The 57671-nt window shown below is 36.9% G+C and carries 46 protein-coding genes, 1 riboswitch and 1 other annotated feature (1 of these 48 running past the window's edge); of the genes, 15 read left to right on the forward strand and 31 right to left on the reverse strand.

Translation table 11 applies throughout. The features are described 5' to 3' along the window. Window positions 1–262: 262 nt before the first annotated feature. Genes CIB29_RS06955 through CIB29_RS06965 form a run of 3 tightly spaced genes read right to left on the reverse strand, consistent with a single transcriptional unit; the run spans window position 263 to window position 1533 of the window. On the reverse strand, window positions 263–787 hold the full coding sequence (locus tag CIB29_RS06955; protein ID WP_094548150.1) for a hypothetical protein: 525 nt from the start codon (window positions 785–787) through the stop codon (window positions 263–265). Between the two features lie 12 nt (window positions 788–799). Beyond that, complete coding sequence (locus tag CIB29_RS06960; protein ID WP_094548152.1) at window positions 800–1282, reverse strand: helix-turn-helix domain-containing protein; 483 nt, start codon at window positions 1280–1282, stop codon at window positions 800–802. A gap of 50 nt (window positions 1283–1332) precedes the next feature. Then, window positions 1333–1533: a helix-turn-helix transcriptional regulator gene (locus tag CIB29_RS06965; protein ID WP_094548153.1), complete on the reverse strand. Its 201-nt coding sequence runs from the start codon at window positions 1531–1533 to the stop codon at window positions 1333–1335. 164 nt (window positions 1534–1697) lie between these two features. Here CIB29_RS06965 and CIB29_RS06970 point away from each other — a divergent pair, with 164 nt between their 5' ends. Genes CIB29_RS06970 through CIB29_RS06985 form a run of 4 tightly spaced genes read left to right on the forward strand, consistent with a single transcriptional unit; the run spans window position 1698 to window position 4395 of the window. Beyond that, the gene (locus tag CIB29_RS06970; RefSeq protein WP_094548155.1) at window positions 1698–2300 is read left to right on the forward strand and encodes a helix-turn-helix domain-containing protein; all 603 of its coding nucleotides are present in this window, start codon (window positions 1698–1700) and stop codon (window positions 2298–2300) included. A gap of 39 nt (window positions 2301–2339) precedes the next feature. Continuing rightward, window positions 2340–2636: a hypothetical protein gene (locus tag CIB29_RS06975; RefSeq protein WP_094548157.1), complete on the forward strand. Its 297-nt coding sequence runs from the start codon at window positions 2340–2342 to the stop codon at window positions 2634–2636. A 10-nt stretch (window positions 2637–2646) separates the two neighbouring features. Then, the gene (locus CIB29_RS06980) at window positions 2647–3225 is read left to right on the forward strand and encodes a hypothetical protein (protein ID WP_094548159.1); all 579 of its coding nucleotides are present in this window, start codon (window positions 2647–2649) and stop codon (window positions 3223–3225) included. 54 nt (window positions 3226–3279) lie between these two features. After that, window positions 3280–4395 (forward strand): site-specific integrase, encoded by a 1116-nt coding sequence (locus tag CIB29_RS06985; RefSeq protein ID WP_094548161.1) that lies wholly within the window; start codon window positions 3280–3282, stop codon window positions 4393–4395. Between the two features lie 25 nt (window positions 4396–4420). Here the strand turns inward: CIB29_RS06985 and guaA are convergent, their stop codons facing one another. The 3 genes from guaA to CIB29_RS07000 all read right to left on the reverse strand — a co-directional run bounded on the left by guaA (window position 4421) and on the right by CIB29_RS07000 (window position 9249). Further along, on the reverse strand, window positions 4421–5962 hold the full coding sequence (gene guaA, locus CIB29_RS06990; RefSeq protein ID WP_242965091.1) for a glutamine-hydrolyzing GMP synthase: 1542 nt from the start codon (window positions 5960–5962) through the stop codon (window positions 4421–4423). Window positions 5963–6102: 140 nt separating this feature from the next. After that, complete coding sequence (locus CIB29_RS06995) at window positions 6103–7851, reverse strand: B12-binding domain-containing radical SAM protein (protein WP_094548165.1); 1749 nt, start codon at window positions 7849–7851, stop codon at window positions 6103–6105. 327 nt (window positions 7852–8178) lie between these two features. Then, window positions 8179–9249: a branched-chain amino acid aminotransferase gene (locus tag CIB29_RS07000; protein WP_094548168.1), complete on the reverse strand. Its 1071-nt coding sequence runs from the start codon at window positions 9247–9249 to the stop codon at window positions 8179–8181. Window positions 9250–9712: 463 nt separating this feature from the next. On the opposite strand from CIB29_RS07000, the gene pepF reads away from it, so the two are divergent. Both pepF and CIB29_RS07010 read left to right on the forward strand, forming a co-directional pair. Beyond that, entirely contained in the window at window positions 9713–11524 is a 1812-nt protein-coding gene (pepF, locus tag CIB29_RS07005; RefSeq protein ID WP_094548170.1) for an oligoendopeptidase F, read from the forward strand. A 61-nt stretch (window positions 11525–11585) separates the two neighbouring features. Next, complete coding sequence (locus tag CIB29_RS07010) at window positions 11586–11825, forward strand: YkuS family protein (protein ID WP_094548172.1); 240 nt, start codon at window positions 11586–11588, stop codon at window positions 11823–11825. Between the two features lie 28 nt (window positions 11826–11853). On the opposite strand, the gene CIB29_RS07015 is transcribed toward CIB29_RS07010, so the two are convergent. From CIB29_RS07015 to CIB29_RS07035, 5 genes are all read right to left on the reverse strand, one after another. Continuing rightward, window positions 11854–12357: a methylated-DNA--[protein]-cysteine S-methyltransferase gene (locus CIB29_RS07015; RefSeq protein ID WP_094548174.1), complete on the reverse strand. Its 504-nt coding sequence runs from the start codon at window positions 12355–12357 to the stop codon at window positions 11854–11856. Window positions 12358–12427: 70 nt separating this feature from the next. Then, on the reverse strand, window positions 12428–14092 hold the full coding sequence (locus tag CIB29_RS07020) for an AMP-binding protein (RefSeq protein WP_094548176.1): 1665 nt from the start codon (window positions 14090–14092) through the stop codon (window positions 12428–12430). A 49-nt stretch (window positions 14093–14141) separates the two neighbouring features. Next, window positions 14142–14376, reverse strand: a binding site (T-box leader). A gap of 322 nt (window positions 14377–14698) precedes the next feature. After that, entirely contained in the window at window positions 14699–15343 is a 645-nt protein-coding gene (pgmB, locus tag CIB29_RS07025) for a beta-phosphoglucomutase (RefSeq protein ID WP_094548178.1), read from the reverse strand. Between the two features lie 149 nt (window positions 15344–15492). Then, window positions 15493–17829, reverse strand: a complete 2337-nt coding sequence (locus CIB29_RS07030) for a glycoside hydrolase family 65 protein (RefSeq protein WP_094548180.1) — start codon at window positions 17827–17829, stop codon at window positions 15493–15495. Between the two features lie 313 nt (window positions 17830–18142). Beyond that, window positions 18143–18322: a hypothetical protein gene (locus CIB29_RS07035; protein WP_094548182.1), complete on the reverse strand. Its 180-nt coding sequence runs from the start codon at window positions 18320–18322 to the stop codon at window positions 18143–18145. A gap of 371 nt (window positions 18323–18693) precedes the next feature. Here CIB29_RS07035 and argC point away from each other — a divergent pair, with 371 nt between their 5' ends. The 3 genes from argC (at window position 18694) to CIB29_RS07050 (ending at window position 21404) form a co-directional block, all read left to right on the forward strand. Next, entirely contained in the window at window positions 18694–19734 is a 1041-nt protein-coding gene (argC, locus tag CIB29_RS07040) for an N-acetyl-gamma-glutamyl-phosphate reductase (RefSeq protein ID WP_094548184.1), read from the forward strand. 11 nt (window positions 19735–19745) lie between these two features. After that, window positions 19746–20651, forward strand: a complete 906-nt coding sequence (gene argB, locus CIB29_RS07045; protein WP_242965092.1) for an acetylglutamate kinase — start codon at window positions 19746–19748, stop codon at window positions 20649–20651. Between the two features lie 546 nt (window positions 20652–21197). Continuing rightward, the gene (locus tag CIB29_RS07050; RefSeq protein ID WP_094548186.1) at window positions 21198–21404 is read left to right on the forward strand and encodes a hypothetical protein; all 207 of its coding nucleotides are present in this window, start codon (window positions 21198–21200) and stop codon (window positions 21402–21404) included. Window positions 21405–21442: 38 nt separating this feature from the next. Here the strand turns inward: CIB29_RS07050 and CIB29_RS07055 are convergent, their stop codons facing one another. The 5 genes from CIB29_RS07055 to CIB29_RS07075 form a co-directional block, all read right to left on the reverse strand. Beyond that, entirely contained in the window at window positions 21443–23884 is a 2442-nt protein-coding gene (locus CIB29_RS07055; RefSeq protein WP_094548188.1) for an ATP-dependent Clp protease ATP-binding subunit, read from the reverse strand. A 165-nt stretch (window positions 23885–24049) separates the two neighbouring features. Further along, window positions 24050–25078, reverse strand: a complete 1029-nt coding sequence (locus CIB29_RS07060; RefSeq protein ID WP_094548190.1) for a protein arginine kinase — start codon at window positions 25076–25078, stop codon at window positions 24050–24052. Between the two features lies 1 nt (window position 25079). Further along, window positions 25080–25616 (reverse strand): UvrB/UvrC motif-containing protein, encoded by a 537-nt coding sequence (locus tag CIB29_RS07065; protein ID WP_094548192.1) that lies wholly within the window; start codon window positions 25614–25616, stop codon window positions 25080–25082. A gap of 90 nt (window positions 25617–25706) precedes the next feature. Continuing rightward, window positions 25707–26153, reverse strand: a complete 447-nt coding sequence (locus CIB29_RS07070; protein WP_463208992.1) for a CtsR family transcriptional regulator — start codon at window positions 26151–26153, stop codon at window positions 25707–25709. 270 nt (window positions 26154–26423) lie between these two features. Next, entirely contained in the window at window positions 26424–26651 is a 228-nt protein-coding gene (locus CIB29_RS07075; RefSeq protein WP_094548194.1) for a hypothetical protein, read from the reverse strand. 306 nt (window positions 26652–26957) lie between these two features. Here CIB29_RS07075 and CIB29_RS07080 point away from each other — a divergent pair, with 306 nt between their 5' ends. From CIB29_RS07080 to CIB29_RS07100, 5 genes are all read left to right on the forward strand, one after another. Further along, window positions 26958–28172: an aspartate aminotransferase family protein gene (locus CIB29_RS07080; protein WP_094548196.1), complete on the forward strand. Its 1215-nt coding sequence runs from the start codon at window positions 26958–26960 to the stop codon at window positions 28170–28172. 80 nt (window positions 28173–28252) lie between these two features. Next, a complete protein-coding gene (gene carA / locus CIB29_RS07085; RefSeq protein WP_094548198.1) occupies window positions 28253–29326 on the forward strand; it encodes a glutamine-hydrolyzing carbamoyl-phosphate synthase small subunit in 1074 nt (357 codons plus the stop codon). After that, complete coding sequence (gene carB / locus CIB29_RS07090) at window positions 29319–32537, forward strand: carbamoyl-phosphate synthase (glutamine-hydrolyzing) large subunit (protein WP_094548200.1); 3219 nt, start codon at window positions 29319–29321, stop codon at window positions 32535–32537. The genes carA and carB overlap by 8 nt, the downstream gene beginning before the upstream one ends. Before the next feature lie 14 nt (window positions 32538–32551). Further along, window positions 32552–33472, forward strand: coding sequence for an ornithine carbamoyltransferase (gene argF, locus CIB29_RS07095; protein ID WP_094548202.1), 921 nt, complete (start codon window positions 32552–32554; stop codon window positions 33470–33472). A gap of 36 nt (window positions 33473–33508) precedes the next feature. Then, window positions 33509–33988, forward strand: coding sequence for a GNAT family N-acetyltransferase (locus tag CIB29_RS07100; RefSeq protein WP_094548204.1), 480 nt, complete (start codon window positions 33509–33511; stop codon window positions 33986–33988). A gap of 1237 nt (window positions 33989–35225) precedes the next feature. Here CIB29_RS07100 and CIB29_RS07105 read toward each other — a convergent pair. The 14 genes from CIB29_RS07105 to CIB29_RS07170 form a co-directional block, all read right to left on the reverse strand. Continuing rightward, window positions 35226–35732, reverse strand: coding sequence for a hypothetical protein (locus CIB29_RS07105; RefSeq protein ID WP_094548206.1), 507 nt, complete (start codon window positions 35730–35732; stop codon window positions 35226–35228). 170 nt (window positions 35733–35902) lie between these two features. Then, window positions 35903–37087, reverse strand: a complete 1185-nt coding sequence (locus CIB29_RS07110; protein WP_094548208.1) for a cation:proton antiporter — start codon at window positions 37085–37087, stop codon at window positions 35903–35905. A gap of 160 nt (window positions 37088–37247) precedes the next feature. Beyond that, window positions 37248–37307, reverse strand: a riboswitch (Fluoride riboswitch). 299 nt (window positions 37308–37606) lie between these two features. Then, window positions 37607–40846: a DEAD/DEAH box helicase gene (locus CIB29_RS07115; RefSeq protein WP_094548210.1), complete on the reverse strand. Its 3240-nt coding sequence runs from the start codon at window positions 40844–40846 to the stop codon at window positions 37607–37609. A gap of 239 nt (window positions 40847–41085) precedes the next feature. Then, window positions 41086–41820, reverse strand: a complete 735-nt coding sequence (locus tag CIB29_RS07120) for a TIGR03915 family putative DNA repair protein (protein ID WP_094548212.1) — start codon at window positions 41818–41820, stop codon at window positions 41086–41088. After that, window positions 41821–43134 (reverse strand): putative DNA modification/repair radical SAM protein, encoded by a 1314-nt coding sequence (locus CIB29_RS07125; protein ID WP_094548214.1) that lies wholly within the window; start codon window positions 43132–43134, stop codon window positions 41821–41823. Between the two features lie 144 nt (window positions 43135–43278). Next, window positions 43279–44424, reverse strand: a complete 1146-nt coding sequence (locus CIB29_RS07130) for an iron-containing alcohol dehydrogenase (protein ID WP_198543800.1) — start codon at window positions 44422–44424, stop codon at window positions 43279–43281. A gap of 414 nt (window positions 44425–44838) precedes the next feature. Beyond that, window positions 44839–45264, reverse strand: a complete 426-nt coding sequence (locus CIB29_RS07135; RefSeq protein WP_094548218.1) for a secondary thiamine-phosphate synthase enzyme YjbQ — start codon at window positions 45262–45264, stop codon at window positions 44839–44841. Window positions 45265–45506: 242 nt separating this feature from the next. Next, window positions 45507–46364, reverse strand: a complete 858-nt coding sequence (locus tag CIB29_RS07140; RefSeq protein WP_094548220.1) for an SDR family oxidoreductase — start codon at window positions 46362–46364, stop codon at window positions 45507–45509. A gap of 71 nt (window positions 46365–46435) precedes the next feature. Then, window positions 46436–47488, reverse strand: coding sequence for a mannonate dehydratase (uxuA, locus tag CIB29_RS07145; RefSeq protein WP_094548222.1), 1053 nt, complete (start codon window positions 47486–47488; stop codon window positions 46436–46438). Between the two features lie 260 nt (window positions 47489–47748). Then, window positions 47749–48912 (reverse strand): ROK family transcriptional regulator, encoded by a 1164-nt coding sequence (locus CIB29_RS07150; protein ID WP_157910234.1) that lies wholly within the window; start codon window positions 48910–48912, stop codon window positions 47749–47751. Window positions 48913–49102: 190 nt separating this feature from the next. Further along, complete coding sequence (locus tag CIB29_RS07155; protein ID WP_157910235.1) at window positions 49103–50296, reverse strand: MFS transporter; 1194 nt, start codon at window positions 50294–50296, stop codon at window positions 49103–49105. 91 nt (window positions 50297–50387) lie between these two features. Next, window positions 50388–51569, reverse strand: coding sequence for an MFS transporter (locus tag CIB29_RS07160; RefSeq protein WP_094548228.1), 1182 nt, complete (start codon window positions 51567–51569; stop codon window positions 50388–50390). A 177-nt stretch (window positions 51570–51746) separates the two neighbouring features. Next, complete coding sequence (gene csaB, locus CIB29_RS07165; protein ID WP_094548230.1) at window positions 51747–52844, reverse strand: polysaccharide pyruvyl transferase CsaB; 1098 nt, start codon at window positions 52842–52844, stop codon at window positions 51747–51749. 164 nt (window positions 52845–53008) lie between these two features. After that, the gene (locus tag CIB29_RS07170) at window positions 53009–54136 is read right to left on the reverse strand and encodes a glycosyltransferase (protein WP_094548232.1); all 1128 of its coding nucleotides are present in this window, start codon (window positions 54134–54136) and stop codon (window positions 53009–53011) included. Between the two features lie 361 nt (window positions 54137–54497). Here CIB29_RS07170 and CIB29_RS07175 point away from each other — a divergent pair, with 361 nt between their 5' ends. Continuing rightward, window positions 54498–57326 carry a phosphodiester glycosidase family protein gene (locus CIB29_RS07175; RefSeq protein WP_094548234.1) on the forward strand — a complete coding sequence of 943 codons (2829 nt, stop codon included), beginning with the start codon at window positions 54498–54500 and terminating at the stop codon, window positions 57324–57326. Window positions 57327–57368: 42 nt separating this feature from the next. Here CIB29_RS07175 and CIB29_RS07180 read toward each other — a convergent pair whose 3' ends face one another. Next, window positions 57369–57671 carry the 3' portion of a DUF4330 domain-containing protein gene (locus CIB29_RS07180; RefSeq protein ID WP_157910236.1) on the reverse strand. It continues 198 nt past the right edge of the window, so the window shows 303 of its 501 coding nt (coding positions 199–501); its start codon lies off the right edge, out of view; the stop codon is at window positions 57369–57371.

The raw sequence follows: 57671 nt of genomic DNA on the forward strand, positions 1-57671 counted from the left end.
GCTGGCTAATCATAGAGGGGAGGCTTGTTGTCAACTGGATTCTTGAAAAAGTTTTTTCCCTATGTGAAAGGAACATGTTAATGTTAATTATTTACACTAATGTCATCTTTAAGGGGGGTAAAATTTAATTATAAAAAGGTCCATTTTTCACTTGACAAATACATTTAGAGATTGAATAATCTTGTATGCCTTAGATTTAGATACGCCGAGTAATGCCATAACATCTTCAACCTGGAAGAATGCCATATCTGCTCCTCCTTTCTCATTTACAAACTGTATATTGGTTATTATGAGTTTTGTTTTTTTGGTTCTCTTGATTTGTTATCCAGTGACAATTATCCGGTGAATAACTACCATCATTATTTATGCGATCCAAATGTAACCCCTCAGAATATCCATTTGCTATAGACCAATCATAAAAGGCTTTAAAATCATTGATCCACTCTTGGCAAACTCTTATACCACGGCCACCATATCGTCTATAGTACTTATTATTCGGATTTGTACACCGTTGCTTCATTGCAACCCAAACATCATAAATTTTTGCTCGCTTACTGTGTGTTATCATCCCGTGCTTTGTGCATCCTATCTTGGTACGTTCACTACGAAGACAGCCGCAACTTTTGGTGCCTCCTCCGGTAAGGCTTTTTTTAGGAACAATATGTGTCTTTCCACAGTCGCATTGACATTCCCAGAGGCTTTGGTGGTTCTCTGCAAAGCCAACATGACGTAAAACAATTAATCGTCCATAACGTTCTCCAGTAATATCAACAAATCGCCTGCTCATAAATCCCATCCCCTATTTAAAAGTTTTTTCTGCCCAAAGCCGCAGTTCTTGGCTGTATACTGCTATTTGATCTAATGCTCGTAGTATTTCTTCAAGCGCTGGCTTCTCATGCTCTGTTATAACTCCATCTGCAGCTATATCAATGAGCTTATCCTTTATATCATCAATAAATCGAAGCGATGATAAAACCTTGATTGTTAACCGATCGAGTTCTTCAATCTCTAACTTGGGAACCGTATTTCTTCCGATCGGACACTCATTAGTGCAATAATAATTTTTAATCTCCGGTGCGTTGTAGAGGTCTGCCATCAAAACCACTTTGTCCACCGGTACTACTTTTGTGTTACCAAGTTCATAATCTGCAAGTGATGAAACTGAAACTCCAAGCAGTTCGGCTGCTCCTTCCCTGCTGTTTAGCTTGTCATTGTACTTTGCTGCCTCTTTTCTACAGCGGCAGTATATGTTGTCCATTGCTTTTGTAGGGTTGGTTCCCATTTATTACACCTACCTTTTGCACTATAATAACCTTATAAAAAATGTTCCATTTAGACACTATTATTTTCAAAAAAAATATCATCGCCTTCGTATTGCAACGCATCTTTTATTTTTCTTGCTACGGAAAGGGAGGGATTTTTGTTGCCAAGCTCAATATTTGTATATGTTACTCGATCTATCTTCGCAAGTTCCGCAAGTTCTTTTTGCGTTAAATTTCTCTTAATTCTAATTTCCTTTAGCTTTTTTCTCATAAAAACACCTCCTTAAATGTGTCTTTTAGGAACATCTATCTAAATTATAGTTTCAAATAGGAACATTGTCAAGAGGTTTTAATACGAATTTGTTGATTTTAGACACCTATGTTTATTATGGGAACACCGTAGTATATAATCTTATTTACAGGAGGTGATAAATAATGGACTTTGGACAAAGATTAAAGTCGCTTAGAGAAGAGAAAAAAATCACACAAGATGAATTAGCTATACATATTGGAGTTGGAAGACCCACTATTGCAGGATATGAAACTAAAGGTAAACAGCCAAGCTTTGAAATATTAGAGAAACTGGCTGATTTTTTCGGCGTTTCTATAGATTATTTATTGGGACGTACTAATGATTTAAACTATAAGGATATGGTCTTTGATAATGATATTGCTCTATTAATAAAGCATTACAAAAGTCTTCCTGATGAAATGGCTAAAATAATGACATCAGTAGTGGACAAATTCTACCTTCTTATTAATAGAGACGTAAAATCGCATAATAAAGCTGCATTAGAAATCTACGAAGCAACCTTAAACACCATTCTCGATCTCAGAAGAGCTATAAAGGATTTTAAATTTGAAAGATATGATTTAAACATATCTGATTCATTAACTAGCATAATTGAAATACAAGCAAAATACAAAAATGACATGAATTTATTAATAGACAAATTAGTCCAATTATACTTGGACTCCAATGAAGAGTTTAAAAAAGCAAAAGACGAAATGTCATCAGCATTAGAGAAGCACGCTTAGGAAAAGCAAAGAATAGAAGTAATATTTTAAGAGGAAAGAATGAATGATGAGAAAGCCAAAAAACAAGAAAAGCAATATTTCCTTGATATTTTTGTAAGTGGATCTGAGAACGATAGTACAATTGAAGTGCTAATTCAAATTTCTAAAAATCATGAACTATTAAAAGGACAATTTATGACTTTCAGAAATACTGCAGTTGATATGGTGCAAGAAGCAGGACTAACAAAAATGCCTGATGGAATGAGAAAAGTAAATGTCAGGATATTATGGGCAGACACAGCAACTGAAAAATATATATTTGAATATGGTGTTGGATGGAATAAGGAAGTTCAATAGGGGTAATTGGATGCTTCAAGATTATTTAAAAAGATATAAAGACACCTATATTTCTGTTAAAGCGCTTTTGAGTTATCCTTTGTGTAATTTTGTAAATGAATTTTTTACTTACACTAGAAATTATGAGTCCGGATTAGATTTTACGGATTATTGCTATCGTATTTTAGAAATGAACAGAGATAAACTTAATGATAAAGAATTTGAGTGTTTAGACAAAATTTTAATCAGGTTAAGGCTTTCTATGCTCGATTACCTTAACCGCTGGGGAGAATATATATCATACTATGAAAATATTCTCTCAACAAAGAATTACCTGCTTACATATGACAAAGGCAGAAACGATCCGGATTTCAACAGATATGTTGTTTATGAAGATAAAGATTATAAGTATGTCCATTTTCTTTATGTTGGAAGTTATAGATATGAAATTATAAAACGTAAATTCAGTAAATGGCTTAATGGAAAGAATGTGGAACACTTAAAGCGTCACCAGCAGGACAGACTTTCTGATACTGAACTACAAGAAAGGATTGAATCAATATTCACTCGACTTGATATGTATTTACGTAGAAGTCAGAATGATAAATAACCAAAACCCCGCCCTATATAGGGGTGGGGTTATTCTGCAAAATGGGGTGTTATTATGCCTGTATATAAAGACGAAAAACGTGGAACCTGGTATGCAAGTTTTTACTATACAGATTGGACAGGCACACGTAAACTTAAAAAGAAAAGAGGATTTATTAAACAAAAGGATGCCAAAGATTACGAGCGTGAATTTCTGAATAAATCTAACCAGAGTTGCGATATGGCATTTGAAAGCCTTGTTGAATTATATATGGAGGACGTATCCACTCGCTTAAAAGAAAGCACTATGGACACTAAGAAAAATATTATAGATACTCATATTCTGCCATTTTTTAAAAAACTTCCCATAAACAAAATAGAAGCTACCCATGTAAGGAAATGGCAAAATGATCTTATAAAAAATGAAAAAGGCTATGCCTTGACATATCTTAAAACAATAAACAATCAATTAAGTGCCATTTTTAATTATGCGGTAAAATACTATAAATTACCTGGAAATCCAGTCCGCATAGCCGGTAGTATGGGAAAAAAGAAAGCAGATGAAATGGAAATATGGACACTTGACGAGTTTGAACAGTTTATTTCAACTGTAGATAAACCAGCTTTAAAACTTGCTTATGAGATAATGTTTTGGACCGGCCTGCGTGTCGGTGAATGTATTTCTCTCACTCCTAAAGATATTTGGCCGGAAAAAGTTATTGATGTAAACAAAACATCTTCAAGGAAAAACGGTGAGGATCGGATATATGATCCAAAGACTACTAAAAGCGCCCGAAAGGTACCGATACCTGAATTCTTATATAATGAGATACAGGGCTATATAAATTCCTTGTATGAGATTAAGGATACTGACAAGATATTTTATTTCACCAAGTCCACGCTTAATAAAAACTTGGATTATTACTCAGAGCGTGCCGGCGTCAAGAGGATCCGAGTCCACGACCTAAGGCATTCCCATGCCTCATTATTGATTGAAATGGAACAGCCAATACTCCTTATTTCTGAACGCCTGGGACATGAGAATGTGCAAACAACTTGGGAAACATATGCACATCTTTACCCTAACAAAGGTATACAATTAGCTGAAGAATTGCAGAAAATTAGAAATCCAGAATCCCAATGCCAAAATAATACCACAAACGAAAACGAATCCCAGAAAACCCTTGAATAATAAGGGTTTTCGGGGATTTAATATATCATTCCCATTCAATAGTCGCTGGCGGTTTGCTTGTAATATCATAAACCAATCTGTTTACGTGTTTTACTTCATTCACAATTCTGTTTGAAATCTTTTCTAAAACATCATAGGGTATTCTAGCCCAATCGGCAGTCATAAAATCTGTGGTAGTCACTCCCCTGAGTGCAATGGTATAATCATAGGTCCTTTCATCCCCCATTACACCTACACTCTTCATACCTGTCAAGACAGCAAAATACTGGTGTATATCGCGATGTAAACCTGCTAATGCTATCTCTTCCCTGAATATTGCATCGGCTTCTTTTAATATATCAAGCTTTTCTTTTGTCACTTCGCCAATCACCCTTATTGCCAGACCCGGTCCCGGGAAAGGTTGCCTCCATACAATATGCTCTGGAATGCCCAATTCCAAACCAACCTGTCTTACCTCATCCTTAAAAAGATTTCTCAACGGTTCAATAATTTCTTTAAAATCCACGTAGTCCGGAAGTCCTCCAACATTGTGGTGGCTCTTTATAACTGCAGCATCACCTGCTCCACTTTCGATCACATCAGGATATATCGTGCCTTGGACAAGATAATCTACAGCACCTATTTTTTTAGCTTCTTCTTCAAATACCCTTATAAACTCCTCACCAATTATTTTCCTTTTCCTCTCTGGATCAGAAACACCCGCAAGCCTGCTTAGAAATCTGTCTTCGGCATTTACCCTGATTAAATTCATGTCAAATTGTTCTCTGAATACCTGCTCTACCTGGTCACCCTCATTCTTTCTAAGCAGACCATGGTCTACAAAAATACACGTTAATTGCTTGCCTACTGCTTTATGAATCATTACGGCAGCAACTGAGGAATCTACACCGCCGGATAATGCACAAAGAACCTTTTTGTCTCCAATTTTATTCCTGATTTCTTTTATAGACTGCTCAGCAAAGGCAGACATCTTCCAGTCACCTTTACATCCGCAAATATTATATAAGAAATTTCTCAGTATTTCCTTTCCTTTAGGTGTATGCACCACTTCGGGGTGGAATTGAACACCATATAAATTCTTTTCTTTATGCTCTATAGCCGCTACCGGACAGCTGTCAGTTTTTGCAATTACATTAAATCCGGCTGGAGGAATTTCGACATAATCGGTATGACTCATCCAGCACACCGTATTTTTTTCAATATTCTCAAACAATTTACTGCAACAGTCGAGGTTAACATCTGTTTTCCCATACTCCCTCTTAGGTGCTCTGGCCACTTTCCCTCCTAAAAGGTGGCTCATCAACTGTGTCCCGTAGCAGATGCCAAGCACCGGTACACCCAATTCAAATATCTCTTTACTGCACACAGGAGCATTTTCTGCATAAACACTGGCTGGCCCCCCGGTAAAAATAATACCTTTGGGATTCATACTTTTGACCCTGTCTATAGATACATGATAGGGAAGCACTTCACAGTATACGTTGCATTCCCTTACCCTTCTTGCAATAAGCTGGTTATATTGTCCGCCAAAGTCAAGTACCAGAACAATTTCGTTATTCACACACATACCTCCATTACACTAGCTCAGAGCCCGGAGTTTGGAGCCCGGAGAAATTAGCTTAAAATTAACTTATCGATTTAACTCCTAATCATTAATAATGAATTATTATATATGATATTGCCGAAAATTAAAAGAATTTTTTCTCTTTATTTATTATTGAATTGTGCAGTAACATTATACACCTTGGAAAATTGATAATCGTACAGCACTACAGTCTCTTGCTTGGCCGGCCTGTCATTGAAAATATCAGCCAATACATCAAAATCAAAAACATGAAAATCTACTTCTTTAATAATCTTTTTTGGCGGTATCTCTATATATTGGGGCAAAAACTTGCGAACATTTTCTTCATTTTTAAGAAAATTAAAACACTTTTCCTTAAAGTCCGGGATATCTTTGCTTTTTGCCCAATAAGGCGGCTGTATCCCTTTCTGATGATAGAACAGGTCGAATTTTAAATATTGACTGAAAATATCAACTTCTATCCCGAATCTTTTATTATAAAATTCAAAAAGTATATCATATAAGGCTTTTCTGCTATGGGCCAGCCTGTCCATCCCTTCCTGTGCAAAATATTCCGACAGGTCTTCAAAAAACTTAAAAGGTGATTTGTAAAACCTCTTCAATATATACCCCAGGGATTTTTCAAAGACCTTTGAATTATGATACTTTTCCAAAACATCTTCCACACCTTTCAATTTTAATATTTCTCCATAGCCTATCCATTTATTTCGTAATACTTCATAGGGTGGAAGGGTGGTGTGCTGATATTCATATTCCCCCGCCTGCTGTCTAATCTTTGAACCTTTGAGCAACTTTAAAAAGCCCATCTGTAATACATGGGGAGAAAGCCGGTATACATCATCAAAGGACCGTATAAACGACTGGTAATCTTCTTCTGGCAGCCCGGCAATGAGGTCCAGGTGAAGATGTATGTTATCAACCCGGCTCAACTTTTTTACATTAGCAGCCAATTTTTCAAAGTTGGTTTTCCTATCTATTGCGCTAATCGTATTCAAGTTGGTAGACTGAACCCCTATTTCAAACTGAAATAATCCTTTTGGAATACCGGCCAAATATTCAATCATTTTATCGTCAAGCAAGTCAGCTGCAATTTCAAAGTGAAAAGAGGTATTTTTTTGATTTTCCACCAAAAACTTAAACAATTCCATGGTCCTGTCTTTATCACAATTAAAAGTCCTATCTACCAACTTTACCTGCTTTACGTCATTTTTTATCAAAAACAGCAGGTCCGATTTTACTCTATCCATTGAAAAGTATCTTACCCCATGAATAGTAGATGAAAGGCAATAACTGCAATTAAAAGGACAGCCCCGTGAAGTCTCATAGTATACGATTTTTCCTGTTAATTTAGAAATATCTCTCTCGCTGTAAGGGCTTGGAATTTTATCCAAATCACATATAAGAGGCCTGCTTTCATTGATAATGATATTTTTATACGCATCCCGGTAAGCAATTCCTTTCATATTTTCTAGTGGCTGTTGTCCATTTGTTAGATATTCTAATAGCCCCTTTAAGGTTTCTTCCCCTTCTCCCACGATAATATAGTCAATAAATGTATGTTTGCTTAAAATCTCCCCGGCATCATAGGATACTTCCGGACCTCCTAGTATAATAATGCTGTCCGGTTTCACTTTTTTTAGCCGGTCTGCAATCTCCAAAATCATGGAGATATTCCATATGTAACATGAAAAAGCAATGATATCTGTGCCAGTTTTATAGATGTTGGCTGTAATGGAATCAAGATGGTCATTAATTGTGTATTCTTCCACAACCATTTCATAATTTCCATTTTGGCAGTATTTCTCCAAGTATCTTAATGCCAAGGAAGAATGTATGTATTTTGCATTTAATGTTGTTAACAATACTTTCATATTAGCCTCCACGCCGGGCTATCCCGGCACAAATAATGATGAAAATATGCTTGACTGTTCAGGGCTTCGACATAGGGACAGTTCCTCAGTCGCATGAAAACCGCATGCGACAGACGAACCGTCCGAAATCACTGAAAAAGTCCGGTTCAGCGATCTATCTTTACAGATCACAAATACCGATGAAAATAGCACCAAACCTAGATCTGGCGGCTCTCTCCGTGCTCCAAACTCCGAGCTGTTTTCACATTAAAGCATAAAAGTTTAGTAGGGCGTATATTTTATTTTTGAAGAATATTAAATGCGCCTCACTAAACTTTTATATTGATATTACTTCACTTCTACCGTCCATCCGAATATATCTTCAATCTCTCCATTTTGAATGCCGGTAATAGTATTATAAAGTTTTTCAGATATTTCTCCAATTTTCCCTTGGTTAACAGTGATAATATTTCCATTCCAGTTGAATTCTCCTATAGGAGAAATAACTGCAGCAGTTCCGGTACCAAAGGCTTCTTCCAAAGTACCGTTTGCATGGGCATCATATAGCTCTTGAATGGAAATTCTTCTTTCGGTAACCTTTAATCCCCATGACCTTAACAGTTCAATAGAGGAGTCTCTGGTTATACCGGCAAGTATGCTGCCTTCCAGGGATGGCGTAATAATCTCACCGTTTATCTTGAAGAATACATTCATTGTTCCAACTTCTTCGATATATTTTCTTTCAACACCATCCAGCCATAGAACCTGGGTGTACCCTTTTTTCTTAGCTTCCATCTGGGCTTTTATGCTGGCAGCATAGTTGCCGCAGGTTTTTGCAAAACCAACGCCGCCTTTTACAGCTCGAACATATTCAGTTTCTATATATATTTTAACTGGATTAATACCTTCTGGATAATATGCACCTACTGGTGACAGTATAATGATAAACATGTAGGTTTGTGAAGGCCTGACTCCGAGAAACGGATCGGTTGCAATGATAAACGGTCTTATATAGAGAGAAGTTCCCTCTGCCTCCGGAATCCAATCCTTGTCTACTTCTACAATGGTTTTAACTGCTTCAACGCCAAAGTCAACATCTATTGGCGGAATACAAAGTCTGTCGTTGGAAATATTGATTCTTTCCATATTTTTTTTGGGTCTGAATAAAAGAATCCTGCCATCTTTTGCTTTATAAGCCTTCATCCCTTCAAAAATGGCCTGGCCATAATGAAGCATCATGGTTGCAGGGTCAAGCTGCAAAGGCGCATAAGGAACTATCCTTGGGTCATGCCAGCCTTTTCCCTCGGTATAGTCCATGATAAACATATGATCAGTAAAATATTGCCCAAAACCTAATTTATTTTGATCAGGCTTTTGCTTTGGTGTTTTTGTTTTTTCAATTCTAATTTGTAAAGACATAAATAATTTTACCTCCTGTTAAGCTTTCATAATTCCCGCACATTTTTAGCTTTAATAATACTTTTATGCTTACGTTATATTTTACTTAAAGATGCTGCAAAATACAATCCCCTAATTAACGTTATTTGCTTCAAATCTTACTTTTTTATAACATTATCTGCTTATATTTCTCTTCAATAATAGTGATACAAACTATATAGTTCACAGTTAACAGTTTTCAGTTCACAGTAGTAAACGATTTAATAGCTTTTACTGTGAACCGTGAACTGTGAACTGTGAATTTATTTACTTTATCTGCCATGCAAAATCATTATCAGTAAATATATAGTATAAAATAAAAATTAATATTTTGAAAAAGATACAGAAAATAACACTTCAATAATTATATCCTAAATAGCTAAGCAATAATTATGATATAATATACTATATAACATAACTAATGCACCAAAGGAGGACCAGTAGAATGATAGAAAATAAAAATAATAAACTACCCAAGAGAAAAGAAATCGAACAGCAATATAAGTGGAAACTGGAAGATATTTATGCAAGCAATGATGAATGGGAAAAAGATTTTGTCAAGGTTAAGGAATTGATCCCTCAAATGGCTCAATACAAAGATAAGCTGGCGGATTCGTCAACAACGCTTTTGCAGGCATTAAAACTTAGCGACGAACTATCCAGCCTCACCGAAAGGGTTTTTGTTTATGCCCGCATGAGAAGGGATGAGGATAATACGAATGCTACATATCAAGCACTAGCTGATCGTGCTAAGAGCCTATCTATTGAAGTGTCCGGTGCTCTCTCCTTTATTACACCGGAGATTATCTCCATTCCTGAACAAAAACTGCAGGAATTTTTAAATAAAGAGCCGGAATTAGAAGTATACAATCATTATATCAATGAGATTTTACGTCAGAAAAAACATGTGCTGTCTTCAAATGAAGAGGCACTGCTGGCTGCAACCGGAGAAATTGCCGGCGCTGCCCGGGATATTTTTACCATGCTCAACAATGCCGATATAAAGTTTCCAAACATAAAAAATGAAAAAGATGAAGAAGTTGAGCTTACAAAGGGTAACTTTATTCATTATATGGAAAGCGGTGACCGCAGGGTAAGGCAGGACGCATTTAAAGCATTATACAGCTCCTATATCAAGCAAAAAAACACCCTGGCAGCTTCACTCAATGCTAACGTGAAGAAAAATATTTTTTATTCAAGAGCCAGAAAATATCCTTCCGCCTTGGAAGCATCCCTGGATCCGGATAACGTACCCAAATCAGTATACGATAACTTAATCAATACCATTCACAATCATTTACACCTTATGCACCGGTATGTAGCTTTGAGGAAAAAGGTGCTGCAACTGGAGGAACTTCATATGTATGATTTATATACTCCTCTGGTAAAAGAAATGAACAAGCACATTTATTATAAAGAAGCATTGGAAATAGTAGAAAAAGCACTCCAGCCCCTGGGCGATGATTATATTAAAGCATTAAAAATGGGCTTTAACGAGGGATGGATTGATGTATATGAAAACGAAGGAAAAACCGGAGGAGCCTATTCCTGGGGAGCTTATACTACGCATCCCTATGTGCTGCTGAATTATCAGGGGACCATGAAGGATGTATTCACCCTTGCCCATGAAATGGGGCATGCGTTGCATTCCTATTATACCAATAAGCATCAGCCATATATCTATTCCCAATATAAAATTTTTGTTGCCGAGGTTGCCTCTACAGTAAATGAATCTTTATTAATGCACCACCTTTTAAAAAATACAAAGGATCAAAATGAAAAAGCCTATTTAATCAACCACTACCTGGATGAATTCCGCGGAACTGTTTTCAGGCAGGTGATGTTTGCCGAATTTGAAAAGATCATTCACGAAAAGGCTGAAAATGGCGAAGCACTAACTCCCCAGCTTCTGTCTGACATCTACCATTATTTAAACGTTCAATATTTTGGTGATCAAATGTTTGTTGATAGTGAAATAGACATGGAATGGTCCAGGATTCCCCATTTTTATAACAGTTTCTACGTCTACAAGTATGCTACAGGATTTGCAGCTGCAACTTCTCTGTCCAGACAAATTCTTGAAGAAGGTCAGCCTGCGGTAGACAGGTATATCGGATTTTTAAGCAGCGGTGATTCCGATTATCCTATTGAAATCCTCAGAAAGGCCGGGGTAGATTTATCGACACCACAACCCATTGTGGATGCGTTAAAGGTATTTGAAGAAATGTTAGACCAGATTGAAAAGTTATTGCTGTAATACATTGCTATTATAATGGTTAAACTATTTACCGAAAATATTTTATTGAGGTGATCGTTTTATGTCTAATATCGGAGTTCAGGGCAGCCTGTTAGAAGTTCGAAATGTTTTAGAAGAAAACGGAATTGCATACGACCCTTTATCTGACGACAGGATCATCGGCATGCAATTAGGAAATTATGATATTGTAATTGTTGAAGATAAAAGCGTTGTATCCAAAAATTCTAAAGATGTAACTGTAATTGAAGCAAAAGGTATTTCTCCGGATGAAGTGTTTGAAAAAGTAAAATACATGCAATAAGGGCACATGTACCTTTATTGCATGTATTTTAGCATTTCACACCTTCAATAGCAAGTAATTTTTGTTTGAGCTCTAATCCACCACCATAACCCACCAGTTTTCCTCCTTGTCCAATAATCCGGTGGCAGGGCACAATGATAGGTACAGGATTTTTATTATTTGCTCCTCCTACAGCTCTGCCAGCTTTGGGATTACCTATTTTTGAAGCAATATACCCATAAGTAACAGTAGTGCCATAAGGCACTTTTATCAATTCATTCCACACCTTTCTCTGAAACTGCGTACCTATTAAATGCAAGGGTACTGTAAACACAGTCCTTTGCCGGTTGAAATATTCTGTCAGTTGGGCAATGGCACACCTAAGAATATCGGTTTTCTGCTGAACAATACTGTTAAAATTTTTTTGCAGCCATACCATGAAATCACTCTCATATTGCCCGGGAAATGCTATATTACATATTCCTTCCTCACTGGCTGCAACATATAGGCTGCCTATTGGCGAAACATATTCTGAAAAGTATACGGTTGACATATATTTTCACACTATCCTTTCCTTTTGTATTCTATAGGCGTCATACCCACCGTATTTTCGTAAATTCCATTTACGCAGTTTCTATAGCCGCATCTTCTTCCAGTCCCAATTCTGCAATAGCCATTTCCCTCAGTTTGTACTTCTGTATTTTTCCACTGGCTGTCATAGGATAGCTGGCAACAAATTTTACATATTTCGGCACTTTATGCCTTGCCATATTATCCAACACAAACTGTTTTACTTCTTCAACAGTAAGAGAAGCACCGTCTTTTACAATAATATATGCCATAATTTCTTCACCCATGCTCTTGCTGGGTACTCCAACCACCTGTACATCCTGAACTGCCGGGTGGGTATAAAGAAGTTCTTCTATTTCTCTCGGATAAATATTTTCGCCACCGCGTATAATCATATCCTTAATTCTACCCGTTATCTTACAATATCCGTTCTCGTCCATTGTTGCCAGGTCTCCCGTATGCAGCCATCCTTCGTCATCTATGGCTTTACGGGTAGCTTCTTCCATCTTGTAATATCCCTTCATGACAAGATATCCTCTTGCACACAATTCACCCGGTACTCCTCTCGGAACTTCTTTTCCTGTCTCAGGGTCAATGATTTTCACCTCTACATTTGGAAGAGCCCTCCCTACAGTGCTTACCCTTAGCTCTATAGAATCCTCTACCCTGGTCTGTGTGATAACAGGGGAAGCTTCGGTCTGTCCATAAGCAATTGTAATTTCCCTCATACCCATTTTATCCACTGCCTGCTGCATAACCTTGATAGGACATGGTGAACCTGCCATAATCCCTGTTCTTAATGAAGACAAGTCAAACTTATCAAACTCTGGATGTTCCAACATAAAAATGAACATGGTAGGAACGCCATGGACAGCAGTGCAGCGTTCTTTTTCAATTGCTTGAAGAACTTCCAGCGGTCTGAAATATTCTATTGGAACCATCGTTGCACCATGAGTTACACAAGCCATCACTCCCAATACACATCCAAAGCAGTGGAAGAATGGTACCGGAATACACAGACGGTCTTTATGAGTAAATTTCATACATTCTCCGATAAAGAATCCGTTATTCAAGATATTATAGTGAGTAAGCATAACTCCTTTCGGAAAACCTGTGGTCCCTGAGGTATACTGCATATTTATAACATCATGGGGGTCAAGATTTCTTTGACGTTCGTGTAGCTCCTCATCACTTACCTCCCTACCCATTTCCATAATATCCTGCCATTTAAACATACCCGGATGTTCTTTTTCGCCGATATATATAACATTTTTCAAGTAAGGCAATTTACTTGTTTGCAAATTTCCCGGTTCAGAATCTTTAAGTTCAGGACATAGTTTATTAAGAATTTCCACATAATTGGAATCTTTAAAACCATCGATTAAAAGGAGGGTTGTGGAATCGGATTGTCTAAGAAGGTATTCCAACTCAAAAATCTTATAATTCGTATTTACAGTAACCAGCACCGCACCAATTTTAGCAGTGGCAAACTGGGTGATTACCCATTCCGGATAATTGGTTGCCCAGATAGCGATGTGATCCCCTTTTTTGACCCCAAGTTTCATAAATCCTTTTGCTGCCTGTTTGCATACCTCATTGAATTCCTTATAAGAATACCTTAAGCCTCTATCAACATATACAAGAGCATCATTATCCGGATATTGGTTTGAAATATTATCTAAAAAATCACCGATTGTCAAATTAATAAATTCCGACATTCATTTCGACCTCCTTAAGATAAAAACCCCGCACCTAAACATCATATCGTTCAGGGGCGAGGTTCAATATTCGCGCTACCACCCTAATTTACTATTGCATCACTGCAACAGCCTCATTAAGTCATTTGGACTCTGGTATTAACGGTACCACCGGCAGTACTTACTTAATTAATTTCAGTAGTGCAGTTCCGGAGCGAGCTATATTACATACCATATACCGGTTTACACCAGCCACCGGCTCTCTTTAATATAAGTATGTATTTATTCTCCTTCATTACTTTTTACCTATAACAGCAGCATAAAATTGACGTTTACATCTTGTTCCACGCTGCTTTTTCTACCCTGCTAACATCTGTAAATGTTAATTTTAATCAGGGCAGAGTATATAATTAGTGATGATTTTATCATGGTGTCAACTTTCATGTCAATAAGGATTATTTTTTAAAGCCAAAAATATTAGTTATTTTCTTAGCACTCGCTATGTAGGATAATTCTTGCAAATTCTAGTATTATAATATATGTTGTATTTTTAACAAAACAAAATATAAGAAAATTTACTCTATAAAAAGTTCGGAGAATTTTTGCAAAAACTCTCCGAACTCTGAGCTAATTAAAGAGGTTTACGTCCGCTTCATATAAGCCTGCTATTATATAATCTGCATCCTTTAGTACTTCTTTTGTCCCAATTCCTACAGCAGCCATCCCCGCTGCCTTTGCTGCCTGTATACCTGCTTGTGCATCCTCAAAGACCGCACAGCTTTCCGGAGCAATACCAAGTTGTTCTGCAGCCTTTATAAACACCTCAGGGTCCGGCTTTGCCTTGCTTACTACATTCCCATCTACTATCACATCAAACAATTCACTGAGCCCTACTTTTTCCAGGATTGTTTTAGCGTTCTTACTTGCAGAGCCAAGAGCTGTTTTTACTCCTCTTTCTCTTAACTTTAGAATAAACTCTCTTGCACCTTTTAATATTTCCGATTCATTCATCTGGTTAATATACTCTTTATACCACTCATTCTTTTTTTCTGCCAGTTGGGCTTTGACATCTTCACTTAAATCTATTCCTCCAATTTCGAGTATGATCTCTAAAGACCTCATCCGGCTTACACCCTTTAGTCTTTCATTATCTTCTATGGTAAAGTTAATACCTAATTCTTCCGATAGCCTTTTCCAGGCAAGAAAGTGGTATTTGGCGGTATCAACGATGACACCATCCAAGTCAAATATTGCAGCTTTGAGCTTCCTCATATATTATCCATCCTTTATTACATATTTTATCGGGGTATGTCCCTAAGCCGTATCCTTCTTCCTACTAAACCGGACTTTTTTGTGGTTTTGGTTTTACTCCCCACTCCCCACTGTCCACTCCTCACTATTTTTATATTAATACCTTTCAATCAAATCACATTGCTAAATATTTGACGAGCCTCTAAGAAAATTTTTTGTCCACAATGAACCATCTCTAATGCTTCTCCTTCTAATAGCTCATAGCTGGTTTCATGTCTTTTTACAGTTACGCCTATCAGTCTTCCTTTGTAGGTTATTTTAAAGCTGTATTCTTCCCAGCTCTCCGGAAGGTACGGGTTAAAGCTCAGGGTATTATCGTATATCCTCATGCCTGCAAACCCATGTACAAGGCACATCCAAGTGCCTGCCATATTGGCAGCATGGATACCGTGTTTTGTGTTTCCGTGATAGTCATCCAGATCCATCCGGGCTGTATTCATAAAGTAATTGTAGGCTTTTTTATAGTATCCGATTTCACTTGCTACAATGCTAAAGATACAGGTTGATAGGGAAGAATCATGGGTTGTTATTTTTTCATAGTAGTCATAGTTTCTCTGTTTTTCTTCTTTTGTGAATTTATTGCCTAGCATAAATAATGCCAGTACCACGTCAGCCTGCTTACAAACCTGGTGTCTATAAATAACCAGCGGGTGGTAGTGCATAAGCAGCGGATAGTTTTCTTTAGGCGTATTTTCAAAATCCCATACGGCCTTGTCTAAGAAGCTGTCGTCCTGGGGGTATATTTTAAGTTCTTCATTATAGGGTATATACATATTATCAGCTGCTTTTTTCCAGAACTCAATTTCTTCCTCTTCAAGATTAAGCTGACTAACCAGTTGCTCGTATTTTTCTATCTTGTTCTCTTTGAGCCATTTTGCTGCATCATAGGCATATTGTAAGTTTTCTTTTGCCATAAGGTTTGTATAGCAGTTGTTATTGACTATTGCAGTATATTCATCCGGTCCGGTTACACAATTTATGCAAAATTTATTACCTTTATTTTCAATAAACTTTCCTAAGTCTGCCCACAGCCTTGCGGTTTCAAAGAGTATTTCTGCACCGTTGTTAATTAAAAAGTCGTTATCTTCTGCAGCTTCCATGTACCTTTTAATGGCAAAGGCAATATCTGCATTAATGTGGTACTGGGCAGTTCCGGCAGGATAGTAAGCCGAACATTCTTCCCCGTTTATTGTCCTCCAGGGAAATAAGGCCCCTTTTTTATGTGCCATCTGTCTTGCCCTCTCTCTTGCCTTGTCTAAAATACTGTACCGGTATTCCAGAAGCCTCCGGCTAATACCGGGATTATTATATAAAAAGAAAGGCAGGATATATATTTCGGTATCCCAGAAATAATGCCCTTCATATCCTTCTCCGGTTAAACCTTTGGCTGCAATATTGGTTTTTCCATCCCTTCCTGCAGACTGCAATAAGTGGAACATATTAAACCTTATCCCCTGCTGAAGGGCGATATCTCCTTTTATTTCAACATCAGTACGATACCAGAAGTCATCTAAAAATTCTCTCTGATGTTTTAAAATTTTTTCAAATCCTTCTTCTTTCCCTCTATTTGCTATGTCCTTGGCCATAGTAAATAACAGTTCTTCTTTTAAGTCTCTTGAGGTGATATAGGATATATATTTATTGAGGGTTATTTTCTCATCCTTTTTTGCTTCTACAGTATAAATAACACCCACCATAAATTCTGTAGAAATATTTTCCAGTTTATAGCTGCTCTTTGCATGTATTTCATTTTCCATTGCACAGGCTAGTGTAAAGTTAGTGTTTTTGGTCTTTTGGATGAGTGCTCCGAAGTTATCTTCAATGATTTTGTCTTCAACACTGAGTACCCTTCCCTGAAGCCCTGAGCCTACCCTGGGGTCATTTTCAGTGGTTAGATTGGTAACATTTCCGTCTAAAGCTGACAATAGCCTTATAGTCCCGTTAAAATTTAGTGGGGTTACTTGATAGCTTATTGCAGCTAAATGTTTATCTTTAAAGGAGATTAGCCTTTTTACTTCTATTTTTACTTCTCTTCCCTTTGGTGAACGCCATCTAAGACTTCTTTTTAATGTACCCTCTTTTAAATCCAGCACTCTCTTATATTCCGTAACCTCTCCTGTAAGCATATGAAACTCTTCATCTTCTACATAGAGCTTAATGATCTTACTATTGGTCACATTAAGCATGGTCTGGCTTTTTTCTGCATAGCCATAGGCAATTTCACCGTACTTTATGACCTCGCTTTCATAAAATCCGTTTAGATAAGTACCTTCCAATCCTGTACCCGAAGGACCTGTATATCCTTCTTCAAAATTACCCCTCATACCTATATAGCCGTTTCCCAAAGCAAAGATGGTTTCATTCCTGTAGTTGTTTTCTGCCTTAAAACCGTCTTCAATTATTTCCCACTCATTATAAGGATAAATTGCTGTTTTTTCTTTTAGCATACATTCTTCTCCTTCTGCTATCATTTCCTGACTGGTGAAGCACTTTACGCTATTAATATAACTTTATAATTTTACCGTTAATACTGTCAATTTAAAAAAATACGAAATTGTTTAAAATTTATAGCTTTTTCGACTATCGGCTATAGTGCTTTCTGTTCCATGAATATCCACAATTGCAGAGCTACATTTTAGTTGATCATATAAAGAAAAAATGATACATAGAGACGTTTCTCAACGAAGGAAGAAATACATCCCAATGTATCATTTTTGTTGAGTATGCCGGTTAGCTTAATCCTAAAGTTAGATGATCATATTACCTATAATTCGAAAACTGATTATTTTTTATGAATTCATTAACATTCATACAAGATGGTTTATGACATTCAGGATATTCTTCAAGTTTCTCCTGTTCTATCATCTGTGATATTTTCCAATCTGAAACGTATTCATTAAAATTACTCTCTAGTTGCTTAAAATTTAATTTTTTCTCCACAAAAGCACTCCCTCCTTATGATTGTTGGCAGTTCATGGTACTAGCTCACAGACTATTCTCATTTATCTTACGAACTACCAACAACTTTTATACTACTTTAATTTTATCATTCTACATCTTAAAATATTCCATTTTTTTGTTATATATTTTTGGATAAAAATTATGCTATGTCTATTGAATTTTTATACAATAAAATGTATAATTATAACATTATCAGCTGTTTATTTTTAATAGCTCGTAATGATTATAATTAACCAACTTTAAAACTAAATATTGTAAATATTAAAGTTGGTTAAATTCATCGATAACTGCATTAATTTATTTTTAACTTTAATATTGGTTATCCATATAATTATAAGGAGGTCTCAAAAATGGTCAAAGTTGGCATATTAGGTGCTACTGGATACGCAGGAATAGAACTGGTCAGAATTGCAGCCCAGCATCCCCAGGTACGGATTACGTCAGTAGTATCTCAAAGTTTTGTCGGACAAAAAATATCTGATATCTACCCGAATCTCCGGGGTATTGTAGATACAGTTTGTGAGGAATTAAATATAGATGAAATTTCCATGAAATGTGATGTTGTTTTTACTGCGCTGCCTCATGGTGCTTCAAAAACAGTTATTCCACAGTTAATCCAATCAGGACTGAAGGTAATTGACTTAAGCGGCGATTTTCGATATAACGATGTTTCAGTATATGAGAAATGGTACGGTACAAAACATGAAAATCCTGAATTGTTAGAAAGCGCGGTTTACGGATTACCGGAATTACATAGAGATAAAATAGCTGGCACCTGCCTTGTAGGCAATCCAGGGTGCTATACAACCTGTTCCATCCTTGGGCTGGTTCCTTTACTTGCAAGTAAGTTAGTGTATACAAATAATATTATTATTGATGCAAAGTCTGGGGTGTCCGGTGCTGGAAGAAGTCTGGCTTTGGATTATCATTTCTGTGAATGTACAGAAAATATGAAAGCATATAAAATCGCTACTCACAGGCATACTTCTGAAATTGAACAGGAATTAAGCCTTGTAGCCCAAGAGGAAATAATTGTTTCTTTTACACCTCACCTGATTCCAATGAAACGGGGAATTATAAGCACTATTTACGCTAATTTAAAAGAAAAGTATACAACTGCACAACTATTGGATATTTATAAAAAATATTATAAAGATGAATTCTTTATCAGAATATATGATGAGGGCCAACTTCCGGAAACCAACCATGTTGCCGGATCGAACTTTGTAGATATCGGACTGGTGGTTGATGAGAGATTGAACAGGGTGGTAGTAGTTTCCGCTTTGGATAATCTGATAAAGGGTGCAGCCGGACAGGCCGTACAGAATATGAATATTATGTTTGGGCTGGACGAAAAGATGGGACTCGCTGCACCGGGACTTTATATTTAGGGGGGTTAAGCATGCAAATTCTAGATAAAAAGTTAGGAACATTAAATATGGACATATTGATTAAAAAGGCCGGCATACTCATTGAGGCTTTGCCTTATATTCAAAAGTTATATGGAAAAACCGTAGTAATAAAATATGGTGGAAATGCCATGATAAATGAAACCTTAAAAAATTCGGTTATGGAGGATATTACACTTCTCAAGTATATCGGCGTCAATCCAATTATCGTACATGGTGGGGGGCCTGATATTACAAAAGCACTTAAAAATTTCAATATTGAAAGTAAATTTGTAAATGGCTTGAGGGTAACCGATGCACAAACTATAGAAGTTGCACAAATGGTATTAGTGGGAAAAACCAACAAAGAAATTGTTTCAATGCTAAATTGTAAGGGTGGAAAGGCAATAGGATTATGCGGCATTGATGGAAATCTGATTGAATGTGAACAATATAAAACAGTAGTGGACGGAGTAGAAACGGATATCGGATATGTTGGAAAAATTACAAACATCAATTCAAAAGTATTGGAATTAATTGCGAAAGATGAGTATATCCCTGTAGTAGCACCTGTTGGAGTCGGTAAAGACGGCCAAAGCTATAATATCAATGCAGACACTGTGGCGGGTGCCATAGCTTCTGCTCTAAAGGCTGAGAAATTAATGCTGCTTACCGATGTAGAGGGTATTAAATATTCAAGCGATAGCGATGATATCATCTGGGAAATTAGTAAGAAAGAAATCTACGAATTAATTAATAAAGGAATTATCAATGGTGGTATGATACCGAAAGTATTAGGATGTATTGAAGCGCTTGAAGCCGGTGTAAACAGGGTGCACATTATTGACGGCCGTATTCCTCACTGCATACTCCTAGAAATTTTCACCGATACAGGTATTGGAACAATGATAACAAAATAAATAATAATTAGGATAATAGGTGGAGAGAAATTATTCCAGTAATTTCTCTCCACTATTTTTTAATGGCTAGGAAACATTCATGAAAAGTTGTTTTCACAAAGTATAATGAAAATAATTGCAGTTTTATTTTCGTAGGAAATTATGTGCTTGTACCAATTCCTAGACATGGGAAGTGCAGAGGAGCTTGATTTTATGTATTTTTACAAAAATTCGATTAATTTTGTTGCATTTTTTTACCAGATATACTATAATATTTTTGGAATAACTATATATTGTAGTGATAAGTGCATAATTCCGACATTTTTCCCTATATATTGTTAGAACTTGACATTTTATGACTATAAATTATGTTTATTTATTTTACTATTTAACTAGAAGGTAATGATTACTATAATTTAGTCAACAACTAATTTTTGTAATAAATTCCTTATAGTCTGAATATTATTAAATAGACATAAATAAATAATAGTAAGATCTATTTCTTATGTAGTCATAGCTTAATAATTACTGCTTTAAGAAATAGAATCAAATATTGGGGGAATAGTAATGGATACGTCGAATGCCGTACAAATAAGAAAAACCTTGGATGATATTAAGTCTAAAATTGACCAGTGCGACTCATTATCCAGAGTATTGGAATCTTTTCAACGCAATGATCCCATTTCTGAAAATTGGAACCGCAGTATTGAAGAAGAAATTATTGGGCTATACATTAGCCTTGTACAAATATGTAAACAAAAGAACATTATTTAGTGGGTGATAGATTATTTCTATCCATCACCCACTAATCATTATTTCTTTTTTATTACGATTTGATCATTCTCAGCATCTATAACTACATGGTCTCCTGATTTTATTTTTCCTTCAAGCATTTCTTCCGCTAACTTATCTTCAACCTTTGATTGTATTGCTCTTCGTAATGGTCTTGCGCCGTAAACCGGATCAAACCCTTCTTTTGCAAGCACTGTTTTCGCTGCATCAGTAACTTCTACAGTCATTTCATTTGCCTTCAATCTATCTATTAACCTGTTCAGCATCAGGGTTGCTACTTGCTTGATATGTTCTTCTTCAAGCTGATGGAATACAATAATTTCATCAATTCTGTTTAAAAACTCCGGTCTAAAGGTTCTTTTCAGCTCGCTCATTACATTATTTTTAATAGTCTCATAGTTTTCTTTTCTTTCATCAGTTGTAACTGCAAAACCTAATTTCTTAGGTTCGGTAATCATACGAGCTCCTACATTAGATGTCATAATAATGATTGTATTTCTAAAATCAACCCTTCTTCCCTGAGCATCTGTCAGTATACCATCCTCAAGAATTTGAAGAAGAATGTTAAAAACGTCAGGGTGCGCTTTTTCTATTTCATCAAATAACACTACTGAATAAGGTTTTCTTCTAACTTTCTCGGTAAGCTGACCACCTTCTTCATACCCTACATATCCTGGCGGTGAACCAACCAGCCTGGATACCGTATGTTTCTCCATGTATTCAGACATATCAATCCTGATCATGGCATCTTCATCGCCGAAAATTGCTTCTGCCAGGGCTTTAGATAATTCTGTCTTACCTACCCCTGTCGGGCCAAGAAATATAAATGATCCTGTAGGTCTCTTAGGATCCTTTAATCCAACCCGGCCTCTTCTAATGGCTTTTGCAATTGCTTTTACAGCTTCTTCCTGGCCTACTACTCTCTTATGAAGGACTTCTTCCATCTTTAAGAGACGCTCACTTTCTTCTTCGGCCAGACGTTTTACCGGTATTCCTGTCCAACTGGAAATAATCTCTGCAATTTCTTCTTCTGTTACAATTGACATATTTGTCTGGTTCTTTTGCTGCCAATTACTCTTCATTTCTTCCAGCTGTTTCTTTAAAGCCTGTTCCTCATCTCTTATTTTTGCAGCTTTTTCAAATTCCTGGGTACGGATAGCTTCCTCTTTTTCCTTACTCATTTTTTCGATTCTTTCTTCCAGTTGTTTTAAGTCCGGAGGCGCAGTGAAAGTTTTTAATCTTACCCTTGAAGCCGCTTCATCAATCAGGTCAATAGCTTTATCAGGCAAAAATCTGTCAGTAATATACCTATCTGAAAGCTTTGCCGCAGCCTCTAAAGCATTATCAGTAATTTTAACTCTATGGTGAGCCTCGTATTTATCTCGAATACCTTTTAAAATCTGAATGGTTTCTTCAACAGTAGGTTCTCCTACGGTAATAGGCTGGAACCTTCTTTCTAAAGCAGCATCTTTTTCTACATACTTCCTATATTCATCCAACGTAGTCGCTCCGATTACCTGCAATTCTCCCCTGGCCAGAGAAGGTTTTAATATATTGGAAGCATCTATTGCCCCTTCAGCGGCGCCAGCTCCAATGATCGTATGCATTTCATCAATAAATAAAATTACATTTCCAGCTTTACGGATCTCATCCATAGCCTTCTTAAGTCTTTCTTCGAACTCACCACGGTATTTTGCCCCGGCTACCATGGATGAGAGGTCTAATGTAACAACCCTTTTATCTTTAAGAATTTCGGGAATGTTTCCTTCCACTATTTTTTGAGCTAATCCTTCTGCTATCGCAGTTTTACCAACCCCGGGTTCCCCAATTAAACACGGATTATTTTTGGTCCTTCTGCTCAGAATCTGGATTACCCGCTCAATTTCCTTGTCCCTTCCGATGATAGGGTCAAACTTTCCTTCCCTTGCCATCTCGGTAAGGTCCCTACCAAACTGATTAAGGGTAGGAGTATTAGCATAACTTGTTGAAGCTCTTGGTGCTCCTGTTGCACCCGGGGTTTCTTCATTTAATAAGCGTACAATTTCTGCATATAGTTTCTGGATATCTAACCCGAGATCATTTAAGATCCTAACAGCAACACTTTCTCCTTCTCGCATAATCCCCAAAAGAATATGTTCTGTCCCGATGTAATTATGCCCCATTCGTCTTGCTTCTACAAAGCTCAACTCTAAGACCCTTTTGGTTCTGGGAGTAAGACCTGCCGGTTGTTCCCCTGTTTTTTCCGAAATACCGATAAGCTCACCTATTCTTCTTATAACTTTTTCTTCAGTAATTCCCTGATTTTGCAGTACCCTTGCTGCGACACCGCCGCCTTCCTTTAGCAAACCTAAAAGAATGTGTTCTGTTCCAACATAATTATGTCCCAATTCCATTGCACTTTCATGTGCAATTCGTAAGGCTTTCTCAGCTCTTTCAGTAAATCTGTTCTCAAATGTAGCCATGTTAACTCTCTCCTTTCTTTTTTTAGCTCGGAGTTCGGAGTTTGGAGCTCGTAGAATTCCTTCCCAAAGCTAGTGCAAACTTCCGAGTTCCGAACTATTTCCTCAAATTGTAAATTCTGCATTTATAATATAGCATTACTATATCTATACCTTCTTAATTTTAATCTAAATCTTAATCTTTTCTCTAATCAGTTCTGCCCTTCTTACGTCCCTTTCTTCAGCACTCAGATTTTCTCCATACCGTTTCATAATATTTGCCGGTTGAGTAATAATCATAAGTTCATTTATCGTTTCTAACGGTATCCCCTTTATTATGCCCAGATTTACGCCTAATTTAACATCGGAAAATAACTTCATAAATTCTTCTGAAGACATTACCCTGGCATTTGAGAATACTCCAAAAGAACGATATAATCTATCCTCCAATTTTAATCTACTTTCTTTTAATATTTTATTTCTTGCTATTCTTTCCTGCTCAATAATCTGTTTGATAATCCCTTTTAAATTTTCCAGAGTCTCTTCCTCTGACATTCCCAGGGTAACCTGGTTGGATATCTGAAAGATATTCCCCCTGGCTTCACTGCCCTCTCCATAAAGTCCTCTCACTGCAATACCAAGCTTACTTACAGCACTTAGCAGGCTATTGATATGTCCAGTCATTGCCAGTGCAGGAAGATGAACCATAGCCGATGCTCTCATTCCGGTGCCAACATTGGTAGGACAACTGGTAAGATAGCCATAATTTTCACTATAGGCATATTCAATTCTTTCTTCAAGAATATTATCTATCTTATTTGCTAAATCCCAAGCTTCATCCAGTTGTAATCCAGGGAAAATGCATTGCAATCTTAAGTGGTCTTCCTCATTCACCATTATACTGATTTTTTGGTCTCTGTTTATAAGCACTCCCCTTGAATGTGTATCCTGCAGCATTTCAGGACTTATAAGATGCTCTTCCACCATTGCCTGTCTATCTATAACATTCAACCTATTCATAGGAATAAACTCAAAATCCTTTGATAATACAGTATTACTTTCTAAAATGGCATTTTTACTTTTTTGGATAACCTGCTCTCCCTGTTCCCTATTCATACGTACAGGAAACGGAATATTTCTAAAATTCCTTGCAAGCCTTATCCTGCTGCTGATGATTACATCCCATTCCGGGCCTTGTTCAACATACCATTTAGACATATTATGCTTCCTCCTTTAGGTGTACCTCGAGCTCTTTTATCTGGTCTCTGAGTTGTGCAGCCTTCTCATATTCCTCTCTTTGTATAGCACTCATCAACTGGGATTTTAGTCTTTCTATTTCCTTCTTGGCTTTTATCTTGCCGCCTGTTCTCTGCGGCAATTTTCCATTATGATAGGTGTTGCCATGAATTCTCTTAAAAACAGGTTCCAAAGTATCGCTAAATACACTATAGCAATTTGCACAGCCCAACTTTCCGCTTCTCGCAAACTGTTCATAAGTGATTCCACACACAGGACATGTTGGCATAACCGAAGGCTCCTGTGGCTGCTTTACTTGATAGCCAAAGCCATTGCCTAAAAATGCAGTGATTAGATTATTAATGCTAAAAGGGGAAGCAAAATTAAAAGGATTGCTAAATGCTATTTGCTCATTTTCCCTTGCACATTGTTCACATAAGTGTACCTCTTTTTTTTCATTATTAATAATCTGGGTCACATGTACGCTAGCAGGCCTCTGCTGGCACCTTTGACATATCATTTCCGTCACTCTCCTTTTATATATGGTTCACTGTTCACGGTTTACAGAAATTTAAATTGAAGTAATAGCTGTGAACTGTGAACTAAACTCTCATATCAAACTCAAAATCATATTCTTCAATATGTTTGCCCTTAAGGCATCTCTCATAGGTTGTGGAACGTTTAATACCTTATCACTCACTACAATCTGCATCATCTTTGCTTCTCTTTCTGTAACAGCATTATAGTCAAGAAAATTCTTGATAAATGCTTCTGCTGATTGCTGGGTAATTGAATTTCCGATACTATTTACTATATGCATGAGGTAATTACTTTTATTTATATTTATCTTTTTTATCTTTATATATCCCCCACCGCCACGACGGCTCTGTACAATGTAACCTTTTTCCGCTGTGAATCTGGTGTCAATGACGTAGTTAATTTGTGAGGGTACACAATTAAAGTAGTTGGCTAATTCATTTCTTTGAATTTCTACCACACCATCTGTCTCTTCTATCAATTCTTTAAGAAAATTTTCAATAATATCACTTATTCTCACAATCAACCTCTCCTGACTTTGACTTTCTTTGACTTTAATTTCATTATACCTTTTATTAATAAAAATTCAATTGTAAATATCTCTCAACAGAGTAATTTAAACTCCGTAATTTTTAAATATACCAATATATCACCTTATAACTTATAAAATCATCTATAATTAATTGATTACGCAGTTTTTCAGCGTCAGCATGAAAATAGTGGAGAGTTTTTTAGTCCTCCCACTATTACTCCCCACTGCCCATTATTTTCATCTAATCCTTCATTTCTTTTATATATCAGATTCTTTTTTTTCATCTTGTTCGGCTAATTGTTCAAATCCCCTTCTCTTTATATTTGCCGGTTGGTCCATATCTGCAACCTTTTCTAAGTGCCTTGCATTGGCTCTTTGCCTTTCAGAACTGGTCCACTGATGGAATGATGAGATAAATTCCCCATATTGGGTTGTATCCTCTGTTCTTTCATCCTTAATAAGGGGTTTTTGCTTCTTATTTGCCATAATTCTACCTCCTTAATTTTTGCAGACTTTATAGCGTCTGTTAAAGCATGTATTTCAAATATATTCCCTCATAATTTAACTCATTTTATGCCAGTTTAAATATGATAGAAAGAACGTTAATTTATTATATTTTTTGAAAAATAATTTTAATCTATACATTTACTTATTGCATTTTTATGCAATAAATTGTATAATTATTTATAAATTAAGTGGGTGGTGAGTAGTAGGTAGCGGGTAGTATAGTACTTTGCTGCTTTCGATTCACAGCCTCTAATGTATAATGCTAACAATAAAGGAGGCTTAACAATGACTTTGCAAGATATTATACAGATGGATAAAGAATATTTTATGAATGTATTTGGAGATAGAATCCCCGTATGTTTTAGATATGGTAAGGGTATTAATCTGTGGGATCTGGAAGACAAGGTATATTATGACTTTCTGGGTGGAATTGCAGTAAATGCCCTTGGGCACTGTCACCCTAAATTTACAGAAATCTTAAAATCTCAGCTTGATAAATTGATTCATACTTCAAGCCTTTATTACATAGAATCTCAAGCCAAATTGGCAAAGACATTGATTCAAAATTCGTGTGCTGACAAGGTGTTTTTTAGCAATAGCGGTGCAGAAGCCAATGAAGGGGCAATTAAGCTTGCACGAATCTATTTTAAGAAAAAAGGATTAACGCATAAATATGAAATTATTACACTTAAAAATTCATTCCATGGAAGAACATTAACCACCGTTGCTGCAACAGGACAGGAAAAATATCAAAAACCTTATGCTCCACTGACACCAGGTTTTAAACATGTTGAAATAAATAACCTGGAAGCATTAAAGGAAGCAATTACTCCTTCCGCCTGTGCCATTATGCTGGAACTCATCCAGGGAGAAAGCGGTGTAAATCTTGTCACTGAAGAATACCTGCAACAGGTAAAAAAATTATGTGATGAAAATGATTTGTTGTTAATCTTTGATGAAGTTCAAACCGGTATGGGAAGGACGGGAAAATTATTCGGATATATGCACTTCAATATAGAACCGGATATATTCACTCTGGCCAAGGCATTGGGCGGCGGTATCCCCATCGGTGCCGTATGTGCAAAGCAGCATGTGGCTTCCGCCTTCGAACCCGGCGACCACGGTTCAACCTTTGGCGGCAATCCTTTCGCCTGTACAGCAGGGCTGGCAGTAATGGATATACTTCTCAATGACGGACTAATTGAAAATGCAGCAAAAATGGGTGAATATTTTAAGACCAGGCTGCAGGAATTAAAAGATAAATACAGTATCATCAATGAGGTACGTGGAAAAGGATTAATGATAGGGCTGGAATTCACCAGTGACATATCAAAAGAATTCATGAAAAAGCTATTTCAAAAAGGGTTCCTTGTAGGAAGTGTAGGAACGAAGGTGTTACGCTTTTTACCACCTCTTATAGTAACAACAGAAGAAATTGATAAGTTAGTTGAGGCATTAGATAAGATATTAGGTAGTTCACAGTTCACGGTTCACAGTTAACAGTATGGTACAGTTTATTAAGTTTTTTGTCTGTGAACTATGACCAGTGAACCGTGAACCAATTTTGAAAGGAGCATAATATGCAAGCAATACTTGTACTTGAAGACGGTACCACGTTCTGGGGCAATTCTTTCGGAGCTACCGGAGAAACCTTTGGAGAAGTGGTTTTTAATACATGTATGACCGGATACCAGGAAATATTGACTGATCCTTCCTATAACGGGCAGATTGTTACAATGACCTATCCCCTTATCGGTAATTATGGATTCAATGAAATGGATAATGAATCCTATAAACCTCATGCCCAGGGATTTATTGTAAAAGAACTGTGTGATGCACCAAGTAACTGGCGGTGCAGCATTAATCCGGAAGACTATCTTAAAAAATATAATATTATTGGAATAAAAGACATCGACACGCGAAGTCTGACGCAGCATATCAGAAATTTTGGCAGCATGTATGGCGTAATATCAACAGATTGCGAGGATCCGGAAGTTCTCCGGGAAAAAGTAAAAGAAAAAGCATTAATAAAAAGAGAGCTTGTAAAAGAAGTCAGTACAAAGCAAATGTATAATATACACGGCACCGGTAAAAAAGTTGCAGTAATGGACTTTGGTATTAAACAAAATATTCTAAGGTCGTTAAACAGCAGGGGGTGCAATCTGTACGTATTTCCCTGTACTGCCACCGCCGAGGATGTCTTGGCAATCAATCCTGACGGTATCCTACTCTCCAATGGGCCCGGAGATCCAAAGGATTTACCCTGGGTTATAGAAAATACCAGAAAGTTACTTGGTCAAAAACCAATGATGGGTATATGCCTTGGACATCAGTTACTAGGTTTATCCCTGGGAGGAAATACCTACAAACTAAAATTTGGACATCATGGCGGCAATCACCCTGTTAAGGATTTTACTACAGGAAGAGTTTATATCACTTCTCAAAATCATAACTATGCATTGGAAAAAGATTTTAGTAAAGATATCGAGATTACCCATCTCAACGTAAATGATAATACGGTAGAAGGGTTTAGACATAAATATTTGCCCATTATAAGCGTGCAATACCATCCTGAAGCTGCACCGGGCCCTCAGGATTCGGCCTATATATTCGATGATTTTATAAAAATGATGGAGGTGAGCTCCAATGCCTAAACGACCAGATATAAAGAAAGTAATGGTAATAGGTTCCGGCCCAATTATTATCGGTCAGGCCGCTGAATTTGACTATTCCGGCACCCAGGCGTGCAAATCCTTAAAAGAAGAAGGCATTGAAGTTGTACTCATTAACAGCAACCCTGCAACCATAATGACTGATATGGAAATTGCAAATAAAGTATATATTGAACCTATCACGCTGGACTTTGTAAAAAAAGTCATTTACAAAGAAAGGCCGGATGGAATTCTCCCTTCTCTTGGCGGACAGACCGGACTGAATATGGCAGTTGAATTGGCAAAAGACGGTATACTGGATGAGCTTGGAATTGAGCTTTTGGGTACTTCCCTGGAATCAATTAAAAAAGCTGAAGATAGAGAGCTTTTTAAGAAAACAATGGAGGAAATAGGTGAAAAAGTTCCCCATAGTACCATTGTAACCAATCTGGAGGATGCGATTGCCTTTGCTGAAGAAGTGGGCTTCCCCATTATTATTCGTCCGGCCTATACCTTAGGGGGTACCGGAGGCGGTATTGCCAATAATATGGAAGAATTTAAGTATATCGCCGGCCGCGGTTTAAAGATGAGCATGATAAAGCAGATACTTCTTGAACAAAGCGTTGCGGGCTGGAAAGAAATAGAATATGAAGTAATGCGGGATAATGCGGATAACTGTATCGTTATTTGCAATATGGAAAATCTTGACCCGGTGGGGGTACACACCGGAGACAGCATTGTTGTTGCCCCCAGCCAAACGCTCTCCGACGTCGAATACCAAATGTTAAGGTCTGCCTCTATTAAAATTATCCGCGCTCTTAAAATCAACGGTGGCTGCAATATACAATTTGCTTTAAATCCCAACAGCTTTGAGTATGTTGTGATAGAAGTAAACCCAAGAGTAAGCCGTTCCAGTGCACTGGCTTCAAAAGCCACCGGATACCCTATTGCCAGGGTAACCGCCAAAATCGCCATTGGAATGAACCTGGATGAAATCAAAAATTCGGTAACAAAAAATACTTACGCCTGTTTTGAGCCGTCCCTTGATTACGTGGTTACCAAAGTGCCAAGATGGCCGTTTGATAAATTTGGTTCCGCTAACCGTTCTTTAGGAACACAGATGAAGGCTACCGGGGAAGTCATGGCAATCGGCAGAACCTTCGAAGAGTCTTTGTTAAAAGCAATAGACTCCCTGGATATTAAACTTAACTATCAACTGGGCTTAAAAGAGTTTGAAAATAAAACGGTGGAAGAGCTTTTAGAATATATCAAGACACCTCAGGATGATAGAATTTTTGCGCTGTGCAAAGCACTGCAAAAAGGTGTGACCGTAGAACAGATTGTTGATATTACAAAGATAGATTATTTCTTTATCAAAAAGCTTGAAAAAATTGTCCTTCTTGCTGAAGAAATCATGAAAACCGATATTGACTCCATTGGTTACGACTTAATGAATAAAGCTAAAAAGATAGGGTTTGGCGATTCATATATCGCAAACCTGCTGAAAACAAGCGTAGATGAAGTAATTGCTAAAAGAAGAGAGTTTGACATTCACCCGGTATATAAAATGGTGGATACCTGCGCCGGTGAATTTGAAGCTGCTACCCCTTACTATTACTCTACTTATGAAGGCAAGGATGACGCCCTGGAAACTAACAGAAAGAAAGTACTGGTTATAGGTTCCGGCCCTATAAGAATAGGCCAGGGGATTGAATTCGACTATTGCAGTGTACATTCGGTGCAGACCTTAAGAGAATTAGGGGTTGAATCTATTATTGTTAATAATAATCCTGAAACGGTAAGTACAGATTTTGATACTTCGGATAAGCTCTACTTCGAACCGCTTACCAAAGAGTGTGTACTGGATATTGTTCATAAAGAAAAGCCGTTAGGTGTAATTGTCCAGTTTGGAGGTCAAACAGCTATCAACCTTGCCGGTCCGCTGCATCAGGCCGGGGTAAAAATCCTGGGCACAGATGTAGAAAATATCGATATTGCAGAAGACAGGGATAAATTCCTCAAGCTTTTAGAAAAGCTGGATATTCCCCTACCGCCCGGCAGCACCGCGTTTTCTGTTGAACAGGCTGTACAAATTGCAAATACAATAGGTTATCCGGTATTGGTGAGACCGTCCTATGTGCTTGGCGGCCGGGCAATGGAAATTGTTTATAACGATAAAGAATTAAAAGAATATATGCAGCTTGCAGTAGAGATCTCAACCCAGCATCCTGTACTGGTGGATAAATATATTACCGGTAAAGAAGTTGAAGTGGATGGTATTTCTGATGGTACGGATGTTTTAATCCCGGGCATCATGGAACATGTAGAACGGGCCGGCGTCCATTCCGGAGACAGTATAGCTATCTATCCTCCTCAGACTTTGGATGAGACAACTAAAAATACTATCATTGATTATACTTTAAAGTTAGCAAAAGCATTACAGGTAAAAGGCCTGTTTAATATACAGTTTGTACTGGATGAAAACAATAAAGTATATGTAATTGAAGTCAACCCGCGTGCCAGCAGAACAGTTCCCATCCTAAGCAAGGTAACCGGTATTCCTATGATTACACTGGCGACCAAGATCATTATGGGTGAGTCATTAAAAGAAATGGGTTATGGATCAGGGCTGGCGAAAGAATCCAGCTTTATAGCTGTCAAAGCTCCGGTTTTCTCTTTTTCCAAATTGACTACCGTAGATACATTCCTTGGTCCGGAAATGAAATCCACAGGTGAAGTAATGGGGGTAGATAAGGATTATCACAAAGCATTGTATAAAGCCCTTATAGCTTCCGGCCTTAAGGTTCCAAACGGTGGAAATGTACTGTTGTCCATTGCACGGAGAAATTTGCATGAAAGTGTTGGAATTGCCAATAAACTCTTAAAAATGGGATATAAACTTTTTGCAACTGACAATACCTATATGTATTTAAACGAAAAAGGAGTAAACTTAAGCCTTATCCCGATGGATGAAGTACCGAAATGGCTTAAGGAAGATAAAATTGATATGGTTATCAATACACCTACCAAAGGAAAAATCAGTACTCGAAACGGATTTTTCTTAAGACGTACAGCTATGGAATACAATGTACCCTGCATAACCTCTCTGGATACCGTAAATGCTACATTAACGGCACTTGAGAGTATAAATGAGGATAGTTCAATTGATATATATGCTTTGGATGAATATTCTCCCCATTCCTCACTATATTGAAAGGAGTTACAATCATGAAACATTTATTAAGCATACACGATTTAACAGTAGATGAAGTTCAAAATATTCTTAAACTGGCTGAAAAGTTGAAGTATGAACAAAAAAACGGTATACAACATCACCTTTTAAAAGGCAAGACTCTGGGAATGATTTTCACCAAATCCTCCACTAGGACTAGGGTATCCTTTGAAGTAGGTATGTATCAACTGGGAGGATACCCCCTTTTCCTTAGTTCAAATGACATTCAGTTGGGAAGGGGTGAAACCATTTACGACACGGCCAATGTGCTTTCCCGATATGTGGATGGAATTATGATAAGGACATTTAAACACAGCGACGTAGAGGATCTGGCTAAGTATGGTTCTGTACCGGTTATAAATGGGTTGACCGACCTCCTCCATCCCTGCCAGGCTTTAGCTGATCTTCTTACTGTTTATGAACATAAATCCAAACTGGAAGGATTAAAGATGGCCTATATTGGAGATGGAAACAATGTGGCCCATTCCCTTCTTTACGGGTGTGCAAAAGTGGGAATGGACATTGCAGTAGCTACACCCAAAGGATATGAATGTAATGCTGAAATTGTGGAGAATGCGAAAAATGATGCAAAACTTACCGGGTGTAACATTACCATTACCAATGACCCTGTAGAAGCTATATCCAATGCCGATGTCGTATATACAGATACCTGGGTAAGTATGGGACAGGAAGCCCAAAAAGAAGAAAGAATCAAGATATTTAAGCCTTATCAGGTAAATAAGGAACTATTTGCTAAAGCAAAACAGGATGCTATCTTCCTTCATTGCTTACCGGCTTATAGAGGTTTTGAAGTAACCGAAGATATCATTGACGGTCCACAGTCTGTAATCTTTGATGAAGCGGAAAACAGGCTGCATGCACAGAAGGCTGTAATGGTACTTTTAATGCAGGACTGAGATAGAGAGATTTTTTAAGTTTTGGAGGTGGATAATATGGCAAGTTGGAGCTTTGAGGTAAGAAAAGCAACCGTTGAGGATATACCGGAAATTCAAAAAATCACCCAGGAAGCTTTTCAAAAATACATGGAACTGGCAGGACTTACAGGTAAAATTGCTGCCCTTGAAGAAACCTATGAAGATATAAAAAGAGATATTGAAACCAAAGAAGTATTTGTAGCCTATATCGATGGTATTCCGGTAGGCAGCGCAAGGGTTGAAGTATTCCCTGATAAAACTGCATACTTTAGTAGATTTGGTGTTAGGCTTAACTATCAGAATAATGGCGTAGGTAAGGCAATCATGAATGTTGTAGATATGGCAATGAGAGAACTCGGTGTAAAAAAACTGTATCTTCATACTGCATCTAAAATTTTTTCATTAGTTCGATTTTACTATGGCAGAGGTTTTTATATTGAATCTACAAGTACAGACAGGGGTTATATCAGAGCATTGCTATGTAAGGAATATGAATAAAATAATCTCCCAGAAGCCTTTTTGTAAACATCAAATAAACTCTTTCCCTTGCAAATAAAGTCGTTCCTCTGCAAATAAACTTGTTCCGTAAAAACAGGGTTAAGGGGCAAGGTTTAAGGGGTAAGGATGTTAGCCAATAAAATAAATCAATCCTTCATAATCCACTTATCATGCGGATTACGAAGGATTTTATTTTTTCCCTTATTCCTTTCCCCTTACTCCTTCTCTTCCTATTTCGGAACAACTTTATTTACTTTTTTCCCTTCCATTTTTCCCATTTAATTCAATCTATCCATCCATTTTGAGGAACATCTTTATTTTCATCCATTTTATCCCATCCATCAACCATGCGGGTTTGCGGAGTTGGGGAGGGAATGAGTTTATTTTATATTCACATTTTTGTAAACATCAAATAAACTCGTTCCAAAGTAAATAAAGTCGTTCCTCTGCAAATAAACTTGTTCCGTAAAAACAGGGTAAAGGGGTATGGAGCAAGGGTCAAGGATGCTATCCAATAAAAAAATCAATCCTTCATAATCCTTTTATCATGCGGATTACGAAGGATTTTACCTTTCTCTCCTTATCCCTTTCCCCTTACCCCTTCTCTTCCTATTTCGGAACATGTTTATTTTCTTTTATTCCTTCCATTTTTCCCATTCCATTCCATGAATCTATCCATTTTTCGGAACATCTTTATTTTCATCCATTTTCTCCCATCCATCAACCATGCGGGTTTGCGGGGATGGGTTTGGAATGAGTTTATTTTATATTCACATAGATAGGACTAAGGATTTAGGGGGTAAGGGTTAAGGTTTTTGATAAAATCAGGTTAAGTCGTTCCAAAATGAAAATAATGTTGTTCCAAAACCCTGTTTTCTGCAACTTTGGAAAGAGTTTTTTTGTAAAAAGGAAAGACTTTATTTACTTCTCTTCTACCGTTCATGACCCTATTAAGCAAATAAAGTTGTTCCAGAAGTCAAAAAGTCGTTCCAAGGAAAATAAACCTGTTCCAAAGTAAATAAACTTATTCCAAATACAAAATAATGTCGTTCCTGAAAAAATCATGTCTTTCCAAAATGAAAATAAAGTCTTTCGGGAAAAGTTATGCTTGATTTATATGTATTTAGTATTATTTGAGTCATGCGTCACATTGTAGAAAGATTATGTACTAGTTAAAAAGTATGGTCTTCTCAAACGAAATATTTAAGTACCTTTTCTGCGGGTCGTTTTAAATTCATCATAAATCCTTCGGCATTGATAAAATGTCATTAACTGCTTGTCTTGTGTTTAGTGATTTGTCATCCTCCAAATATAACTCAATCCGTTCATGTTGTTCATATTTCCCAATAGAAGCGACATCTTCATATTCGAAATTGAAACATATAAAGCGATTACGCCTATTTAATTTATTTAATAGTTCCGATTTCAAAATAATAATAAATTCTTTACTGTTATTGGTCACCAAAGAAAATGGTTGCATTGTTTGTTTTCCATCTATTGCAAACTTTATATTAATAGCATTTCCTGCACCAATATTAGAAATGGTATAGTGGATGATATAATTTTCTCTATAAAAAGATAAAGATTCCAATATTCCTTTGACCTTATCTTCTTCTGCTTTTCTAAGAAAATGTGGAGGCTCATGTGAACTTCCGATATTTTCTTTTTCATCAAGAGGATATGTGATATAAACAATTTGTCCTTCTTTTAAAATTGTATCTTTTCGTATGAACTTTGGAATCAATAGGGACGGTTCTCATTGTCAAGATTTGCTAACAGCAGTTCTATTAATACCTGTTATCCTGAAATATATCCAGAGCAGACATACCCTCTGTTTCCCTAGCTCTGTTCATATCAACAAGAACCGTCCCCATTGTTCCCATTGTTCCCATTGTTCTTGTTGTTCTTTGTTCTTTATACCTCTGTTTCCAACAACCGGCCGGCAGATACTTTTATTCCTATCGCTCCTAATGGTGCTGTTACAAGTATGGATAAAACAGCAACCGCAAGAATTATTTCTCCGGATTTTACCCCTAAAGACAGAGGGATGGCCCCTATTGCTGCCTGAACTGTAGCTTTTGGTATATACGATATGACACAAAACAACTTCTCTTTCCAGTTTAAATTTGTCCCTAACGTAGAGATAATGACCCCTATACTTCTTCCTATTAAACCAGCAAATATAATGACAAGTCCTTTAAGACCGGCATTGAAGGCCACCGTAATATTGACCTGTGCACCTACCAATACAAAAAGGAGTATCTCTGCAAAAATCCATATTTTATTAAATTTAACAGCTAATCTTTTTGCAACTTCCGGTCGCTTTTCAAGGATAATGAATCCAATTGTCATAACTCCCAAAAGCCCTGCTATTTCAATCCTATTTTTCAAAACGTTTTCCAATGTCGTCAACAATATTGAAGCGCCAAGTATATAAAGCACTTTTTTGCTATCCCTGATATGGTATTTTTTAAAGATATGTACAAATACCAGTCCTATAATAATCCCTAAACCAATACCCAATAGGATGGATACAGGAATATTTAAAAGTTGAATTCCAATATTCACATGACTTCCGCTATATAAACCTAAAAAGGTTGTGAAAATAGTTATTGCAAATACATCATCAATAGAAGAACCTGCAAGTATTAAGGTTGGAATCCCTTTATTGGTTCCTATCCCCTTTTCAGTAAAGTATAGCATTTGTGGAACTACTACTGCCGGAGATACAGCTGCTATGATAAAGCCCAGAATACCTCCCTCAATAAATGAAAAACCTAAAATTCGTGTAGATACAAATGCAATGGTAAAGCCTTCTACCAACCCCGGAACAAAGCTTAATTTTATAGCAGCACTTCCGACTCTTTCCAGTTCATCCCTGCTGATGCCTAAACCTGCTCTTAACAATATGATGATAAGAGCAATTTTTCTAAAATCGGCAGATACATTAAGGATATCCGGAGTAAGCCAGTTCAAAACGTAAGGCCCGATAATTACTCCTAAAATTAACATTCCTAAAAGCCCGGGCAGCTTGAGTTTTGTAAACAAAGTATTTGCAAGCAGCCCCAATAATATGATAACTGCCAAACTTGTTGCCATAATATAATCCTCCTGTACTATTTTTAACATTTGCTTTAGTATTATTCTGCGTAAACCTTTTTCCTATGTACTTTTTCAAACCTGTTTTTCCTTTGTGGCATGTAATATGTCCATTTTATCCCTCCCAACAAAAAACTCCTACTGACAACATAAGTTCTTGTTATCAGTAGGAGTCATTAGCATCTCTGCGGTTATGGTGAACTCCATCACCAAATTTATTTACAAAAAGATTATAGCACAAATTACACTAAAACATCAATAACCAAAAACAAAGTACTAATTTAACGCGTTGTGCTAGTTCACCTATACTCCAAGAATTAAGGAGTTCCAAGGCTAAGAGCCTGTAAATTTGCGTCTAAGGTCAGGGGACACACCTCTCCTTCGTCGAGGAATGTCCCCAATAAAGGCATCAAACTCGCTAATCGCTCAAACAGGTGATGCGGCTTCTCCTCCGCTGCATTAACAGGCTCTAAGCCCTTCCACAATATTCTTTCCGTATAGATGAACTAGCACAACAGATTAATTTATCTCAAATAATGCCTGAATCTCCTCCTGTGTCATCTTGGACAATAAGGTTTCGCCCGGCTGTATAACTGAATTAATCATTTCCTTTTTCTTTTGCTGCAGCTCATAAATTTTTTCTTCAATGGTCCCCTTGGTAATCAATTTCATTACCTGTACAACATTTTTTTGACCTATGCGGTAAGCACGGTCGGTTGCCTGTTCCTCTACTGCCGGATTCCACCAAGGGTCAAAGTGGATGACGGTATCGGCTCCCGTAAGATTAAGGCCTGTACCTCCTGCTTTAAGAGAGATTAAAAATACTTTTCCTTCCCCACGGTTAAATGCCTGCACCATCTCCCCTCTTGTTTCAGCTTTTGTGGAGCCATCTAAATAGAAGTATTCAATATTTTGCCTGTCCAGATGCTGCCGGATGATTGCAAGCATGGAGGTGAACTGGGAGAACAATAAGATTCTGTGTCCACCTTCTATAGCATCCTCAAGAATCTCTTGAAACAGGGACATTTTTCCACTGTCCCCTTCATAGTTGTCAACAAACAGGGAAGGATGGCAGCAGAGCTGTCTTAGTCTTGTGAGTAAAGAGAGTATTTTTATCTGGCTTTTTTCAAAGCCATTCACCTCAATTTCCCTGGCAACTTCTTTTTGTGCTTCGTGCAGGTAAGCCAGGTACAGCTTTTTCTGTTCCGAAGTCATCTCAGCAGTCATTTTACTTTCAATCTTTTTAGGCAGCTCTTTTAATACGTCTTTCTTCATTCGTCTTAAAATAAAAGGACGAATGTGCCTGCTTAACTCTTTTAATGCATGATGATCCTGATTTTTAACAATGGGAGTCTCATATTTCTTTATAAACTTTGCATGGGAGAACAAATACCCGGGCATGATAAAATCAAAAATGGACCATAACTCGGTCAGTGAATTTTCAATGGGTGTCCCTGTCAATGCAAAATATCCTCTTGCTCTAATCTGTTTAACTGATTGCGCACTTATGGTATTAGGATTTTTAATGTGCTGTGCCTCATCTAAAAAGCAGTAAGCAAAATTCAATTCACCATACATTTCAATGTCCCGACGGATAAGAGGATAGGATGTAATTACAAAGTCAGCATTTTCTATTTCTTTTAACTGCTCGTATCTTTCCTTCTGTACACCCGAAATTACTACTGCATTCATGTCTGGCGCAAACTTCCTTATCTCATCCTGCCAGTTATATACCAGGGATGTTGGCGCAATCACCAGCGAAGGTCCCAGATGCTTTTCCTTTTCAGACAGCACGAATGCTATGACCTGCAGGGTCTTGCCCAACCCCATATCATCAGCCAGGATGCCTCCCATACCATAAGCTGCAAGAGTCTTTAACCATTTAAATCCGATTTTCTGGTAATCTCTTAAAATTTGCTGCAGTTGAATTGGAACTTGAAATTCCATATCTCCTGGTTCACCAATATTTTGAACCAACTGTTTAAAAGCAAGACTCTTTTCAATATGGTGCAAACCGGATTCCCTCAACCGGCTGTCTATATACATTGCCCGGTATTTCGGCAGTTCAACCGCTTTTTTTTCCAGATCTTTTTCCGAAATATCAAGGTGCTCCATTAACTCTGACATTTGTTCCAGTTCCGGCACATTTAAAGGCATAAAGGACCCGTCTTTAAGCCGGTAATATTTTTTCTTTTGCTGTATTGATGCAAAAATATTTGCCAGTTCTTCAGCCGGGATATCCTTATAGTCAAAAGTAAATTCCAGCATATTTGAATTTTCACTCAGACGTATTCCCCCTGAAAACACATGGGGGTCTCTGATTCTTATATTTTTAAACTCTTCCGAGTAGTAAATTTCTCCCTGTTCCTGCAGCTTAGGGAGCATATCACAAACGAATTTAAAGATTCTGTCTTCATCCTCCAGATAAACTTTTCCCTGATCCACTTTAAATTCCGACTGTTCAAAAGCATCCAAAATGCTTCTTTCTTTCTCCATATCCCGTACTAATATTTTATCTTTGCTTGAAGGTGCCTGCTTTCCCTGAAAAGGGTTAATGATTATATCTCCATAACAAAACTCTATTTTAGCTGAAATGCCTTCGCGAATCTTATCAAAATAAATTCTGGCCTGTAAGTCTTCCTGGTAAATGCTTTCCTCTACTTCTTTATTAATAGTTATCTGCGCTATGCTTCTGACATAGGGAAGCAATTCAGATACAAATCTTTCTTTCTGATTACCCGAAAAAATGATCTCTCTTCCCCTATTATTGACATAACTGCTGTAGAAAGGCTGAAAATATTTTCTTTGCTTTTCAGATATTTGATAAATTCTGTCTTGGAAGAAAAAATATTCGCCATCATCCGTAAGAGGAATCATTTTGTCTTTTTGACTCAAGTCCAACAATAGGTTTTCTTTTTGCTGTGTCAGTGCAAATTGCAGCGGTAAATCCTGTTCACAAATGACCATATTCCCATTTTCTCTTCCCAGTATCACAGCTTTGAAAACTCTGCCTTTTAACAATTGAAAAAGTTTCTTCAGCATTAAGGAAGATATATACACTTTTTTCCCTTTAAATACACTTGCACGGTTATATGGTGTCAAAAAGGCATCTTCCAGCATTTTTTGATGCTCATGAATCTCGAGAAGTAAATCAATAATACCCTGTTCCTCTTTCACAAAAGTATGGGATATAGGATCAAAGGTAAAGTTTTTGCCGAATTCAAGCGGTTGGTTTGATACAATACTATCAAGCAATTGCTGCATATTCTTCACAACATACAGCCTGTCTTTTCCTATACGCAGTTCAACAGAAGATAGAAGCCGGTCATAGCCCCTTTCAAGCTCATAAAGCACTTCCAATTGTATGTGTTCTTTCATTGGCTTTTCCCTAAGACCTTCAAAAAACTGAAAGATTTCATTGGCCATACTATTATCCCGAACGAGGTGTATCACTTTATTATTTTGAAACTTCTGCTGCGCTGTTTTTAATACTGCTATAATATGCTTGCACGCACCCGGATAGCCCTCAAAAGCAGGACAGGTACAGAACAAGCCGCATATTGAACCATTTTCCCCCAAAAAAATGCCTACATCATATTCTTCATTTCCTATAACTGTTGCATCGATACGCAGGTCGTCCTCATCGAAGTCAAAATGGACAACCCGCTTGCTCATATAGTACATAAGCCCTCTTTGATAAGTTACTGAATTAGCAGCCAGATTTTCAATCATCCTGTCTGTAATTGCAATTTGAAACATAAAATCCCTCTTCCAAAATTTAATACCAACTATATAGATTATATACAAAGACAGCTAAGTTAGGCAACAGTAGGAAAAAAATTTTATTTATTCAAACCTTAAACTTATGTTCATCTCCTTTACGCCGAAACCTGCGAGTTTGAACCAGCCTTCTTTAATGCCACCTGCTGCAACATACAGATATCCTTTTTAAGTCTTATTACATTTCAGGATAAATATTGTAAAGTTGAAAATATATATCATTTCTCAACTAAATACCGCCAATAACGTACAGGCATGCACCGGCGCTGCAGCTTTGGATTGACCCTGCTCTCAATAGCAATACTTTTAAAATACTGTTTCCAGAGTGTTTGGTAATCCTTTTCTTTTTCTTCTAAGTTTAGCTCAGAATTAACATTTATGTCAGTTATAATCCATCCCCTCTGGTTATATAAAGCCGTAAGATTTCTTTTTACATCGTGAATTATCCAGTTTTGACCGGCAAAGCGTTTTGCAAAATGGGGGGCTACTAATCCCACAATATTGTAATCCGGCTCTATGGGGGCATAATATATGTCACCCTCCAGGTATCTAAACCGGATTAACCCAAGCATGCGGTGTCGTTCAACGGCTACCTTCCGGCTTATGGTATGTATTTTTAAAACCCGGTCATCGGTTATATAAAGGTCAACCTCCCTCCCAACCTTCCATCCAAACCGCAAATATTGGTAAATCCATGTACCTGCACCTGCCAGTTCTGAAAGAAACACATAAAATACATGCTGCAATGCCGATACTGATATTTTTTCCCTGATGGAATCATACACTTTATCTGCTTTTTCAATATCAGTAACAATATGTACATTTTTATAAAACAGCTGTTCCTGTAGATTTTGTTCCGGCAGGATATTTTCAGGTATCTCATGCCGATAATAAGTTTCATAAATAGCAGTTAATAATCCTTCAAAACTTCCGTCATAAATATAATTGAGCATTCAAAATTCCCCCGTTATGCTGGCTAAAGTATCTTCCGGCTTTGGATCGTCCGGTAATAAAGAAAATATGGAAAGCTGTTCAAATCGGGAAGCATTATCGGGTTTTTCCTGTTTTTTTAATACCAGGCACTGCCGGATAAGCTTGTCATTTAATCCTACTTCACCGTAAAACTTCCCCTGACAGGTTATAAAATGTTTTGCTCTCTTTAATACTACTCCAATCTTTTTGAGACTTTCATAGGATAACGGGTGGGTCCTCCTGGCAGCTACAATTTTCAATGCAGACCTGACACCTATTCCCGGTACTCGCAAAAGCATCTCATAATCGGCGCGATTGACTTCTACCGGGAACATCCCAAGATTTCTGATGGCCCAATCGGATTTAGGGTCTAGCTCTATGTCAAAATCAGGTTTTTGCTCATCTAATAGTTCATTTGCAGTAAAGCCATAAAACCTTAACAACCAGTCAGCCTGGTAAAGCCGGTGTTCCCTTATTAAAGGAGGCTTGGTAGTTATGCTGGGCAGATTGGGATTGCTTGCTACGGGCACATAGGCGGAGTAATACACCCTTTTTAAACTGAAACGCCGGTAAAGATTTTCTGAAAGCTTCAATATATTCAAATCTCGGTCAGGGGTAGCCCCTATAATTAATTGCGTAGTTTGTCCGGCCGGAACGAATAATGGAACTTTTTTAAACCTTTTTTTCTCGTCATTCTTTTGTATAATCTGAGAATAAATAAAATTCATTGGTTTTACAATGGATTCCTTGCTTTTCTGGGGCGCAAGCAATTTAAGTCCCTGCTGAGACGGCAGCTCGATGTTTACACTCATACGGTCTACAAATTTCCCTGCTTCTGCAATAAGGCGAAAATCTGCACCGGGAATTCCTTTTAAATGGATGTATCCGTTAAACCGGTACTCTTCTCTCAGTTTTTTAACTGCTTTAAGTAGCAATTCCATAGTATAATCAGGACTTTTATATATTGCTGAACTTAAAAATAATCCTTCTATATAATTCCTCCGGTAAAAATTAATGGTTAGCTCAGCTACTTCCTCTGGAGTAAATGCGGCCCGGGGAACATCATTTGTTACCCTGTTTACACAGTAAGCACAATCATAAACACAGTAATTAGTCAATAATATTTTTAAGAGTGAGATACATCTTCCATCATCCGACCAACTGTGGCAAATTCCGGCAAGGTGACCATTACCAATACCCCCGGTTTGATTTTTTCGCGAACTACCGCTAGAGGAACAAGAAACATCATACTTTGCAGCATCTGATAAAATTTTTAATTTAGTTTGAATTTCCATGGTAAATACCTCCAACAGGTTTATGAGAAAATTTTACCATAAAATCTTAAATAATTCAAACATATGTTCGCCTGTTTTTATATTTTTATTCACAATTCAGGCCGGTGACAAAGTGCTGTCACCGGCCTATTACTATATCAAAGATTACAGGTCATTTCCGTAGAATGCTGCCTTATAAATCATTTTCACATCCTCAACGCTGGACTGTCTTGGATTTGTCAGTGTACATGGATCTTCAAAGGCGTTTTTAGCCATTCGGTCCAATACTTCAAGGAATTTCTCTTCCGTAATCTCCACTTCTGTAACGTCTTTGAATGCAAGAGGTATATCCAGCTTCTTATTCAATTCTTTTAAAGCAACTGAAAGTTCTTGGAAACCAAGCTGCTTTTCAATTTCTTCATATTTATTTGTTGCCTTACGGTTATACTGTACAATATAAGGAAGCAGGATGGCATTCGCTAAACCATGGGTAACACCAAACTCTCCTCCAATTTTGTGTGCCAGGCTGTGTACCAATCCCAAAGAAGAGTTGGTAAATGCCATTCCGGATAAGGTGGATGCGTTATGCATATCGGTTCTCGCTTGCAAATCTTTACCGTTTTGATATGCAACCGGTAACTGTCTAAACACCAATTTAATTGCCTCCATAGCCAATGGGTCTGTATAACTCGTTGCATTTGTTGATACATAGGCTTCTATCGCATGAGTCATTACATCTAATCCGGTATTGGCAGTAATATGTGGAGGCATGGTTGCAGGAAGTCTTGAATCAAGAATAGCAATATCCGGAGTGATTTCATAGGATACAATCGGATATTTAATATGTTTTTGAGTATCGGTAATTACTGAAAATGCTGTAATTTCAGAAGCAGTTCCACTGGTAGATGGAATAGCAACAAACTGTGCTTTATTTCTTAATTTTGGCATAGAACCCGGCTCGATAATATCCTCAAATTTTAACTCCGGATATTCATAAAATGCCCACATTACTTTAGCCGCATCCAGTGCAGACCCTCCGCCGATTGCTACAATCCAGTCCGGCTCGAATTCTAACATAGCCTTGCCACCCTTGATTACTGTTTCAATCGATGGATTAGGTTCTACTCCGTCAAATATTTCTACTTCCATTCCGGCTTTTTCCAGATGCATTTTTGCTTCATCCAGAAAACCAAAACGTTTCATTGAATTTCCGCCTGTTACCAGCATTGCTTTTTTACCTTTTAATTGTGCTAAATATCCTAGTGTCCCCTCACCAAATACAATATCCTTTGGTACTCTAAACCATTGCAGATTCATTTAATAATCCCCTCTCTTGTCATTACATTTGCTTTAGACAATGTTATTTACTGACAACTGACTTTAAAACAATTTACTAACTATAAGTTTTTAATTGGTATTATATATAAGTTATTGCTAGTTAATTTTTTAACTAACTATTTATAATATATATCAGTTTTGCTTTTGCATCAACTTACAGTTATTTATGGAACTGGTAAATGAAAAACCCTTCATATTATTAGATACGGTTTTTAACAAGTTAGGAAATCCTGTTATCTATATCAGCCTTAATTAAATCTCCTACAAAGGATAATTCCCCTATACCTTTGACTATAGGCAAACTGTTTACCTCCTGCCCCTTCTTATCTATAAAAAAAGGGGCGGCTTCAAAAACAAAATATACGCCCTTGTTTTAGAATGAATATTTCACTTATCATTATCCCCTATGATTTTGACCAGTACCCGTTTCTTTCTTTTGCCGTCAAATTCTCCATAAAAAATCTGCTCCCAGGGACCAAAATCCAGCTTTCCATTAGTAACCGCCACTACTACCTCTCTTCCCATTACGGAGCGCTTCAAATGTGCATCTGCATTATCTTCGTATCCGTTATGGTAATATTGATCATAAGGCTTCTCCGGAGCCAGCTTCTCTAAAAAATTGTCAATATCTTTGTGAAGCCCGCTTTCATCATCATTGATAAATACGCTGGATGTAATATGCATCGCATTGCATAGCAGCATCCCTTCTTTTATTCCACTTTCTTTTAAACACTCCTCAATAATTGGTGTAATGTTTATATATTCCCTTCTGTTTTTTGTCTCAAACCATAATTCTTTCCTATAGCTTTTCAATATAATCCCCCCACTTGTACTTTTATTTAGTAAAATTTTAACATATTTTCTATCGCAACACCAGAGTTAAATTATAACCGGATTTAATTGGGTATATTTCGGAACAGACCTGAGAAACATAGATACGTTTGTGTGTTATTAAGATTTAATAATGCTTACAAATAAGCAACAGGTTAAAATAAGTTGAGTCAAGGGAATAATTCCCTTGACTCTCTGTTTTTACTTTTTAAAACTAATATGTTTTAAACTCCCGAGTAAGCAGAAAATCCTCCATCCACCGGAATAACCGTTCCATTTACAAAACCCGATGCACCTTCATCGACAAGCCATAGAAGCGTTCCGATTAATTCTTCACTTTGGCCAAAACGTCCCATAGGTGTTTGGCTCAAAATCTTTTGAGCCCGTTCAGTATATGAACCATCCGGATTTGTTAATAATGTCCTGTTTTGATCTGTTAAAAAGAAACCGGGTGCAATTGCATTTACCCTAATCCCGACCCTGGACATATGTACTGCCAACCACTGCGTAAAGTTGCTTACGGCAGCCTTTGCTCCACTGTATGCCGGAATTTTTGTAAGCGGTGTAAATGCATTCATGGATGAAATATTGACGATGACTGCGCCTTTTTTATCCACCATATCCTTTGCAAAAACTTGAGTTGGCAAAAGTGTTCCGATAAAATTAAGATTAAAAACAAACTCGATACCTTTAGGGTCCAGGTCAAAAAATGTAATTATATTTGCATTTTTATTTTCCAGGTCTTCTTTAAATAGGTATTCTTTTGTAGTAGTCCCCTTAGGATGGTTCCCTCCGGCTCCATTAATAAGAATATCACAAGGCCCTAGCTTTTCGTTAACTACCTTTTTTGCATTATTTAAACTGTCAATTTCCAGCACATTTGCTTCAACGCCGATTGCAGTTCCGCCCTGAGCGTTAATTTCTTCAGCAACCGCATCTGCATTTTGTTTTCTTAAGTCCAGTATAGCTACCCTTGCCCCACACCGTGCTAATGCTTTTGCAAAAGTACTGCATAAAATTCCACCGCCGCCGGTAATAACTGCTACTTTATCTTTCAAATCTATTTCAAACGGTAATTGCATTATATCCCCCTCCCCTGTTTTGAATTGAGAATTGACAATTGAGAATGGAGAATTATACTAATTATTAATTCTCAATTATCATTCTTACTTTTTCTCAGCGCTTCCCAGATACCATTTAAATACACCGCTCCTAAAGCTCTGTCATAAAGGCCGTAACCCGGTCTGCCGGTCTCTCCCCATATCATTCTTCCATGGTCAGGTCTCATTGGCCCATCAAATCCAGATTCGTAAAATGCCTTTAATATTTCATACATATCCAATGAGCCATCTTCACTTCTATGGGCAGACTCTTCAAAGCACTTCTCGCCCGTAATCTTGATATTTCTGCAATGTGCAAAATGTATTCTTCCCTTTTTACCGAAGTAGCGGATTATTTCGGGCATATCATTTGCAGGGTTAACACCTAAAGAACCGATACATAAAGTTAATCCGTTATTAGGACTATCAACCAGGTTGATAAATCTTTCCAGGTTTTCTTTATTTGTAATAATTCTTGGCAACCCAAAAATTGACCACGGTGGATCATCCGGATGGATGGCCATCTTGATTCCAACTTCATCTGCCACCGCAATAACATGCTTTAGGAAGTAGCGGAGATTCTCCCACAAATCTTCTTCTGTTATATTTTGATATTGTTCCAAAAGTGCTTTTAATCCATCTTTTGTATAGCTTGAATCCCATCCTGGCAATGACAAATCACCTGTTAAAGGATTCATTTTCTGCACTGTTTCTTCATTGTAAATTAAGCAAGTAGAACCATCCGGTAATTTGTAATTCAGATCAGAACGTGTCCAGTCAAAAACAGGCATGAAATTATAGCATACCACACCTACACCTGCTTGTGCCAAATTTCTTAATGTCTGCTGATAGTTTGCAATATACCTGTCTCTTGTTGGAAGTCCTAATTTAATATCTTCATGGACCGGTACACTCTCGATAACTTCTAAAGTTAATCCATGAGCTTCAACCTTATTTTTTAATGCAAAGATTTTTTCCAGGGGCCATACTTCACCTACCGGTACGTCATAAATAGCAGAAACAATACCCGTTACCCCTGGAATTTGCCTGATATGGCTCAGCGTTACCGGATCACTGTCACCATACCATCTAAATGTCATTTTCATTTTTCTCACCCCACAATTTCAACTTTGTTTGTTTACCAAACAAACTATCAATTTAAATTTAACATTTCTTTTGAAAAAATGCAAGCTTGTTTTACATTAAATTTATTAAAGTTATTATATCGATAACCAATATTAAAGTTAAAAATAAATTAATGTAGTTATCGATGAAATTAATCAACTTTAAACTCATAATATTTTGTTTTAAAGTTAGTTAATTATAAAAATATTCTTAATGCTTAGAATAACATTTTACCATCCACTTATTCATATTCTTTCATAAGCCTTAAATCTGAAATATTCAAGAAGCTGCTTATCGCGATAGCACTGGCTCCCAATGCACATGCATCCTTACCCAGTTTTGAATAAAGAATTCGTCTGTAGTCATTCATGCTGGATGATAAATTATTTTTTATGTCCTCTATAACTTTTGGATATATACTAATTAATTCACTATTAATAATAATTGTTTCGGGATTAAAGGTATTAATTACATTATTAATTCCTCTGCTGAGGTTTTTAGACAGCTCTTTAAGTAAATCTAAAGTCACCCTATCCTGTTCATCGATCCATCGTTTAACATTTTCAAAAGAGCAGCCATCCATATTTTTTTTAGCTGCCAGATTTTCTAAAAAAGACCTTTCTGATGCGTACAATTCCCAGCAGCCATAATTCCCGCAGCTGCATCTTTTCCCATTTTCGTTAATAATCATATGCCCAACTTCTCCGGCAAAACCATTGTATCCTCTATAAACAGCATTATTAATAATAATACCCAGGCCTATTCCGGAAGAAATTGTTAAACATAATATATTTTGATCATCAACGCAAAAAGTTTTTTCTGCATATGCACATAAATTTGTATTGTTATCAATAAAGACGGGTATATTAAATTCATCTGACAGATAACTTTTCAAATCTACATTTTTCCAATTTGAATGGGTAGCAAAAACTATCTTTTCATTTTTATCTACTATACCGTGAATACCTATACTGATCCCAATCACACCATACCTGGAAGGTGGCACACTGTCGATTAATAATTGAATCTTTTCTTTTAAAATTTTTTTAGTCTCTTCAAAAGACGATGTATTCATTTTAATACAACGTCTGGTTATTATATTTCCTTTTAAATCTGTAAGCAACAAATTAATATTATCTACATCCAAATCAATGCCTATTGCATACGCAACACTTTTATTCAAGCTTAGCAAAATAGGTTTTCGCCCACCTGTAGATATGTCAAACGTTGTTTCAATTACTATCCCATCCTCTAATAACTCTGCGATCTGTGATGTAACAGTAGCTTTATTCAATCCGGTAATTTTAGACAACTGAGCACGGGATATACTTCCATTTTCAATGATCTTCTCAAGTATAATCTTGCGATTTAAATTTTTTATCAGATTATAATCTCCTGTATTCAATGCATCCACTCCATCATTTAAAATATTGATTCATTATAATGAGCGAAGTTTAAAATTCAATATTTCCTTAATACAAACTTCGCGAATTTCATCGATACATCGATAACTACCTTAATTTATTTATAATTTTAAAGTGAGTTATCGATATTTTTAATATTAATAAAAGGTTTAACAAAATGCAATAATCTGTTTACTCTTTTATATCAGCCGTTTTTACCAACAATTTGCCAACGGGAAATGAAAGAATAAATATAATAGAAATAACAATACTTATAATAATTCCCAGTTGATACATTTTGACAAGACCGAGATTATCTATAACCCATCCTCCGCCGTAGCTCGCAATAATTCCGCCGATTCCCGCAAAAATAGCTGAAGCAAAAGTCTGTGCAAAAGCCTTTAATTCCTGTGGTGCATGTGAATCAATATAATATACCGTCCCGGCTAAAAACAGTGCAAAGGAAGGTCCCTGGAGGGATTGGATTAAAATCGCATGAATAGGTGCAGTAGCTATGGAAAACAGCAATTGCCTTATAGTAAAAAAAATCGTTGATAGCAATATCATCTGAACAGGTTTAAATTTTTGGGTAAGGTATTTGGAAAACAAAAAAATAGGTGCTTCGCATAAAGCCATCACCGAATAGGCAATACCCAGTTCTACTTTACTACCACCTAATTCTTCTATAAGTTTTGGCATAAAGATAAAGGCACTTCTATGAGGTATAAAAAGAACTGTAGCAAAAATCAAAAAGACGATGTAGTAATAGTTTTTAAAAAGCTTTCCTACTTTTAAATGTGCAAATGAAACAGATACTACCGGTTTATCAGTCTTGATTTTTATACATATTAAAATGGTCAATACTGCAAATATTGCATAAGATGGAAATAATATATTAATTGAAAAAATATTCGTCATTTTCCCAAAAATATAAACCATGATTGCAAAGCCTATGGACCCCCATAACCTTACACTCCCATAGGATATGCTTTCTTCTGATTTTGTACCCTGTACCACCCAGCTATCCAGCAAAGGAGCCATAGAACTTTCAAAAAACGTTAAAACAGCCAGAACTATACCAATAATAAAAGCCGAATTATAAAGAGGGACAGATAAGTATATACAAGCTGATACTGTAAGTAATATAATGAAAACTTTTTTTACAGATTGCAGCCAATCACTTACCATCCCCCAAAAGGGTTGGGCAAATACCAAAACAAAGGAATTAACTGCCATGATCATACCGATAGTAGTGTTGTTATACCCTTTGCTGCTTAGATAAACAACAACAAATGGATAGTAGGCAGCACACATTATCCAAAAAAAGAACTCTAAACTTGCAAAATGTAATAATTTAGGGTTAAGTTGTTTAACAATGTTTCTCATATACATATCCTCCATGGGTTAAATGCGGGAATTCTTTATCAATGAAATAATATTAAAAGTTTGAGGATTTTCCAGATTATTTGCATTAATTTTAATTTTGTCTAATTATTCCCGGCTTATTAAATGTCAATTTCCTATCAAGTAATGTAAGAAAAACAAGAATGAGACCAGTATATACTGCAAGACTTGAAAAACCAGTAAACACTCCCAAATAGTCATTTGTCTTTCCTACTACCCAATTGGAGACCATATTTACACTTCCCGATACTGTAATAATAAATCCCATTACCGAACTTGTACCAACCGTAAATTCTTTCATTATGATGGCCATTACTGTTGGAAACATGATAGAAACAAAAAATCCCATCAGTGAAAATAAAAAAGCAAATTTATTATCGAGTATCAATCCGCCTATAAATAATACTATTGTAATAATAGTAAAATAAAATATGATTTGTACATAACCTAATTTTTCTGCCAGATAACCACCGACTAGCCTCCCTATTGTAAACGTGATAAAGAATAACGTTAGATAAAATGAACTATTGCCAGCATCCATTCCCCGAACCTGCTGTAAAAAGTTTACCAGCCAATTTCCCGTTCCCAGCTCTATGACTTCACAAAATCCTAGAACTCCTACAAAAAGCCATATTTTTTTACTGGAAATTAGATCCTTAAAAGATGCCTTATTGCGCGAATCTTCAAGTTTCCTTTGAGGAAAGGATGAGAAGCATAAGAAAATAAAAACCGAAACTATTAAAATCAGTGAATAGAAATAAGTATACTGCCAGGGTATATCCCTTATTAATATCCACCCCGCATATTTAGGTCCAGCTGATGAACCTAGTCCATAAAAGAGATGCATCAAATTCATCATTACTGCAGAATTTCTAACAAAAATTTGTGCTCCTAATGAATTCACAGTAACTTCAAAGCATCCAAAGCCTGCATTAACCAGGAAAAACAAGATAACAACAGCAATGAACGATTTAGTAAAAATAAAAGATATACAAGCCAAAATAGTTAAAAGAAAACCGAATATAAGCACCTTCTTTTGCCCGAACTTATCTCCGGCAAATCCTCCTACCAAAGTTGTGCCAAGATATCCTAATGATGATACTAAAAGCATAATTCCGATACTGCCATAGGTTACATTAAATTGTTCCCGTATTGGGGGTATAACTGTTCCCTTAATATTCTCAATGAATCCGAAAATAATCATACACAGAAAAGTAAGTAAAATAAGATAGCTGTTATTCTTGTAATGCTGCATTCATTCCTTCCCCCTGTTCTCCGGTTGTTTTACATAAAAACTCCTTATATATCTCCCTTTTATTTACTATTTTTTAATTTTATAAAAGCAGTAAAGTCTGCAACTTCATCTTTTCTATTTTATCTATGATTGTAGAGGCACTTTTTCAGCAGTTTCGAACTTCCATGCTCAATTTTACTATCTTTTTTCTATAAGCTCCACTGCAATTTTTGCATTTTCCAGGGCTTTTTCCTTTAGCCTGACAATATTTTTCTCCAATTCTGCTTTTATTTCATGCCTGCGGTTCCATACGTCATCTACCATTTGTTTTAACCTGTCAAACTGCAGTTGGTTTACATGGCCTGCTGATGTGTGCCCTATATGTTTCATAAAACCTTCTACCTTAGGTTCATATACAAGCCCAATAACGGGAATCCCGAAAGTAGCAGCATAAATTAGAGCATGCAGCCTCATTCCTATTATTAAATCCATTTTCTTTATGATTCCCAGCATGTGCGGTACACTATACTTATTCTTTATAACATACGCTTTTCCCTTCATTCTGGAAACGATATTCTTTGCAATGGAAAGATCCCGTGGATAATGCATGGGAATAAAAACAGGCTTTATATGATACGTATCAATCATATAATCAGCAATTCCGGCAATGATATCTTCAAAACCTGTTTCACATTCATTCCAATCTCTCAGTGAAAACCCTACTAAAGGACTGGATAAGTTTATTCCCTCCTTCTCAAATATACGGATTATTTCATCATCTTCCACCGCTTCCAATGTTAAAGCCGGGTCAGCTGTCACCTTAATCTGAGGTCGGTCAATTCGTAAATTATCCAGTTCCCGTTTGGACATTTCCTCTCTTAGTGTGATGACATCTACCTGGTTGATAATCTTTTGAGTAAGCCTCCGGTTAAAGTCTTTTTTGATTGGACCTATTCCATTGGCATAAACCATTACCTTCATCCCCATCTTTTTTGCCAGCCATATGGTGCTTAAATAATACATCAGCGATCTCGTACTTGTAATATCCTGAATAAGGCTTCCTCCACCGTTTATGAATAATTTTGAATGTTTCATGGCCCACAGAATTTGAAACAAATTAAAACGATTTATGGAATCTACCCCGTAAATTCTTCTGGTTTCTGCAGGGTTCATGGACAGCACCATAATTTTTATGTCTTTTTTATACATGCGAAGGTTATTAATAATAGCCATTAGGATAGCATCATCACCACTATTTTTAAATCCATAATATCCGGAAATAATTACGTCGTACATAGGTTTGTCCCCTTTTGTTAAAGTCTTATTATACAACTTAAAACATGCATCTATAGCTAACAATAAATTTGCTGTATTTGACTAGTTCACGGTTCACAGTTCACAGTAAATAAATCCAGCACGTCAATCTGTGAACAGTGAACTGTGAACTATGAATTTATATGTTATTTTAACAGTTTTAAATAAACTTCGATATTATCCCGAACCATTCGCTTGACTGAATATCTTTCTTCTATCACCTGTTTTCCTAAAATACCCAGCTGCTTCCTTCTCTCTTTATCCATCTCATTTAAAACCTTTAGAATATCTTTCTTTAACGTCTGACTATCCGACTTTCTCTCCCCGCGGCATGTAAAATTGCTATTGACCGCACTGGACAGCTTATCTTCATCAAATATGCCTATATAGCCTTCATTTCCCGCTAAAATGACTGGTTTTTGGGCAGACATTGCTTCAAGGGCTGACCTGCTGACTCCAATAAATACATCAGCAAGAGAAACAAATTTGTTAATATCGGTACGTCCGCCCGTCATAATAATGGTGCGGCGTCCTAGTTTTTTATTTATTCCCTGTGTCTTTTCCTGCAACTGGTGAAATACATTTCCTCCACCTACAATCACCACTTCCAGATTACTGATTTCCTTCACCAACTCAGGAACTATTTCAACCAATTGGAACGCTACTTCACTTCTATCGCTGTCTAATCTACTGATGTATACAATGCGTGTACTGTTCTCGTTGAGACCAAATTCTTTTTTTACATCAGAAGCATCAATACGGGATGAAAATTTTTCAGTATCAATACCATTGATGGTAACCTTTATATTGCTTTCATCAATTTTGTAATTTTTAATAAGGTACTTTTTTATATCCTCACTTACCGCGATTGTCTTCTGTCCCCATTTTGTAATATATTTCAATCCCCAGCCTGTATTAAACACCCAGTGCGCCGTTGTCACAAAGGAAAAATGCATCTGGTTATGTAGTATATTGCATATGAATGCCGGAATTCTGGCATGTGCATGAACCAGGTCAATTTTCTCATCCTTAATGATTTTCTTTAACAAAGAATAAGACCTGATAACGTTATGAGGCTTCTTATTATGCAGCGGGACATGATAATGTTTAATACCACTGTCTATAAGCTCCTTCTCATAGACACCTCCATTGGATGCTACAATAATGTTAAAACCTTCCTTTTGCAACCCTTTGGCAAGCTCTACGACATGCGTTTCCGCTCCCCCTATCTCAAGGCCCATTAGTGCTAATAAAATATTGTAATTTTTCTGCATTACTATTGCCTCCACTTGAAAATAAGAATTATATTAAAAAACTTATAAATAAATATTCTGCTTAGTACTGTAATTTCATTATATGCTAAATATCTCAATACATCAATATCTGTATTTAAGAAACATGTAACCACGGGAATGATCCTAATGCTTCGAATAGTAACAGAAGTGTAATTTAATGTTAACATAAATGTAAATTTTGGTATACCATCTACTATATACATCAAGGTTTAAGTATTATATAATAAACTGGAAAGGGGGTATGTTTTCATAAATTTAACCATTTTTTCTGTTCAGAGGGAACTAATAAAATTTTAATACCGTCTTTTATAATATATATTTTTAAGAAAGGGTTTTACATATGAAATCAAATAAAGTAGTTTTACTATTACTTCTGACTGTATTTTTTGCTTTTAATGTTTTCACGACTGCATTTGCCGGTACAGGCGATATCATTATCTATGAAAAGATTACCGAAGATATCATTACAAAAGGAGTTACCAGAAAAAATATTGTAAGGTTCACCAATAATGGTTGGCTCAATATCGATGTAATCACTGCAGACCTTAACGAAAAATATTTGAATGTAGATTTGTTGACAGATCAGCACGGCATAAACTATCTGGATAACGTCTTAAACATGGCTGAACAAAATAATGCGGTAGCTGCCATCAATGCAGATTTTTTTCAGAAACTGCGCGGTACAAGCAACAGGGGAAACCCCATCGGGCCCATCGTTAAAAATGGCCAACTGCTGTCCAGCCCGGCGCAGGAAGAAAAAATGGCTGTAATATCAGTGAACAGCTTTCAAAACATTCTCTTGAATTATTGGGAATCACAAATTACCATTACTGCCCCTAACGGCAAGACTGCAAAGGTAAAGCATATTAATAAATATGACCCGCTGGATTCCATAGTAATTTATGACCGCAACTGGGGACCCCAATCCCTGGGCTCTTACAATAATATTGTAGAAGTGGTTGTTGAAAATAACATCGTAAAAGAAATCAGAAGGGAAAAACCTCCGGTAGATATTCCCCAGAATGGCTATATCATCACCAACCTTCCGGAGTACGACCCCTTTCTCATTGAAAATTTAAAAGTAGGTGACACAGTAAAACTGGATATTTCAATTAACCCTGACGTTAAAAATCTTGCCATGGCTGCAGGCGGAGGCACAATCCTGGTTAAGGACGGAAAAGTAGTTCCATTTACCCATGATATTAAAGGGCTGCATCCCCGTAGTGCACTTGGCACTGACGCTACCGGCAAAATCCTATATATGGTTACTGTGGATGGACGTCAAATAAAAAGTAAAGGGATGACTCTTGAAGAATTAGCACAGTTGTTGATCAATCTAGGCATTAAAAACGCCATTAACCTTGATGGCGGAGGTTCTACCACACTTGTAGCCAAATCCTTGGGTGACAATAAACTTAAGGTGATAAACAACGTTTCAGACGGTTCCCTCCGGAATGTAATCAATGCAATAGGAATAAAGTCCTCTGCACCAAAAACAAGTATTGGAGGCCTTATCATTGAGACAGCGGATAAAAATGTCTTTGTAAATACCTCCAGGGCTTTTACCGTGAAGGCGTACGATCAAAACTATAATCCTGTAAGCATCGATATAAATAAAGTTAAGTGGAGTGCAAGTGGTTTACAGGGAAAATTTGTAGGAAATGTTTTCTATCCTACCAGTGTCGGCTCCGGTATCATCAAGGCAACATATGAAAATGTCGATGCTACCCATGAACTTAATGTATTGAGCTCTCCGGTGTCCATTACGCTCAATACCAAGTATCTTAATATGTCTGCAGGTGATGCTGTAAAACTGTCAATTACGGGTAAAAATCGTTTTGGATATGCTGCCTCTATTTCCCTATCCGATGTTAAATGGGATATCCCGGGACAAATAGCGGCTATCTCAAACGATACCATTAAAGCATTAAAAGAAGGTTCCGGTATTTTAACAGCCACCCTGGGTGAGGTAAATACCCATGCTTCTATTGCTGTCGATTCAGGAGGAGTGGTAGATGGTTTTGAAAAGAACAATGGAAGTTTTCTGGCTTATCCAGCCTACGTTGAAGGAAATTATAGCCTGTCATCTGAACAGAAAAGAAGCGGAAACTATTCCGGTAAACTTACCTTTGATTTTACATCGGACCAAACGGAATCCAAAGCGGTGTATTTTAAGCTTAACAATGATGGACTGACCATCAACCCGGGTGTAAGTAAAATAGGACTATGGGTTTACGGCAGCAGCTATATGAATCACTGGCTGCGTGGAGAAATCCGTGATTCAGCAAACAAACCTTACCGGATCAATTTTACCAGCAAAATCGACTGGGATGGCTGGAAATATGTAGAAGCACAGATTCCTGCTGACATTTCACACCCTATAAAATTAACTCGGTTATATGTGGTCCAGGTTGACCCTGAGGTTAAAAATAAAGGTTCCGTTTATTTCGATGATCTTACTTTCGTTTATGGTGGGGATAAGGCAGTAGCAGTACTGCCCGAAGATAAAAAAATTCCTGATGAGTTAAATAAACCTTCCACACTGTTAAAAGGAGATAAAAACTTCCGTTTCTCAGTGTTTGGAAATACGATCAGCAGGAAGACGCTTTTAGAAAATATTATCATGAGTAAAGTAGTTACTACCTTTAATAAAAATACCAGTTTATCCGCTTTTGTAGGAAATATTGATACGAAAACCGTTGCCGGACTAAATACACCTACCCTTTTTACCAGTGGTTACTATATGTTTGATTTTAAAGGAAGTACGTTCTTGCATCTGGATAATTCAAATGATGGCTTTAGAAAAACCGATTCAAACCAATGGATATGGTTCAAAAATTCCATAGAAAATATTAAGAATAAGAACGTATTTATCTTCCTGCCTAAACCCCTGACTGGTAAGAATGGCTTTACTGATGTGTATGAGGCACAGCTTTTTAAAGATATGCTGACAGAGCAGCTTGCTAAAAAAGGCAAGTCGGTCTTTGTTTTCTACAATGATGAGAATACGGCCAGCGATATGGATAGGGGAGTAAGATATATCAGCACACCTGGCATAAAGGAGGTAGATACTAATAATATTATTAATCTTGTGAAAGATTATAAGTATATCCTGGTTACCGTTAACGGAGATGAAGTAAGCTATGAAATTAAGAATTTATTTGAGTAAAAAGATAGCATGTGCACTCGCACATGCTATCTTTTTATCCTCTCATTGTCCGCCTATTTTCTTTACATCCATTACTCTTGTCTCCACTGCAATAAGCCTGGTTTTCAGCTTCAGATCTGAACCTCTTTTAATTTCCCTGGTCCCGTTTGCAAAATACCCATAATCATTTTCTACCCCGGGAGTTTCAATGGTTACAATAACAGTATAACGGTCAGGCTTTTCAGCCTCCACATAAGTCCCGTCGGTCTTGACAATATAATCCTTTGCGGGTTGTATTTCCTTGCTTATAATTTTCCCCATGGAGTTGCCCGTTTCATCATCAAAAATCGCTGCCCCCTCTTCTAT

The sequence above is a fragment of the Petroclostridium xylanilyticum genome (assembly GCF_002252565.1).
Classification (GTDB): domain Bacteria; phylum Bacillota; class Clostridia; order SK-Y3; family SK-Y3; genus Petroclostridium; species Petroclostridium xylanilyticum.

Coding starts and splice junctions, on each gene's coding strand:
- CIB29_RS06955 (WP_094548150.1), bottom strand. CDS start 787: ATGAGCAGGCGATTTGTTGATATTACTGGAGAACGTTATGGACGATTA.
- CIB29_RS06960 (WP_094548152.1), bottom strand. CDS start 1,282: ATGGGAACCAACCCTACAAAAGCAATGGACAACATATACTGCCGCTGT.
- CIB29_RS06965 (WP_094548153.1), bottom strand. CDS start 1,533: ATGAGAAAAAAGCTAAAGGAAATTAGAATTAAGAGAAATTTAACGCAA.
- CIB29_RS06970 (WP_094548155.1), top strand. CDS start 1,698: ATGGACTTTGGACAAAGATTAAAGTCGCTTAGAGAAGAGAAAAAAATC.
- CIB29_RS06975 (WP_094548157.1), top strand. CDS start 2,340: ATGAATGATGAGAAAGCCAAAAAACAAGAAAAGCAATATTTCCTTGAT.
- CIB29_RS06980 (WP_094548159.1), top strand. CDS start 2,647: ATGCTTCAAGATTATTTAAAAAGATATAAAGACACCTATATTTCTGTT.
- CIB29_RS06985 (WP_094548161.1), top strand. CDS start 3,280: ATGCCTGTATATAAAGACGAAAAACGTGGAACCTGGTATGCAAGTTTT.
- guaA (WP_242965091.1), bottom strand. CDS start 5,962: ATGTGTGTGAATAACGAAATTGTTCTGGTACTTGACTTTGGCGGACAA.
- CIB29_RS06995 (WP_094548165.1), bottom strand. CDS start 7,851: ATGAAAGTATTGTTAACAACATTAAATGCAAAATACATACATTCTTCC.
- CIB29_RS07000 (WP_094548168.1), bottom strand. CDS start 9,249: ATGTCTTTACAAATTAGAATTGAAAAAACAAAAACACCAAAGCAAAAG.
- pepF (WP_094548170.1), top strand. CDS start 9,713: ATGATAGAAAATAAAAATAATAAACTACCCAAGAGAAAAGAAATCGAA.
- CIB29_RS07010 (WP_094548172.1), top strand. CDS start 11,586: ATGTCTAATATCGGAGTTCAGGGCAGCCTGTTAGAAGTTCGAAATGTT.
- CIB29_RS07015 (WP_094548174.1), bottom strand. CDS start 12,357: ATGTCAACCGTATACTTTTCAGAATATGTTTCGCCAATAGGCAGCCTA.
- CIB29_RS07020 (WP_094548176.1), bottom strand. CDS start 14,092: ATGTCGGAATTTATTAATTTGACAATCGGTGATTTTTTAGATAATATT.
- pgmB (WP_094548178.1), bottom strand. CDS start 15,343: ATGAGGAAGCTCAAAGCTGCAATATTTGACTTGGATGGTGTCATCGTT.
- CIB29_RS07030 (WP_094548180.1), bottom strand. CDS start 17,829: ATGCTAAAAGAAAAAACAGCAATTTATCCTTATAATGAGTGGGAAATA.
- argC (WP_094548184.1), top strand. CDS start 18,694: ATGGTCAAAGTTGGCATATTAGGTGCTACTGGATACGCAGGAATAGAA.
- argB (WP_242965092.1), top strand. CDS start 19,746: ATGCAAATTCTAGATAAAAAGTTAGGAACATTAAATATGGACATATTG.
- CIB29_RS07050 (WP_094548186.1), top strand. CDS start 21,198: ATGGATACGTCGAATGCCGTACAAATAAGAAAAACCTTGGATGATATT.
- CIB29_RS07055 (WP_094548188.1), bottom strand. CDS start 23,884: ATGGCTACATTTGAGAACAGATTTACTGAAAGAGCTGAGAAAGCCTTA.
- CIB29_RS07060 (WP_094548190.1), bottom strand. CDS start 25,078: ATGTCTAAATGGTATGTTGAACAAGGCCCGGAATGGGATGTAATCATC.
- CIB29_RS07065 (WP_094548192.1), bottom strand. CDS start 25,616: ATGATATGTCAAAGGTGCCAGCAGAGGCCTGCTAGCGTACATGTGACC.
- CIB29_RS07075 (WP_094548194.1), bottom strand. CDS start 26,651: ATGGCAAATAAGAAGCAAAAACCCCTTATTAAGGATGAAAGAACAGAG.
- CIB29_RS07080 (WP_094548196.1), top strand. CDS start 26,958: ATGACTTTGCAAGATATTATACAGATGGATAAAGAATATTTTATGAAT.
- carA (WP_094548198.1), top strand. CDS start 28,253: ATGCAAGCAATACTTGTACTTGAAGACGGTACCACGTTCTGGGGCAAT.
- carB (WP_094548200.1), top strand. CDS start 29,319: ATGCCTAAACGACCAGATATAAAGAAAGTAATGGTAATAGGTTCCGGC.
- argF (WP_094548202.1), top strand. CDS start 32,552: ATGAAACATTTATTAAGCATACACGATTTAACAGTAGATGAAGTTCAA.
- CIB29_RS07100 (WP_094548204.1), top strand. CDS start 33,509: ATGGCAAGTTGGAGCTTTGAGGTAAGAAAAGCAACCGTTGAGGATATA.
- CIB29_RS07110 (WP_094548208.1), bottom strand. CDS start 37,087: ATGGCAACAAGTTTGGCAGTTATCATATTATTGGGGCTGCTTGCAAAT.
- CIB29_RS07115 (WP_094548210.1), bottom strand. CDS start 40,846: ATGTTTCAAATTGCAATTACAGACAGGATGATTGAAAATCTGGCTGCT.
- CIB29_RS07120 (WP_094548212.1), bottom strand. CDS start 41,820: ATGCTCAATTATATTTATGACGGAAGTTTTGAAGGATTATTAACTGCT.
- CIB29_RS07125 (WP_094548214.1), bottom strand. CDS start 43,134: ATGGAAATTCAAACTAAATTAAAAATTTTATCAGATGCTGCAAAGTAT.
- CIB29_RS07140 (WP_094548220.1), bottom strand. CDS start 46,364: ATGCAATTACCGTTTGAAATAGATTTGAAAGATAAAGTAGCAGTTATT.
- uxuA (WP_094548222.1), bottom strand. CDS start 47,488: ATGAAAATGACATTTAGATGGTATGGTGACAGTGATCCGGTAACGCTG.
- CIB29_RS07155 (WP_157910235.1), bottom strand. CDS start 50,296: ATGAGAAACATTGTTAAACAACTTAACCCTAAATTATTACATTTTGCA.
- CIB29_RS07160 (WP_094548228.1), bottom strand. CDS start 51,569: ATGCAGCATTACAAGAATAACAGCTATCTTATTTTACTTACTTTTCTG.
- csaB (WP_094548230.1), bottom strand. CDS start 52,844: ATGTACGACGTAATTATTTCCGGATATTATGGATTTAAAAATAGTGGT.
- CIB29_RS07170 (WP_094548232.1), bottom strand. CDS start 54,136: ATGCAGAAAAATTACAATATTTTATTAGCACTAATGGGCCTTGAGATA.
- CIB29_RS07175 (WP_094548234.1), top strand. CDS start 54,498: ATGAAATCAAATAAAGTAGTTTTACTATTACTTCTGACTGTATTTTTT.